General features: G+C 56.9%; 52 protein-coding genes (1 of these 52 running past the window's edge). 18 read left to right on the top strand and 34 right to left on the bottom strand.

Annotation, left to right across the window (positions count from 1 at the left end):
• From LC059_RS05605 to LC059_RS05555, 11 genes are all read right to left on the bottom strand, one after another.
• Window positions 1–231, bottom strand: partial view of a TonB-dependent receptor gene (locus LC059_RS05605; protein WP_226702825.1) — the 5' end (the start) only. It extends 2,373 nt beyond the left edge of the window; only the first 231 of its 2,604 coding nucleotides appear in the window; the start codon lies at window positions 229–231; its stop codon lies beyond the left edge, outside the window.
• A 255-nt stretch (window positions 232–486) separates the two neighbouring features.
• Window positions 487–1,263: an Asp/Glu racemase gene (locus LC059_RS05600; protein ID WP_226702824.1), complete on the bottom strand. Its 777-nt coding sequence runs from the start codon at window positions 1,261–1,263 to the stop codon at window positions 487–489.
• Window positions 1,264–1,327: 64 nt separating this feature from the next.
• Window positions 1,328–2,548, bottom strand: a complete 1,221-nt coding sequence (locus LC059_RS05595; RefSeq protein WP_226702823.1) for an MFS transporter — start codon at window positions 2,546–2,548, stop codon at window positions 1,328–1,330.
• Between the two features lie 32 nt (window positions 2,549–2,580).
• Window positions 2,581–3,414 carry an Asp/Glu racemase gene (locus LC059_RS05590; RefSeq protein WP_226702822.1) on the bottom strand — a complete coding sequence of 278 codons (834 nt, stop codon included), beginning with the start codon at window positions 3,412–3,414 and terminating at the stop codon, window positions 2,581–2,583.
• A 95-nt stretch (window positions 3,415–3,509) separates the two neighbouring features.
• Entirely contained in the window at window positions 3,510–4,724 is a 1,215-nt protein-coding gene (locus LC059_RS05585) for an FAD-dependent oxidoreductase (protein WP_226702821.1), read from the bottom strand.
• A 105-nt stretch (window positions 4,725–4,829) separates the two neighbouring features.
• Complete coding sequence (locus tag LC059_RS05580; RefSeq protein WP_226702820.1) at window positions 4,830–5,432, bottom strand: isochorismatase family protein; 603 nt, start codon at window positions 5,430–5,432, stop codon at window positions 4,830–4,832.
• A gap of 46 nt (window positions 5,433–5,478) precedes the next feature.
• Complete coding sequence (locus tag LC059_RS05575; RefSeq protein ID WP_226702819.1) at window positions 5,479–6,297, bottom strand: alpha/beta fold hydrolase; 819 nt, start codon at window positions 6,295–6,297, stop codon at window positions 5,479–5,481.
• Entirely contained in the window at window positions 6,297–7,739 is a 1,443-nt protein-coding gene (locus tag LC059_RS05570; RefSeq protein WP_226702818.1) for an aldehyde dehydrogenase family protein, read from the bottom strand. Before LC059_RS05570 ends, LC059_RS05575 begins: the two co-directional genes overlap by 1 nt.
• Window positions 7,740–7,750: 11 nt before the next feature.
• The gene (locus LC059_RS05565) at window positions 7,751–9,034 is read right to left on the bottom strand and encodes an acyl-CoA dehydrogenase family protein (RefSeq protein WP_226702817.1); all 1,284 of its coding nucleotides are present in this window, start codon (window positions 9,032–9,034) and stop codon (window positions 7,751–7,753) included.
• A 122-nt stretch (window positions 9,035–9,156) separates the two neighbouring features.
• On the bottom strand, window positions 9,157–9,903 hold the full coding sequence (locus tag LC059_RS05560; protein ID WP_226702816.1) for a hypothetical protein: 747 nt from the start codon (window positions 9,901–9,903) through the stop codon (window positions 9,157–9,159).
• 102 nt (window positions 9,904–10,005) lie between these two features.
• Window positions 10,006–11,718 (bottom strand): nitrilase-related carbon-nitrogen hydrolase, encoded by a 1,713-nt coding sequence (locus LC059_RS05555; protein ID WP_226702815.1) that lies wholly within the window; start codon window positions 11,716–11,718, stop codon window positions 10,006–10,008.
• Between the two features lie 203 nt (window positions 11,719–11,921).
• Between LC059_RS05555 and LC059_RS05550 the strand changes: the two genes are divergently transcribed.
• Complete coding sequence (locus tag LC059_RS05550; protein WP_226702814.1) at window positions 11,922–13,253, top strand: MFS transporter; 1,332 nt, start codon at window positions 11,922–11,924, stop codon at window positions 13,251–13,253.
• An 81-nt stretch (window positions 13,254–13,334) separates the two neighbouring features.
• On the opposite strand, the gene LC059_RS05545 is transcribed toward LC059_RS05550, so the two are convergent.
• The 3 genes from LC059_RS05545 to LC059_RS05535 all read right to left on the bottom strand — a co-directional run bounded on the left by LC059_RS05545 (window position 13,335) and on the right by LC059_RS05535 (window position 15,734).
• Complete coding sequence (locus LC059_RS05545) at window positions 13,335–14,024, bottom strand: hypothetical protein (RefSeq protein ID WP_226702813.1); 690 nt, start codon at window positions 14,022–14,024, stop codon at window positions 13,335–13,337.
• 107 nt (window positions 14,025–14,131) lie between these two features.
• On the bottom strand, window positions 14,132–14,881 hold the full coding sequence (locus tag LC059_RS05540) for an alpha/beta hydrolase (protein WP_226702812.1): 750 nt from the start codon (window positions 14,879–14,881) through the stop codon (window positions 14,132–14,134).
• A gap of 46 nt (window positions 14,882–14,927) precedes the next feature.
• Complete coding sequence (locus LC059_RS05535; RefSeq protein ID WP_226702811.1) at window positions 14,928–15,734, bottom strand: SDR family NAD(P)-dependent oxidoreductase; 807 nt, start codon at window positions 15,732–15,734, stop codon at window positions 14,928–14,930.
• A gap of 120 nt (window positions 15,735–15,854) precedes the next feature.
• On the opposite strand from LC059_RS05535, the gene LC059_RS05530 reads away from it, so the two are divergent.
• From LC059_RS05530 to LC059_RS05515, 4 genes are all read left to right on the top strand, one after another.
• Complete coding sequence (locus tag LC059_RS05530; protein WP_226702810.1) at window positions 15,855–16,487, top strand: hypothetical protein; 633 nt, start codon at window positions 15,855–15,857, stop codon at window positions 16,485–16,487.
• 135 nt (window positions 16,488–16,622) lie between these two features.
• Entirely contained in the window at window positions 16,623–18,089 is a 1,467-nt protein-coding gene (locus LC059_RS05525) for an FAD-dependent oxidoreductase (protein WP_226702809.1), read from the top strand.
• A gap of 102 nt (window positions 18,090–18,191) precedes the next feature.
• On the top strand, window positions 18,192–19,163 hold the full coding sequence (locus tag LC059_RS05520) for a hypothetical protein (RefSeq protein ID WP_226702808.1): 972 nt from the start codon (window positions 18,192–18,194) through the stop codon (window positions 19,161–19,163).
• Window positions 19,153–19,683 carry a flavin reductase family protein gene (locus LC059_RS05515; RefSeq protein WP_226702807.1) on the top strand — a complete coding sequence of 177 codons (531 nt, stop codon included), beginning with the start codon at window positions 19,153–19,155 and terminating at the stop codon, window positions 19,681–19,683. The genes LC059_RS05520 and LC059_RS05515 overlap by 11 nt, the downstream gene beginning before the upstream one ends.
• 124 nt (window positions 19,684–19,807) lie before the next feature.
• On the opposite strand, the gene LC059_RS05510 is transcribed toward LC059_RS05515, so the two are convergent.
• The gene (locus LC059_RS05510) at window positions 19,808–20,761 is read right to left on the bottom strand and encodes a hydroxymethylglutaryl-CoA lyase (protein ID WP_226702806.1); all 954 of its coding nucleotides are present in this window, start codon (window positions 20,759–20,761) and stop codon (window positions 19,808–19,810) included.
• A gap of 131 nt (window positions 20,762–20,892) precedes the next feature.
• Between LC059_RS05510 and LC059_RS05505 the strand changes: the two genes are divergently transcribed.
• From LC059_RS05505 to LC059_RS05490, 4 genes are all read left to right on the top strand, one after another.
• A complete protein-coding gene (locus tag LC059_RS05505) occupies window positions 20,893–22,104 on the top strand; it encodes a CaiB/BaiF CoA transferase family protein (protein WP_226702805.1) in 1,212 nt (403 codons plus the stop codon).
• Window positions 22,105–22,176: 72 nt separating this feature from the next.
• Complete coding sequence (locus LC059_RS05500; RefSeq protein ID WP_226702804.1) at window positions 22,177–22,866, top strand: Crp/Fnr family transcriptional regulator; 690 nt, start codon at window positions 22,177–22,179, stop codon at window positions 22,864–22,866.
• A gap of 142 nt (window positions 22,867–23,008) precedes the next feature.
• Window positions 23,009–24,196, top strand: a complete 1,188-nt coding sequence (locus tag LC059_RS05495) for a class I SAM-dependent methyltransferase (RefSeq protein WP_226702803.1) — start codon at window positions 23,009–23,011, stop codon at window positions 24,194–24,196.
• 37 nt (window positions 24,197–24,233) lie between these two features.
• Entirely contained in the window at window positions 24,234–24,629 is a 396-nt protein-coding gene (locus LC059_RS05490; RefSeq protein WP_226702802.1) for a hypothetical protein, read from the top strand.
• 7 nt (window positions 24,630–24,636) lie between these two features.
• Here the strand turns inward: LC059_RS05490 and LC059_RS05485 are convergent, their stop codons facing one another.
• The 7 genes from LC059_RS05485 to leuC are packed head-to-tail and all read right to left on the bottom strand — an operon-like array spanning window position 24,637 to window position 33,163.
• The gene (locus tag LC059_RS05485; protein WP_226702801.1) at window positions 24,637–25,479 is read right to left on the bottom strand and encodes an enoyl-CoA hydratase/isomerase family protein; all 843 of its coding nucleotides are present in this window, start codon (window positions 25,477–25,479) and stop codon (window positions 24,637–24,639) included.
• A 27-nt stretch (window positions 25,480–25,506) separates the two neighbouring features.
• Window positions 25,507–26,883 (bottom strand): amidase, encoded by a 1,377-nt coding sequence (locus LC059_RS05480; RefSeq protein ID WP_226702800.1) that lies wholly within the window; start codon window positions 26,881–26,883, stop codon window positions 25,507–25,509.
• Window positions 26,884–26,914: 31 nt separating this feature from the next.
• Window positions 26,915–28,315 (bottom strand): phenylacetate--CoA ligase family protein, encoded by a 1,401-nt coding sequence (locus LC059_RS05475; RefSeq protein WP_226702799.1) that lies wholly within the window; start codon window positions 28,313–28,315, stop codon window positions 26,915–26,917.
• Between the two features lie 18 nt (window positions 28,316–28,333).
• Entirely contained in the window at window positions 28,334–29,728 is a 1,395-nt protein-coding gene (locus LC059_RS05470) for an MmgE/PrpD family protein (protein ID WP_226702798.1), read from the bottom strand.
• Window positions 29,725–31,083, bottom strand: coding sequence for an MmgE/PrpD family protein (locus LC059_RS05465; RefSeq protein ID WP_226702797.1), 1,359 nt, complete (start codon window positions 31,081–31,083; stop codon window positions 29,725–29,727). Before LC059_RS05465 ends, LC059_RS05470 begins: the two co-directional genes overlap by 4 nt.
• Window positions 31,080–31,730, bottom strand: coding sequence for a 3-isopropylmalate dehydratase small subunit (gene leuD, locus LC059_RS05460; protein WP_226702796.1), 651 nt, complete (start codon window positions 31,728–31,730; stop codon window positions 31,080–31,082). The genes LC059_RS05465 and leuD overlap by 4 nt, the downstream gene beginning before the upstream one ends.
• On the bottom strand, window positions 31,727–33,163 hold the full coding sequence (leuC, locus tag LC059_RS05455; RefSeq protein WP_226702795.1) for a 3-isopropylmalate dehydratase large subunit: 1,437 nt from the start codon (window positions 33,161–33,163) through the stop codon (window positions 31,727–31,729). The genes leuD and leuC overlap by 4 nt, the downstream gene beginning before the upstream one ends.
• 102 nt (window positions 33,164–33,265) lie before the next feature.
• Here leuC and LC059_RS05450 point away from each other — a divergent pair, with 102 nt between their 5' ends.
• From LC059_RS05450 to LC059_RS05435, 4 genes are all read left to right on the top strand, one after another.
• Window positions 33,266–34,150, top strand: coding sequence for a VOC family protein (locus tag LC059_RS05450; RefSeq protein WP_226702794.1), 885 nt, complete (start codon window positions 33,266–33,268; stop codon window positions 34,148–34,150).
• A gap of 53 nt (window positions 34,151–34,203) precedes the next feature.
• On the top strand, window positions 34,204–34,977 hold the full coding sequence (locus LC059_RS05445; protein ID WP_226702793.1) for a hypothetical protein: 774 nt from the start codon (window positions 34,204–34,206) through the stop codon (window positions 34,975–34,977).
• 102 nt (window positions 34,978–35,079) lie between these two features.
• Window positions 35,080–35,949 carry an NAD-dependent epimerase/dehydratase family protein gene (locus tag LC059_RS05440; RefSeq protein WP_226702792.1) on the top strand — a complete coding sequence of 290 codons (870 nt, stop codon included), beginning with the start codon at window positions 35,080–35,082 and terminating at the stop codon, window positions 35,947–35,949.
• Between the two features lie 51 nt (window positions 35,950–36,000).
• Window positions 36,001–36,810 carry a hypothetical protein gene (locus LC059_RS05435; RefSeq protein WP_226702791.1) on the top strand — a complete coding sequence of 270 codons (810 nt, stop codon included), beginning with the start codon at window positions 36,001–36,003 and terminating at the stop codon, window positions 36,808–36,810.
• 37 nt (window positions 36,811–36,847) lie between these two features.
• On the opposite strand, the gene LC059_RS05430 is transcribed toward LC059_RS05435, so the two are convergent.
• Entirely contained in the window at window positions 36,848–37,531 is a 684-nt protein-coding gene (locus tag LC059_RS05430) for a hypothetical protein (RefSeq protein ID WP_226702790.1), read from the bottom strand.
• Between the two features lie 221 nt (window positions 37,532–37,752).
• On the opposite strand from LC059_RS05430, the gene LC059_RS05425 reads away from it, so the two are divergent.
• Window positions 37,753–38,733: a hypothetical protein gene (locus LC059_RS05425; RefSeq protein ID WP_226702789.1), complete on the top strand. Its 981-nt coding sequence runs from the start codon at window positions 37,753–37,755 to the stop codon at window positions 38,731–38,733.
• A 25-nt stretch (window positions 38,734–38,758) separates the two neighbouring features.
• Here LC059_RS05425 and LC059_RS05420 read toward each other — a convergent pair whose 3' ends face one another.
• Window positions 38,759–39,637 carry an AraC family transcriptional regulator gene (locus tag LC059_RS05420; RefSeq protein ID WP_226702788.1) on the bottom strand — a complete coding sequence of 293 codons (879 nt, stop codon included), beginning with the start codon at window positions 39,635–39,637 and terminating at the stop codon, window positions 38,759–38,761.
• Between the two features lie 128 nt (window positions 39,638–39,765).
• On the opposite strand from LC059_RS05420, the gene LC059_RS05415 reads away from it, so the two are divergent.
• The 3 genes from LC059_RS05415 (at window position 39,766) to mmsB (ending at window position 43,444) form a co-directional block, all read left to right on the top strand.
• Entirely contained in the window at window positions 39,766–41,256 is a 1,491-nt protein-coding gene (locus LC059_RS05415) for a CoA-acylating methylmalonate-semialdehyde dehydrogenase (RefSeq protein WP_226702787.1), read from the top strand.
• A 54-nt stretch (window positions 41,257–41,310) separates the two neighbouring features.
• Complete coding sequence (locus LC059_RS05410; protein ID WP_226702786.1) at window positions 41,311–42,471, top strand: acyl-CoA dehydrogenase family protein; 1,161 nt, start codon at window positions 41,311–41,313, stop codon at window positions 42,469–42,471.
• Between the two features lie 82 nt (window positions 42,472–42,553).
• Window positions 42,554–43,444, top strand: a complete 891-nt coding sequence (mmsB, locus tag LC059_RS05405; protein WP_226702785.1) for a 3-hydroxyisobutyrate dehydrogenase — start codon at window positions 42,554–42,556, stop codon at window positions 43,442–43,444.
• Window positions 43,445–43,501: 57 nt separating this feature from the next.
• Here mmsB and LC059_RS05400 read toward each other — a convergent pair whose 3' ends face one another.
• The 4 genes from LC059_RS05400 to LC059_RS05385 form a co-directional block, all read right to left on the bottom strand.
• Window positions 43,502–44,653: an aromatic ring-hydroxylating oxygenase subunit alpha gene (locus tag LC059_RS05400; RefSeq protein WP_226702784.1), complete on the bottom strand. Its 1,152-nt coding sequence runs from the start codon at window positions 44,651–44,653 to the stop codon at window positions 43,502–43,504.
• A 99-nt stretch (window positions 44,654–44,752) separates the two neighbouring features.
• Window positions 44,753–45,940 (bottom strand): acyl-CoA dehydrogenase family protein, encoded by a 1,188-nt coding sequence (locus tag LC059_RS05395; RefSeq protein ID WP_226702783.1) that lies wholly within the window; start codon window positions 45,938–45,940, stop codon window positions 44,753–44,755.
• An 80-nt stretch (window positions 45,941–46,020) separates the two neighbouring features.
• Complete coding sequence (locus LC059_RS05390) at window positions 46,021–46,791, bottom strand: ThuA domain-containing protein (protein WP_226702782.1); 771 nt, start codon at window positions 46,789–46,791, stop codon at window positions 46,021–46,023.
• 80 nt (window positions 46,792–46,871) lie between these two features.
• Window positions 46,872–47,633, bottom strand: coding sequence for an SDR family NAD(P)-dependent oxidoreductase (locus LC059_RS05385; protein ID WP_226702781.1), 762 nt, complete (start codon window positions 47,631–47,633; stop codon window positions 46,872–46,874).
• 270 nt (window positions 47,634–47,903) lie between these two features.
• Here LC059_RS05385 and LC059_RS05380 point away from each other — a divergent pair, with 270 nt between their 5' ends.
• Entirely contained in the window at window positions 47,904–48,938 is a 1,035-nt protein-coding gene (locus tag LC059_RS05380; RefSeq protein WP_226702780.1) for a zinc-binding dehydrogenase, read from the top strand.
• 79 nt (window positions 48,939–49,017) lie between these two features.
• Here the strand turns inward: LC059_RS05380 and cofH are convergent, their stop codons facing one another.
• The 6 genes from cofH to LC059_RS05350 form a co-directional block, all read right to left on the bottom strand.
• Window positions 49,018–51,540 (bottom strand): 5-amino-6-(D-ribitylamino)uracil--L-tyrosine 4-hydroxyphenyl transferase CofH, encoded by a 2,523-nt coding sequence (cofH, locus tag LC059_RS05375; RefSeq protein WP_226702779.1) that lies wholly within the window; start codon window positions 51,538–51,540, stop codon window positions 49,018–49,020.
• A complete protein-coding gene (gene cofC / locus LC059_RS05370) occupies window positions 51,537–52,292 on the bottom strand; it encodes a 2-phospho-L-lactate guanylyltransferase (RefSeq protein ID WP_226702778.1) in 756 nt (251 codons plus the stop codon). Before cofC ends, cofH begins: the two co-directional genes overlap by 4 nt.
• Before the next feature lie 26 nt (window positions 52,293–52,318).
• The gene (gene cofD / locus LC059_RS05365) at window positions 52,319–53,281 is read right to left on the bottom strand and encodes a 2-phospho-L-lactate transferase (RefSeq protein WP_226702777.1); all 963 of its coding nucleotides are present in this window, start codon (window positions 53,279–53,281) and stop codon (window positions 52,319–52,321) included.
• Window positions 53,282–53,329: 48 nt separating this feature from the next.
• Entirely contained in the window at window positions 53,330–54,100 is a 771-nt protein-coding gene (cofE, locus tag LC059_RS05360) for a coenzyme F420-0:L-glutamate ligase (RefSeq protein ID WP_226702776.1), read from the bottom strand.
• Window positions 54,101–54,122: 22 nt separating this feature from the next.
• Complete coding sequence (gene npdG, locus LC059_RS05355; RefSeq protein ID WP_226702775.1) at window positions 54,123–54,800, bottom strand: NADPH-dependent F420 reductase; 678 nt, start codon at window positions 54,798–54,800, stop codon at window positions 54,123–54,125.
• A 245-nt stretch (window positions 54,801–55,045) separates the two neighbouring features.
• The gene (locus tag LC059_RS05350; protein WP_226702774.1) at window positions 55,046–57,604 is read right to left on the bottom strand and encodes a hypothetical protein; all 2,559 of its coding nucleotides are present in this window, start codon (window positions 57,602–57,604) and stop codon (window positions 55,046–55,048) included.
• Window positions 57,605–57,671 lie beyond the last annotated feature (67 nt).

Genomic DNA, 57,671 nt, shown 5'->3' with positions numbered 1-57,671 from the left:
CAGTGCCGAAATACCTTTTTCCTGCATCTGTGCGCCGGTCAGTACATCCACGGCCACCGGTACCGTTTGCAGAGATTCTTCCCGCTTTCGCGCGGTTACAACCACTTCTTCAATGGCGAAGTCGTCACCGCGTGCGGCTTTTACCTCCCGGGTCTGCTCTGCCTGTGCCATGGCGCCCTGTACAGCGACACAGGCGGCAACAGCGAGAGAGAGTTGATTTCGATTGAACATAGCCCCTCCAAGATATTCGTTATTTTTTTACCGCTATTTACCTGGCGAATCTGCTACCGCTGTCGATTGGCCATTGCACAGCGGCCGCACGCACTGCGGCTGCCGCAAATGTTATTATGTTATACTTTTATATCTTTTCAAGTGATTTATACGCTCGTATTACTACATCCATTCCAACTTTCCATATATGTGCCGTATTAGCCCTAACAAAGTGCACGCGTAAAAAACACAGTCATCACAATGGGCGGAAATCACTTAAAACTCTTCGAGTAAACGGCCTTTACCGGTAATTTTGTCCTCAATGCCGCAGGCTCGCAGAGCGTGCCAGACGGTAGCGATATTGATGGGGATCAGGGGCTTCTGTAGCCAGTTTTCCAGGGTGGGGAACAGATCCAGCGTCGAAAGGTTGGTGCCGCACTGGATGATGGCATCGACATCGTCACCATCGACTTCACGCACCGCCTCGATCACCTCCTGGATTGGGGTTTCCGCAATGGCGGTGGCCGAGGGGCGATTCATACCCTTGACCTTCACCACCTCAAAACCGATATCGGAGAAGAAGCGACGCACATTATCATCACCCACCTGCGGATATGGCGTAATAACGGAAATGCGTTTGGCCCCGAAACAGTTGAGTGCATCCTTGGTCGCACCGGCCCCGGTCGTCAGACCCAGGTCGCCGATCTGGTCACGGATCTCACGCTCAAAGGCGATATTGCCCTCCAGACCACCCCAGAAGGTCTCAGCCGACATCCCCAACATGATGTGGGATACCTTGGCCGAGAGGATATTGCGAATAGACACGGGTATCTCACCGCGCATGATATCGAGGAACCGCTCAAACACCGTGTTCTCGTCATCACCACTGCGGCTCATCTCATCGGACCAGTTGCGTAACTCGATCCAGAATCGGGATGGATGCCAGGTGACACCGTCCAGCTTTATTTGCTGCAGGTCGTATTCAACGCCGGTGTTGGTAGAGGGAATAATTACGCCGATCTGTGCGCGGCGGGCGATCTGATAGTTATCCATGTGAACTCCCGGAAATGCTTAGGGGAGTTATACCGGCCACCCGAGATGACCGGGATGATAATTATCAAGAACCTTCCGCGACCGCCCCTGTACCCTGCTCGCCTTGAGAGTCTTCCGCCTCCGGGGCACGCACTGCCAAAGCCAACAGCAGCAGTAAACTCATGAGGCCAGCGCCGATATAGTAAGGTGCGTGAATCGCAATACCGGCGAACGCAGAGCCAGTGATCGCCGTGCCCGCTCCTCGGCCGAGGGTACCCAGGGCGTTATAGAGCCCCATGACGGCGCCACGATTGTAAGACTGCGCTTCTTTAGAGGTCAGGGATTGCATGGAAGTGAGCACAAGGGCGGCACCAATCGCCTGCCCGACCAATGCCGCCGACACCCCGGGCACACTTGCATAAGTACCAGCCAGAGTAACCAGGAGTGCCGAGATACCAAATAGAACCGCACCTGCGCGCATCAGGCGTCGCTCACCAAAGCGCCGGGTTAACGGCCCGATCAGAGCGCCCTGCACAATGACCATGGCGATCCCTGCCGCAATCAGCACGGGCACCAGGTCCTTGGGACCGTGGGCGATATTGGTCGCATCTGCCCAGATCGGAAATACAGATTCAACAAAGCCGGCGGCCAGGTTGTAGACACTCACGGCGGCGAGCAGCAGGCACAAACTGCGCCGCTCGCCCACCCAGGCCAACGTCTGGGAGAAGGACGGTGATTCGGTCTTTGTTCTCGCTGACTCGGGCAGGCTTTCCTTGAGAAAAAAGACCACCACCAGCAAGGCAGAGAGGGACAGTCCGGCAGAAACCATTGCCGGCAACTGCAGGTTGGCATCGGCAAAACTGTCACCCGCCAGAAGCCCCCCTAGCGCCGGCCCGACAATGAAGCTGATACCGAATGCCGCGCCCAGCATACCCATCGCCTTCGCCCGGTCCTGATTCGTGGTGACATCGGCCACATAGGCCTGCGCCACCGACAGGTTGCCCGCCATTAGCCCGCTAAACAGACGCGATACCGCCACCATCCACACCGCCGTCGCAAAACCCAGGAACACATAGCCGACCACGGCGCCGGCCAGGCTGATTACCAGTATCGGTTTGCGGCCAAAGCGATCACTCAACCTGCCCCAGACTGGTGTTGCGAAAAACATGCCGATCACATAGAGCGCCATACATAAGGTCGCAATACCTGGACTAGCACCCAACTGTAGCGCGTAATAGGCAAGAATTGGCAACATAATGGCAAAGCCAATCATGTCCAGCAAAACAATACACACCGCGATATGCATGTGGTTTTATCTCCGGGCGATTGTTAAAACGGTCAGTGCTCTTCCAGCAGCCAGCCCATATTGTCGAAGCGATCGTGAATACCGCAGCTGCGTAGAGCATGCCAGCAGGTAGCGACATTGATTGGCAGTACCGGTTTCTGCAGCATTTTTTCCATCGCAGGGAAAACACCCACAGTCGACAGGTTGGTGCCCACCTGCACTATGGCATCAACGTCGTCGCCATCAATTTCCCGCACAATATCCAGAACCTGTGGTTCCGGCACCAACGCAATGGCGTCGTGCGCATTGGCACAACGCAAGCCGACCAGATGTTTGATGCGGTAGCCGGCATCTTCAAAAAACAGGCGAACGTTCTTGTCCCCTACCGGTTGATAGGGCGTGATGATCGACAGCGTCTTGCCGGATTCCTCCGGAACGCCCAGCGCGTCCAGCGCCGAAATGACCGCGTTGGCACCGGTGGTAAGTCCGGTGTCCTCGCCAACCAGTTCCTGGATACGATCCACGAAACCGTCATTTCCCTTGATCCCGCCCCAGAAAGTTTCCGCCGACATACCCATCATTACGTGGTCGGGCTTGCAGGTCATCAAACTCTCGATCGAGTCGCCAATGGTTTCCCGTAACCGCTCAAGAAAGCGCATAAAGTTGGCATCGTCACTGAGGTCCGGGTGATCAATCATGAACCGGGTCGTATGCCAGGTAACGCCGCGAGGTAACAACCGCTGGCAGTCGTACTCCACCGAAGTATTGGTGGAGGGAATCACCACCCCGATCTTGGCGCGGTGGCCGATGTAGTTATCGCGATGGCCATTGGTCAGCTGCGATCGCTCACGGGTTTTTGACAGGTCAATCTGGGTTGGGAATGTCATTGGGGTATTCTCTGTAAACTTTCGCTGTAAGTTCTCGCTATGCACACACTTGGACACGCGCAATCATTGATGCGTGATTCGTTCAGAAAACCGGCTTACTGCACGGACAGGCTTTCGCGGACACAGTTAATCATTGAGCGCTCCAGCAGGAAGGCTCTCGCACGCTGCGGGTCTGCCGCCGTTTCCATCAGCATCTGCTGGCGTTTCCGTTGCACATCTGGATCCCGCGCTTCCATTAGCTTTTTGTTCTCGATGGTATGACGCTGCACAAATTCGACGGCCAGCTCACGGCGCTGGCGATCGTAGAGCGAAAAGGCGGCCTCTGCGTCAGCGCCCTCCAGGATCACTCCCTGCAGCTTGTCTGCGAGATTGAAGGCATCGTGCAAACCGCCGTTCATACCCATCCCCCCGAGGGGATTATTGATATGGCAAGCATCACCCACGAGCAGTGCGCGCCCCTGGTAATAGGTTTCCGCCACCCGCTGGTTGACAGCATAGATACTGCGATGGTGCACGTCGTAATCTTCGTCACGAGCATGTAACCGCTTCAGGCGCGACTGCACAAACTCATCGGACAGGTAGTAAGCTTCTTCCGCTTCAGAGGTGGGAAATACAGGGACCAGCACCCGCCAGAGTTTGTCCGTGCGCAAAATGACACACCACTCTTCCGGGTCGGATACGTAATTCACATACGAGAAGTCCTCGAACACGTCTTCGAAGGGAAAGCTGGTACTCACCACAAGAAACTTTTCGTCGTAGGTGAACCCCATGTACCCGATCTCGGAGCGCTTGCGCACCACACTGCGCGCGCCTTCCGCGCCGACGAGATAGGAGCCCCGTAACTGCTGCTCACCCTCCGGCGTACGCACGATCGCGGTCACTCCCACCGCATCTTGCGCATAGTCCACCAGCTCACAACCAAAACGCACTTCCGCACAGGGGTAGCCCACCAGTGCATCACAAATAAAATGGGTCAGCTCGTATTGTTCTAACTGCAGACGGAAGGGATACCGAGTTTCATCGGCGATCTGTGACATTTCGAAGGTTGCCACCTCTCCGGTCGCACGATCGCGATACTGGTAGCGGTCAGCGCGCAGGCCACGTTCCAGCATTTTACCGATGACCCCTTCATCGAGGTCGGCAATCATTTCCAGTGATGGCGGGTGAAAGGTAGATGCGCGCAGGTCGATGGGCAGGCTGTCGCACTTTTCCAGCAGCTGCACAGGGATCCCCTGCTTGGCCAGCGATAGCGCCAGGACACAGCCGCTTGGGCCAGCGCCGGCAATAATTACGGGAGACTGATTCGACATAGCGATACAACCAAATTCCATTATTGTTATGGATAAACCGCTCCGGCATCCCGTGCGGTTACCTTCTGCCAATCTCTTGTCCGGCAGCTGGCGTGAAGAACGCGATTAAATTGTCTGCGGTACCGGTAACGCCTGTAGTACTTCTTCCAGCGCCATCACATCCGCATACTTGGCATGCATGTCGAACAAGTTGGCACGGTGGGCCTCAGCATTGCGGTCTCCTACCGCCTCCCGGGGAACCACTACCGGATAATCGTACTGCAAGCCATCCACGACCGTTGCGCGTACGCAACCGCTGGTTGTGAGGCCGGTTACCACCAAGGAATCAGCGCCCTGCTCGCGCAACCAGGTATCCAGCGGCGTGTTAAAAAAGCTACTCGCCCACTGCTTGGCAATCACCGGTTCCCCTTCTTGCGGCGCCAGTCGCTCATCCACTTTCACCCACTCGGACTGTGGAGTGAGCAGGTTCAGGTGGTTAATGCGCGCCCGAAATACCCGGGCTTGCTCTTCACGGTGATAAACCACGGTGGTGAACACCACCGGCAGGTCAAGCTCGCGGAAACGTTCAAGAAGCAGCCGGTTGGCGGCGACCACTTCCGGACAATCGGTACCGAGAGGACAGCGCGCACTGGTAAAACCGACAATCATATCGACCAGTACCAGCGCGGGCCGGGAGCCCAGACCGAGACTACTTCGTTCAAGATCCATTTCCGCACGCCCCTCGACGTTAGTTGTATGACATCGGATGACCCGCTCAGCGCGCCTCGACCACATCGATAAAGAATCGGCGCAGCAATGCCGCCACCGCGTCCGGCTGCTGCTCACACACATAGGTTCCGGCGTCATTGGGCAAAGCTGTCGCCATACCACGCTGTAACAGGCGCACGGTGGGGGCAACTGCAGAGCGCAACTGGTCCCGTCCGCCGGCAAACACCAGCGCGGGACAATCAATGACCGACAGTTGATGAGCCACATTCTGTTCAGTGACCGCGCGATACGACGCTTCGTAGTAGTCGCCGCAGCTAAATGCCAGCAGTTCCTCTCGCACACTGAGCGCCAAATCTGCCTCCGGGTCCTTTGCCCGCAGTCGCTGCCACATCACATGCCAATGCGCGCCATCGGGCTCACAGGGAATAGTTTTCGCGGCTAGCGGCAATGCCTGCTTTTGGGCTTCGGTCAAAAGCGTTGGCCCACTCAGTGCCAGCGCGCGCACAAATTCAGGATGGTCAAATGCCAGTTGCACCGCAATGGCCGCGCCTGTGTGGTGCCCGAACACCAGTGCAGGCCGATCAAAGTGCCCGCTGACTGCCTGGTAGATTGCCTCGGAGAAACCCGCGATCGTAATCTCTCCCGCCAGCGCATCACTGCTACCGAACCCCGGCGTATCCACAGCAACCACGAAGAATTCTTCGGACAACAGTGGCATCAAACGCATGTACATAGCCGAAGAGCTCGGGGTTTGATGCAACATCAGCAGTAATGGAGACTGCTCGCTGCCAGAGTATCGGTAATGCAATTGACCCACTTCAAAGTCGAGATAGCCTCGACGGACGCTCCCTGCGTTGTCGATCATCAGCGTGGCAAACTCCCAACATCTGCACTGATCCATTTCATTTCGGTGAACTCCTCCGTGCTGTAATGACCACCGCTGCGCCCAAGGCCGGAAAGACCGACACCACCAATCGGTGCCAGCGCATTGCTCTGGAAAGCATGCATACCGATATGCACTGCCCCCGAGGCAATGCGACGTGCAGCGTGGAACCCCCACTGCAAATTATTCGTCAGTACTGCGGCGGAGAGGCCGTAGTCACAGTCATTTGCGACCTCGATCGCCTGCTCGAGATTCTCTACTGCTACCACGCTGGCAACAGGACCGAAACTCTCTTCACGCCAGGCGCGACTTTCCCGCGGGGGATTGAGCAGTACCGTAGGCTTTACCACAAGCCCGTGTAACACCTCGCCACCGGTCAACAGTTGCGCACCACCAGCGACGGCCTCACTGACATGCTCCAATACCTTTTCTACCGCGCGACCATTAATAAGCGGACCGTAAATGGTGCGCTCATCCCGAAGATCACCGAGGTGCAGGGCTTCGGCTTCGGCCTTAAGGGCGGTAATAAACGGCTGATAGATTTCCCGCTCCACCACGATGCGGGAGTTGGCCATACAGATCTGGCCACTGTGGGTAAAAATTCCCTGTGCCGCGATTTTGGCGGCCTGCTGCGGATCTGCGTCGCGCAATACCAGCAGTGCACTTTTGCCGCCCAGCTCCAGCTGCATGCGACGCATCTTGTTGAGGCCAGCCTGCCCTACGGCAATGCCTGTGGCGGTAGACCCGGTCAGCGCGATACAACGCACCCTTGGGTGGTTGACCAGCTCAGCGCCACACTCACCACCAAAACCGGTGATCACGTTGACGGCTTCCGGCGGCACGCCGGCGTCCAGCAGCAGGCGCCCGAACGCCAGTGCGGTTAATGGCGTTTCTTCAGAAGGTTTGATTACCAGGCTGTTGCCCGCCGCCAGCGGAAAAGCACACATTTTTGTAAGTAGCGACAAGGGGGCGTTATACGGCGAGACCACACCAACAACACCCAGTGGCTCGCGAAAAACCATGGAAATCCTGTGGGGGTCATCATTGGGAAAGGTTTCGCCATATAACCTGCGCGCTTCGCCTGCGGCCGTGCGCAGGAGATCCACGGTATAGGCAATCTCGCCTCTCGCCTTGGTGATGGTCGAGCCGCTCTCGTCGATCAGCGTGTCCAGAAAGCGCGCCTGCCCTTCCTGCGCAACCAGCGCCGCTGCGCGTAACAGCGCCGCTTCACGCTCGGCGGGACGCAACCGAAACCAGGCATCAAATCCACGTGCGGCCGCCGTTACCGCGCGGTCCACATCTTTGGCACCGGCGCGCGGCACAGTACCCAGTACCTCGCCACTCGCGGGCGCGGTCACAACGAAGGTGGTGCCTCCTGCCGAAGGCGTTTCGACGCCCCCGATCAGCATATTCTGATTCTGCATGGCGTCCCCGCTCAGGCCGGCTGCTCGACAGCCTTTTCACCAACACCGAACAGGCTCTGCTCAGCACCTTCCACTTCCATCTGCGCCGCCATCAAGCGACCGCGTTCCGCGGGGAACGCCTGCACTATGCCCATGGTCATTTCACGCAAATAGCGAGCCGGGTCGCCCATAGTGCCCGAGGTACCGCTGGATTTGAGCGCATTGGCCGCGATTCGGAATCCGGATTCCGCCACCACGCCCTTGCACAGGCGCCATTGCTTCACGACTTCGTGCTTGCTGGCAATTGGCGGCTCGCTGGTTTCCAGTTGTAGCTGACGGCGCAACCACAACAGGGAAGTCTGCAGATCGACCATCATTTTCCCAATCAGCTCCTGCTGATAGGGCGCGGTCCCGATCGGTTTGCCCGTGTCGGCAAACTTCTTTTCCGTCAGGTGTTTAAGCACATTCTGGTAGGCAGTATGTGCCGAGCCGGCATAGCCACATACGGCCGCCATCTGGTTGCCAACAAAACTGCCGCGGCTCATCTGCATGCAGCGGGTGAACGCGCCGGGAATTGCCAGAGACTTTTCCTCCGGGACAAAATAATTTTCCAGAACGATGCCACCGGAGCTGGTACCTCGCATCCCGATCGCATCCCAGGGTGCACGCGGACGCACACCTTCGCCATCGCGATCTACGAAAAAGGTACACAACCCTTCTGCAGTGTCATAACCGGCAAGACTCGCGGTAACAAGATACTTGTCCGCAACCCCCGTACCGGTACCGAACGATTTGACGCCGTTAAGAAGGTAACCGCCTTCGACCTTGCGGGCTTCGGTACTAATGGTGACGGCGGCCTTTTCCGACTTCACCGACTCACTGGCAAAATTAGCGAACCAGTAGCCGTCGCGCCCCATACCATAAAGCACCTGCTCCGCAAAATTCCGCACTTGCACGGACTCTTCTTCCGTAAACAGGCCCGCATCCAGCGCCTCCATGGCCAATAACCCGCGGGACGCTGCGCTGCAGTGGAAGAAAAATGCCAGCGCAGTAGAGGGACAGGCAGAACCCAATGCAAAACATGCAGCGGCAAGATCCCGCAGCCCGCCGCCAAGTCCACCGTATTCCGTGGGAATAATCAGACCCAGTAAGCCGGCTTCACTGAAGCGCTGGACATGTGGCATATGGAACTGGGCATTGGCATCCACTTCACGGGCCGCCTCACGCACCGCGGGCAATACGGACTCAACCACTTCGGCTCGAGCACGCTCTGCCTCACTCATATCCTCAAGCAGTATTTCACCGGTCAGTTTCATGGACATCCCCTACCCTTTTATTCTTTTTACTCGGAACAACGCACTCGGATTCTTTACTCGGCACTCTTTGCTCGGCACTAGCTACCCAGCATAAGCTCCCGGCAGTTTTGCCGGACAAACCGTCAGCCGTTGTTTTTCAACAGGGCGCGCAGCGCCTCACTACTTTCACTACCAATCAGTCCGCCAATCTGATTCCAGACCTTATCCACTTCCGGGTCGAAAATGATGGCGCGATTGCGACAATCTCTTTCCGCCAGCGCAGCGCTATCCACCGCTTCCAGCGCTTCATCGCTGATTCCCTTTTGCACCAGGGAAAACCAGTGATCGAGGTAGGCATTCACCGTGTCATCAATCTTTGCAAAAGCATCCTGAGTCGCGCGATGCACCAGCATCCAGGGTGACATCACCGCAAGCTGGCGGATATCCAGTTGCGCAGGACTCAACCCTTCCATGGCACGCGCTGCCTTGCAGGTTTCGGTTAACGGCGTATAGGCCTCGTCCATGTAGGCGAGGTTCGCACCGAGGTCGAGACGCGGCACCAGGTCAAGGTGGAAAGCGCAGTGCTCCCCGGCGCCGACAGAATCCAGCGTAAAATGGGGCACCGCGCTCTCGCTCGGTGTAAATGCGAATAACATGTGCGAGTCGAGTCCGATCTGGGGAACCACCAGCGCACAGGTCACCATCTTCTGCAACGGACCACCTTCGTAGACCCGTACCTCGCCCACTTTGCCCTGCGCCATCGGCACGTGACTTTCCAGAGTGAGATACGGTCCGTTGTCGTCGGCATGAACTTCCGTGAGACCGAAGGCTTCAATAACCCGGTCACGGGTTTTCCTGGCCAACGCGTCTGGCAGTGAAACTGCACTCATAAGTGACTCCGGATAAATTACGCTTGTTAGGGTAGGATTTTGGGCAAGGCGACACGGCGTCACATTGATAATTCTCAATAAGACACCGCGCCGTGTTTAGTATTAGTTTGCGGTGATGGCAGCGCACAGTTTCCAGGGACGATTGGCCACCAGGTCTGTGTTCCGCGAAACCTCTTTATTCTCCGCAGCAGCCGGATACAAGGTCACCGCAAGCAGCTGCTGACCGTTTTCCATACGATAGAGTTCAGGCTGGCTCAGTAGACCATCGAAGGGCCGCTCCTCCCAGGGAGTAAGCACTGTAAAGTCCCGTTGCAGAGCCGTCGCGAAACCGTGCCCCAGCGGCGAAGAAATCGCAGCCGCCAGCAGGTTGATACGGTTTTCTGCCGAACGCTCCAGCAGGCCCGTACGCAGCTCCCAGGCCTCCAGGGGCTCCAGCGGAACCACCGCAGTGTCCACCCCTGCCATGGCCAGCAAGCGGAAGGTCTCGGGGTAAAGGCTGTCGTCGGATGTGACCGCGGCGACACGGCCAAATGGTAATTCAATATTTTCGAAGCCCGCCACCGGGGCCGACCAGGCAAAACGCTCGCTGCGATGCACTTGCCCCTGGCTAAACAGGATACCGTCAGTACCGATGATTACCGCACAGTAGCGGTTCAGACCGTCGTCGCAGCGGTGCGGCAGCGCCGTCGAAAGGTAGGTTTCCTCGCTACAACATTGACGAAGGGTCTCGACCACTTCTCCCGCAAAATCCAGTGCCGCCGGGATGTCACCGGCAATGGTTTCCGCACTCATCAGTGGAGGTACCGCCACCAGCCTTGCGCCACCGAGGAATGCATTTCGCGCGAGCGCGACCACTTCCCGCAATCCATCGCGTCCACCGCAGTGCGGGTCGATGACCGCCGCGGCTAGCGAGGCCGCGCCACGCCATGCAGGATAATTCTGTTTGGCCGGGTCATCACCAATAGCCGCATACAGTTGCGGGCGACGACGGGTAAAAACATCAGTACCATCCGGACGATGCTTGTCATCGGCCAGTGCCGGCTCGATATCCGCGTACACCACCTCCTCCTGATCCATCGATGCACAAGCCAGTACCGTACCGTCGGGCGCAACAATCTGGCTCTCCCCCGCCCCATGAAGGAATTTCTGCGGAATGCCGGTGGCCTCGCTAACCGGGACCAGTATTTCCTCCGGCACCAGTGGGCCAACTTTGTTGGCGGCGACGATAAACACCCGATTCTCTGGCGCACGCACCGGAACATGCAGTGAGCCTTCGTCACTGGCGAAGGAATTCAGGCTGTTGCAGAGCACCTGCGCGCCCCGCAGCGCCAGAGTGCGCGGAGGCTCGTTGATGACGCCATCCATACAGGAATACAAACCAAAACGCCCCAGAGAGGTTTCCACTACCGGGCCCGGTTCCTGCGCAGGCTCTAAAAAATCGTTTTCGTGGCCGATATAAATCTGCTTTGTATTATCGGCAATCAAATGCCCCTCGGGTGAGTACATCAGGCTGGATCCGGTCACGGTTCCATCGTCCCGGCGCACGGTGCAGTTGACCACTACATGTAGTGCCAGGCTCCGCGCCTTTTCCGCAACCGACTGCAAGAAAGTGCCATCGAGGGTCACCGACACTTCTGCACAGTGCTCCTTGCTGTCATACCAGGAAAGGTGATTGCAGAACTCAGGCAGCACGACCAGGTCTGGCTGCACCTCTGCGGCCTTATCCAGCATACGTAATACCGTACTCAGGTTTTTGCTGACGTCGGTACCAACATGGAACTGAACCGCTGCGACACGAATGGTTTTATTGCTCATTTTACGAACTGCCTCTGCGAATACTTTCCTCCCGAGCGGGCGGGAGCACGGTTGTATGCCGATAAACTACTATCAATTGTTATAAAACTCTAACATTATATCTTTTCAATCCAAATCCAAATACCATCAGAAACCGTATCATCAAGGCAGAATTTGCAGCCAACACAGAACGTACGCTTACCCCAATTTCGCGAGGCGCCACCATGGCAAACCAACAGGAACACCGGCTTTTCGGTCTGAAGCTCGAAAACGATGTATCCGGCACCAATGTGCTCACGTTTTACTTCGCTTGTCTGGCGACCATCATGTTCGCCTCCTTCATCCCTCAGAGCCAACCGTTTTTGCTAACGGAATTCCTCGGAATTCCAACGGAACGCCACGGTATGGTCAGTGGACTGCTCAATTTCTGGGCGGAGATTGCCATCATCATCGCTGTAGCCATATTTGGGCCCCTCTCCGACCGGTTCGGCCGCCGCCCTATAACCGGATTCGGTTTTTTGGTGATGTCTGCCGGCATTGCGATGTACCCGCATGCACGGGACGTTACCGAGCTGTTGCTTGTGCGACTCGCCTATTCGGTAGGACTGGCAGCGGTAACCACCACTATCGTGGCACTGGTTGCGGACTATGTCCGCGATGAGAGCCGCGGCCGCGCAACCGGGCTACAAGGCGTTATGAATGGCGTCGGCGCGATGATCTGTGTGTTCTTACTGCTCCAGCTACCCGCCATCCTGCAAAAATCCGGCGCAACTGCACATGAAGCCGGCATCCAGACCTATAGTCTCGTCGCCCTGGTGTCGCTGCTCACCGGCATCCTCATGTTGTTCGGCCTGAAACCCGGGGCCGCGCGAGCGCAAAGTGAGCACAGCGAGAGCCTGATCAGTATTACTCGCAACGGCCTGAACGCCGCTCGTGACCCGAGTATTGCGCTGGCCTATGGCGCGTCATTTGTAGCACGCGGCAACCTGATGATCGTGGGCACCTTCTTTACGCTATGGGTTACCAATTACGGTACCGCAGAGATGGGTATGAGCCGAGCCGAAGCTCTCGCCCGCGCAGGCATGATTGTGGGGATCGCCCAGGGCTGCGCATTAATGGGCGCCCCGCTGTTTGGTATTCTCGCCGACAAGATCACCCGCATTCGCGCCCTGATTATCGCCCTGCTGATTTCCGCGATTGGTTATGGCTCCACCATATTCATTCACGACCCCTTCACTACGGGCATGATTGTGTGCGCCGCGCTGATCGGCCTCGGTGAAATTGGCTGCATTATTACCAGTGGTGTACTGGTCGCTCAGCAGGCCCCTGAATCCCATCGCGGCGCCGTTATCGGCTTCTTCACCTTGTCCGGCGCGGTGGGTATTCTGGTGGCCAGCGTGGCTGGCGGCTACCTGTTCGACGCGTGGCGCGAGTCCGGGCCTTTTGTGTTTTTCAGCGGGGTTGCGCTGCTGGTATTGATCTGGGCCATCCTGCTGGAGAAGCGCACTGCACAAGGCCAGCAGCCCGCTCCACTGGCAAGTGACGCCGCCGCATAGTCGCCGCCCTTACCGCAACGGTGAATCGCCAACAAAAAGCCCGCACTTAGCGGGCTTTTTATTTACTAATACACCAGGTTATCAATGACCAGACATCGAACTCTCCGACACAACCGTGGTTTTCTGGTGCTGCAGGTTACCTGACCGTTGAGACTCGATTGCCTGGTTGAGAGTGGCCAAGAGACTCGCAACAAAAAAGAGTTCAGCAAGGTTACCGGCAATGAAGCCCCACTCCTGGCCCGCCGCCGCACCATTGACCACAAAGATCTGTACGGCCCCTAAAAACAGCCACGGCCATCCAGCTCTCCGCCAAATCCAGATGCCCGCGACGATCACCAGCAGATTGACCAGAATGGTGGCGTACGGCAGCTGCCCATCAGTACTGACCATGCGCGGATAGAATTCAGCCCGCACCAGATTCAGATTGGCCAGCTCATAGAGATAACCATAAGTAACAGCAGCGATGGTCAGCAACCAGGCACCCCACAGCAGCACCCGGCGCAGCCCGGCAACTGTCAGGTAATCGCAAAGAATACTGGCGACAAATACCAGTAACCCCGGCAATACAATCGCATGCAGCCAGAAGCGCAATACGCTGAGCTCAGCATAGGTGGACGAATCCACCAGCGCTGGGGCAACGGCAATTATCACATTGTCTAGCGCCATAGCCAGCAGCAGACAGCGCAGGTACCACACAGGGAAACCCGTGAGCGGCCGGCTCAGGCTCCACAAAAACAGCGCAACATGCCCCAGCGCCAGCAGTAAAAACATGAAACCAAGCACGGTAAATTCTCCCCCAGAAAAAACGCCGCACCTGCTGAAATCAGCGGGTGCGGCGCCATTGCCAAATGATGATAGCTACTAATTCGTGCGCACTATCAATTCAACAGTAAACCAAGCTCCTGCTCAACGATTGCCTGCTGCTGTTCACGAGAAATGAGCGCCGGGTTATCGCCATCCTGCAGCGTATCGGTGTAATAAAACTGAGTATGGTTACCGCCGTCGATGCGCACATACTTTGTATGGGCAGGAAGGCGGGCTTTGCTGTCTTCGATATCCTGCGCGGTGGTCAGTCCATCCTCAGAGCCCCAGATGGAAACCACAGGAATATCCAGCGTGTTGAGATAAGCCAGGTCACTGGAATAGGCAGCGAGAAGGAAAAGTGAATCGACACGATCCCAGGAAGCGCGGTTGACATTGGCATAATCGGCAGCGACAACACCGCCCAGTGAGTGACCACCGATCGCCCAACCGGTGACCTTGCCCTTCCAGTGGTGCTTTGGATAATTCGCATAGTGAGTACCAAGCAGGCCAAAATTAAATGGCAAAGTCAGCACCGCGGCGTGATAACCGCGCTCGGCAAAGTGACGCGCCAGCGGCGCGTAAGCACGGGGATCCACAAAGCCGCCCGGGTAGATAATGAGGCCCTTTGAGGAAACCGGCTGGGCAGGCTCAAAACCGAAAAATAGTGATACCCCACTCCAGTCGCGCTTCTGGAACACTCTAACCGACGGTGACGAAGTCATCGCCGCATCGACTTCGGCCTGCGCATCCGCAATAGCGGGCATATGATAAACAAAAGCAACAACGATAAGACCGATACCTCTGACAAGTTTGGCAAGCTTCATAGCTTTCTCCCAAATGTGAAGTTATTGGACGTTGGAAAAATCAAAATCAGGCGAGATGGGAATCGTACTCGGCAAAAAGGTCACGCTTATTGAAGCCTGCCGTCAGGAAACGCCAGAAGGCTTTGCGCCCAGTGAGCCAGGCGACCCGACTGCCGGATTTTTTGGCATTCAACATGCCGCGCACCAGAAATGGCGTTACGGTTTCAACGGTATCGCCAAGAATGTTGAGAATCTTGCGTGTCTTCTGCCACTCTGGGGATGAAAAATCATAATCACCCACCAGCAGCTCGGTCACCACGATACCGGGACTCAAGGTATTGACCTGGACATCCGTCCCCTTCACCTCTTTTTGCAGCGAGGCAGTCAGGTAGTTGAGCGCTCGCTTGGTGGCCCCGTAGGCTGCCATACCGGCATTGGTTTGGCCCGTGCTGCCAAACCCCTCCATATTCCAGATCTGTCCGTGCCCCTGCTTCAACATCCCGGCCAGCGCGACCTTGCAGGCCAGCAGCAAACCCGTCAGATTTGTATCCACTATCTGACGCAAGTCTTGCGCGGACTGCTCCCACAAAGACTTACGTACAATGCTCATGCCGGCGTTATTGATCCAGATATCCACCTGGCCCACATTACTCGCGTAGGCCCAAAGCCTGGCAAGCGCCTCCTCCGAAGTGATATCGCAGGCAATCCCGGCCACCGCCTCTTCGCCGTATATACCCTGCAACTCGGTAACCACTTCTTCGACCTTACTCTGCGCCCGCGCGCTGATAACTACTCGACACCCACTCGCCAGAAAATTTTCTGCAAGCCCGCGCCCGATGCCGCGGGTACTGCCTGTTATCACCACCGTCTTCATGGAGTTGCTCCTGTTCTGGTTTTCCACGCTGTGTTGACGTGCCGATGACAGATCTGGCCGCCGCCAATATTTTGAGTTATTGTTATAACATTATTATGTTTAACGCAAGGCCCATGCGGTATGTCAGAGCGACTTTCCAGCGACGGTAACACCGCCGCGACCAGCTACCCCACCTTCCCTATTGGCTCTGTTGGCTACAACCTGATGATGATGCGCGGCACCTGGCACGATCAGGTGGAACTATTTCACCTGGACGGCCGGCCTTTGGAAGATGACACGGCTGCCGGTAGCGGCACTCCCGGCCCCAGCCCATTTGACAACCTCGTCTACCTGGATTTCGACGGACACCGTCTACAACTGACCAACGTGCACTTTCGCGGGCGCAAGCCAACCGCAAAAACCTTTACCGGGCAATTGCGCGACAACCTGCTGGTGTTCGACCCGCTAGGTCCGGGTGCTTACGAAAATATCGGTGTTTCCGGTGGTGTCGGCATCCTGACCTTCAATGCGCTCCAATTGAATCCCGCTTGCGAAGTGTATATGGAGCCCGATTTCATCATGCTGACCGCTCCCGGCCAGCGGGTGCGTCACACAGTTCTGTACCGGGATGGTATTGCCACGCGCACACTGACGGCCCGCGGAGTGCGTCTCTCCCCTACCTGCGACCGTCGCCACGAGCTGGACCCGCGAGGCAAATCCGGGCCAGTACACGAAGAACCCTTCCGCGCGTCCATTTGGAAGCACCTGACCTGAGCTACCGGCAATCGCCAGTGCCCGCCTGTGCGGGCATTTCCCCCTCCCCTTGATAATTATCATCCACCAAAACAAAGCGCCTTCTTATCCTGCAGGAATCTACCGCGCTACTGGTTACGCGGGAAAAAGAAAAAAATGATCGGGGAGCGCTTCATGCAGGAGTATCGGATCTGGGAGTGCCTGGTTTGCGGCTGGGTATACGATGAATTAAAGGGCGCACCAGAAGAAGGTATTCCCCCGGAAACTCGCTGGGAAGACGTCCCGAGCGACTGGCTATGCCCAGAGTGTGGTGTCGGCAAGAATGACTTCGAGATGATCGAGGTACGGGTCAACTCAGCCGTTTCTGCGAGCGCGCAACAAACTTCCGAGCCGGAAGCCCCAGCAGCCCCGGACGGAACAATCCATGCCAGCGGCAACTTCGCGCGTATTGATTACAGCCGAGCGCCGATTGTCATTATTGGCACCGGCCTCGCCGGTTACCAGCTGGCCAGGGAACTGCGCAAGCTTGATCCTCATACCCCGCTGGTGATGGTTTCTGCCGACGACGGTCACAGCTATTCAAAACCCCAGTTAAGTACGGCATTCCACAAAAAGCGGTCACCAGAACAGCTAATTAGCCATACAGCGCGCGAGATGGCAGAAATATTGAGTGCGCAAATTCTTACCTTCTCCCGGGTCACCGCCATCGATACCTCGGCCCGGACCCTGATGATAGAGGCGGGATTACAGAACCAGCACCTGCCCTACGGAAAACTGGTACTGGCGCTGGGATCGGAACCCATTGAGGCCCCGGTGGAGGGCAACGCAGCCGGTTGCGAATTCCGCATCAATGACCGGCAGGATTTCCAGCGTTTTTACACTGCCAGTAGCGGTGCAAAATCTGCGCTGGTGATCGGCGGCGGCCTGATTGGCTGTGAATACGCCAACGACCTGATCCAGTCCGGATTCCAGGTACACATCGTTGAACCGCAGACACAGCTACTCGGCAACCTGCTGCCATCTGACGCCGGCGGGCTGGTAGAGAACGCCCTGGGCAGAGCGGGTGTCCAACTCCACCTGGGCACCACTGTCGAATCCATCAACTATTGCAACGCAGGGGTAGAGGCCACTTTGAAAAATGGCAGCCGTATTCAGGTTGACCGGGTCATTAGCGCGATCGGCGTGCGCCCCCGAACCGAACTGGCACGGCGCAGCGGGATACCTTGCAGCCGAGGCATTCTTACTGACCGTTTACTGTCAACCGAAGTTACTGACGTTTACGCCCTTGGCGACTGCGCCGAAGTGGATGGTCACAACCTGTGCTACGTCGCCCCGCTAATGGCGGCTGCCCGTGCCCTGGCGCACACCCTGGCCGGCACTCCCACTCCCGTTTTTTATGACAATATGCCGGTACATATCAAAACCACCCTGTGCCCGGTGGTTGTGTCCCCACCACCCAGAGACATCGCTGGAGAGTGGCACTACACCCGTGCCGACGAGCAAGGCGTGGCCGCCCGCTTCTCCGGCACCGATGGACAACTGCTGGGCTTTGCACTGGCCGGCGACGCCTGCCAGCAGGTCGCCGAATTCAGTGAACAGGCGCCACCGATGATGCAGAATTGATTTTTGCCAAGGCGAACGCCAGCCCGTAGATTAGGATGGCAAGCAAATCCACCGAATTTAGCCAAGGCGCACACCGCCATCGCGCATAACTGGTAGAGCACTATGAGTAACGACAAGAAGCCCAGTAACTGGCAACAGGCCATTGAAGGTGAGTGGCACGGCCTGCCCTCACTATTTGAGGCCGATGGCACCCATGTAGGCTACAACAAGGTGAGCCGTGCCAGTGAGCACGAAAACGGGCGTACCACCTACTGGATGAATACGCGATTCGATGCCACGGGCCCCCTGAACGATCGCTTTGAAATAGGCTCCCCGTTCCGCTTCGGCGTGATCGATTCCGACCAGGATCGCATCTATACCGGCCCCGACTTTTTTGGCAGCGGCCGGCCCTATGGATTACTGGTGGACTCCAACTATTTTTCCCCCGGCTGGAACGTGAACCTCAGGACCATGAACCACGTGGTTCCTGATCTCGGCATCCAGGTTTACTCCTCCCAGCTGTTCGAAGCCGACACACTGGTGGGCGTATTTAATGGCTTGTATGTGGTCACGCACGATCACGACACCAACCCCAGCACCCAAAAGCGTGTCAGCGCATTCCTGGAAAGGGAAAAACTGGATGGCAAGCGCCCCTTCAATCTACCGGTAAAACATGCCGGCAAATTTACTGGTCGCTTCGAGGTATACAACGATAAGCAGGAACTGGTGGGTCACAATGACGTGGTCATTCACCACAATCCGCTGAACCTGCTCCACTCGGAGCAGACCATCGAGGTCAGCGGCGTAGTGAATGCCAGGTGGAAAGCGATGCGCACTCGCAACGGCAACCATCACCAGTACCACGGCCCCGACATGTACGGTAACGGCATGTCCTACGGCCGCTACCTGTACTCCGTGCGTCACGTATATGGCGAAGCGTTCAAACTGTGGTCGCGGGAAACGCAAGTGGATGAGGACTACACCTTCGTCTGCGCCTGGCAGTTTATGCAGTCTCAGAAAGAAAAATACACCACCTTTGGCGTGCTGCGCTGGGAACAAGGTGACCTGAAACTGGGAGCAAACCATGTCGACTGAAGCAGAACTGCTGGCCCCGGCCATGGACGAGATTTCGGAAAGGCAACACGCCCTGGAGCCACTGCACCTGCGCCAGGTGTTCGGTCAATTTGCCACGGGTGTGACCATTGTGACCACGGGTAGTGATACCGGCGAAGCCGTGGGTATGACGGTAAGCAGCTTCAACACCGTGTCACTTGAGCCGCCGCTGATCCTGTGGTGCATTGACAAAAAGACGGGCTGCTTCGATGCCTTCAACCAATGCGAACATTTCGCCATTCATGTGTTGAGCGATCAGCAAGACAATCTTTCCAGCCTGTTCGCCCGTCGCGGCGTAGACAAGTTTTCCGGGCTGAACTACCACATGAGCGACCAGGGCGTACCATTGCTGCACGAGTACTGTGCGCGTCTGCAATGCACCCTTACCGCCCGCTATGAAGGCGGCGACCATTTGATCATGGTGGGCCGGGTAGACCAGATGCACACCCAGGATCGCGCCCCGCTGATCTTCCACCGCGGCGGTTACGCCCGCATTGCCTGATTTTGATTCCCAACGTTGTACGTTCTTGCCGGCAGTCTAACTGCCGGTTTTTTATTGCCGGTTAGAAAAGTAACTCAGAAAACGTGAAACGGGAAGGCTTGCCCTCCCGCTCCAGCGAGGCCAATCACGCAACAACGAGGGACTCGCGCTCGGCGTATTGAAAGCCTTTGGGCAAGCCGGCATCAGGAAGGAAGCCAAACAGCGGCTCATCGGGCAAACTGGCAGCCAATACTTCCCGCGCCAGCATAAGACGCTCCATATCGATACCGGTGGAGTACCCCATCGCCTCCAGCAAAAACACCAGATCCTCGGTAACAATATTACCGCTTGCTCCGGGCGCAAACGGACAACCGCCTAACCCTCCCATCGATGCATCCACCGTGGTAATCCCCGCTTCCACGGCAGCCAGCACATTGGCCAGCCCCTGCCCGCGGGTGTTGTGCAAATGGATTCCATGCAGGGACTCGCGCCCCAGGTGCGACCAGACACGGTGGATCAATCTGCGCACCTGAACGGGGTTTCCGTAACCGGTGGTGTCGGAGAGACCGATCTCATCACACCCCGCCTCCAGCAAGCCCTCACCGAGGCGCAACACCGCGTCTTCGGCCACCGGTCCTTCCAGGGTGCATCCGAAGCAGGTAGAAAGGCTACCCTCCAGGCTCGGGCGCTGGTCCTTCGGCAACTGGTCCAGTAGCGCGCGGATTTCGCGCACCTCAGCCAGCACTTGCTGGTGCGTCCGGCGCAGATTCTTCAGGCTATGGGTTTCGCTCACCGACAGCGGAATCGTCAGCTTGTGCGCCCCGGCAGCAACCGCATCCTGAGCCCCCCGCAAGTTGGGCACCAGTACCGCAACCGTCAGCCCGGGCAGTGCCCTGGCGTAGCGCACAATCTCGGCGGTGTCCGCCAACTGTGGCAGTACCTTCGCCGGGACGAAGGATCCGACCTCAATCTCCCTTAAACCGGCGTGGGCCAGCGCCGCAATCCAGCGCTTTTTGTCTGCGGTCGCCATGATCGCGTCAATGCTCTGCAAACCATCGCGCGGCCCCACCTCACTAATCTCAATTTCCTTCCCGCTCACGCTCTCTGCACCCTATTCCCATGAAAATTAAACGGAGCCTGTACAGGCCCGCCATCTTGACCTATTGATATATTGTTATAACATATCATTGATTGGCGATATGAAACAACGCAGGACAGTGGAGAGCCCTTATGGCACATCAGCAGGAATTGCCGCTCGCCGGCATCAAGGTAGTCGAGTTCACCCACATGGTGATGGGACCGGCTGCGGGAGGAATCCTCGCTGACCTGGGGGCTGAGGTCACCAAGGTAGAGCCCTGTCAGGGCGATAACACCCGGCGATTGCAAGGCTCCGGGGCTGGCTACTTCGCCATGTACAACCGCAATAAGCGCAGCCTGGCGCTGGACCTCAAATCCCCCGAGGGCAAGGACATCGCCCTGCGCCTGGTGGATGAGGCGGATGTAGTCATCGAGAATTTTCGCCACGGCGCCATGGATCGGCTGGGCTTTGGCTACGCCGACCTCAGCGCACGCAATCCGCGCCTGGTCTACTGTTCGCTCAAGGGTTTCCTCGGCGGCCCCTACGAACACCGCACCGCGCTGGATGAAGTCACGCAAATGATGGGCGGCCTCGCCTATATGACCGGATTGCCGGATCGCCCGCTGCGGGCAGGAACGTCCGTGGTCGATATTACCGGGGGCATGTTCGGGGTAATTGCGATTCTCGCCGCGCTTCAGCAGCGCCAAACCAGCGGCCGCGGCCAGCAGGTAACCAGCTCACTGTTCGAAACCACCGCTTACCTAGTGGGTCAGCATATGGCGCAACAGGCGGTGACCGGAGAAGAGCCACCCCCCATGTCGGTGCGCCGCAGCGCTTGGTCCGTGTACGATATTTTCCTGAGCAAGGAGAACGAGCGCGTATTCGTGGGTGTGGTCAGCGACACGCTCTGGCGTGCCTTTTGCGACGAGTTTGACTTGGAAGACCTGGCAAAAGACCCTTCACTCAGCAATAACGCCGGGCGCGTCGCCGCACGCGACCGCCTGATTCCCCGAATCAACACCCTGTTTGCGAGCCTGTCGAAGGCCGAGATGATGGCACGCCTCGACCGCGCCGGGATTCCCTTTGCCCCCATTAACAAGCCAGCTGACCTGTTTGACGATCCGCAGCTGAATGCCTCCGGCGGCCTGGTGCCGGTTACCCTGGAAAATGGCACCCAAACGCGTCTGCCAGCGCTGCCGATCGAGTTCGGTGGCCAGCGCCTGGGGTTGCGACGTGACCTTCCCACCGCTGGTGAACACAGCGTGGAAGTAGCGCGCTCATTGGGACTGAGCGAGGAACAGATCGACGCGCTGGTCAAGCGCGGATTACTACTAGGCAGTCACCAGCCGGAGCCCGCAAACTGACCTTCGATGACGTAGACAGACACGATGGTTGGGTTTAGGCTGCGGGAATAAGAATTATCAGGAAGGGTCCCGGTGAATAATCCCGCATTGAAACCCCCAGAAACGTTTTTCCATTCCAAGCTGTTCCGCGGCCTCGGCAACGAGGAGCTCGCGGACCTTACCGCCATTTGCCAGCGCCGGCGTATCTCCGCCGGCGATCAACTGATCAAACAACACAGCACTGCACAAAATGTGTACGTTGTAGTCTCCGGCACTCTGATGATCGAGCGCCTGTCACGCTCCGGCCGCCGGCAGGTGATCGCGTTCGCCTATTCCGGGGACTATATCGGTTTTACCAATACCGAAGACTACGAGTACAGCGTGGTCGCACTGCGCGAGACCGAGCTGCAGTGCTTTGTTCGCCGGGAGTTTCTTTCGCTGGTGGATCAATCCTCCACCCTCAAGGCCAATGCACGCCAGATCGGCGGCAATGTATTGGCGCAGACCCTGGACCAGTTGTTTGCACTTGGACAGAAAAAAGCACACGAGCGCCTCTGCTTTCTGCTCGCCCAAATCGGTCGACGCCAGTGCGGCACACAAAATGCCGATATCGAGTTGATCATGAGCCGCCAGGACATCGCCGACTATCTCGGCCTGACGATCGAAACCGTCAGCCGCGCCTTCGCCCGTCTAAAATCCATGCAGTTGATTGAAATCGTCAGCGCCCACCGCATTCGTATTCTCGACCGCAGTGTGCTGGAAGAACTCGCCAGCGTTCACTAACATTTTCGACTGTTTCCTCGTGCGATCAGGCACTGCTTATGGCGTGCCTGATGAGCAACCCATCCAAGTTGACAATTGTCATGGGCAATGTGTCGCACCTCGATAGACTACGGGAAAATCCTCGCAAATTGCGGAGTTCCCCATGGCCAACGCAGCTCGGCAGGCACCGCCCGCCTGGAATGCAGTCGGGCGCCACGATGTGTTTCCGAAAGCAAGCCACGACGAAATAGCGCGGTTTAATTTTCTGACCAACCTGAATATCCACCTGGCGTCGCAGGTGCTCCCAGGTGTGCGCAAGGCATACGATAAACGCGTTGACGAAGGCGCTTCGCCGTCCAACCGTCGCGAAGTAGGCGAACTGCTAAAGCGCGAGTCCGTTTATCAATTCTGGAGTTCGCTGCGCCGCAACACCATGGAAATGCGACAGCAGAACAGTCGTGCGATGGTGTTCCGCCAACTGCCTGAATTGGTCGACAAGGCCAAAAAACTGAATGAAGACAGCACCTCACTGCAATTAAATGCCGCAGTAGAAACGCCTCGCTACATGAGCGCCGTGGACATTCACTGCATGCCTGGGGGCTATCACACCGAATATTGCAAAGATGACATCGCCGCGGGTGCCAACTACGACAGTGGCATCTTTGTCACCACCGCCGGAATGCTGGGGCGCTATAGCGATGGTGGCGGTCAGGCGCTGGTAGAGTGGCTAAAGCAACAGGCGGAAAACGGTTTTTGCCCACGGCGTATTCTCGATATTGGCTGTACCGTCGGGCACAACATCGTGCCGCTTGCCCAGGCCTTCCCGGATACGGAAATCCTCGCGATTGACGTGTCGGCGCCGGTGCTGCGTTACGCTAATGCCCGTGCCAGTTCACTGGGCATAAGCAATATTACTTTCCGCCAGGAAAACGCCGAGTCCATCAACGCCGAGGACGGCAGTTTCGATCTGATCATCACCTGCATGTTTCTCCACGAAACGTCCAGCCGCGCGCTACCGCGCATTCTGGGCGAAACCCACCGCTTGCTGGCGGATGGCGGCAAGGTGGTACACATTGAGCAACCGCAGTTCACCCCGGACATGCCGCCCTATGAGCAGTTTATGCGCGACTGGGACACCCGCAACAACAACGAGCCTTTCTGGGGCACGCTGCACGACCTGGACCTGTTCGAGGCAATCGAGCACGCCGGGTTCGCACGAGAAAGAATTTCAACGCTGGGGCTATTTGCCGTAGTGGATGAAGAGCTGTTCCCCAGCGCCGCCAAGGCCGCGAGCGACAGCGAAGACTTCGGTCGTAAGCCCGCCTGGCACGCGTACATCGCAAGTAAATAATCGAATATGCTTTTAATCAGATATCGGGAGTAAGGTCATGACGCTGGATCCGATCACCATGGCGGGCAACAAGGCTCGCGGCAAGCGCCCGATGTATTTCAAAGATTCGGATACGGATCGCCTGATGGCGATCCTGATGGCCGTGGCCGGGGAGCTGGCGGTCGCACGGGAACGAATCGATACCCTGGAGCGCCTGCTGGATGCGCGCGGCCTGCTGGAGCGTGAGGCGATCGATCGCTACGAACCGGATTCCGAAGCGTCACAAGAGCGAGGGCTGTGGCACCAGGAGTTCATCGCCAGAATTCTGCGCGTAGTACAGCAGGAGATTGAACAATTCGATGAAGACAGCCAGGCCCGGCGCCAGGCTCACAAAGAAAACGTGAGCGCTACTACCGAGTTGGAAGATCTTATCGAAGAACTGGCCAATACCTGAAAGCAACCTACTCCTGCGGCCAGCGGAAACTTGCCTTGCGCCGCGCCAGAAATGCGGCTGCACCCTCGGCAAAGTCCTGCCCCGCAAATGCATCGTCAAATGCGCGTAATAGCGCATTCAGCTCCTCACCATCTTCCTTTTCCCCCGACGAAACATCCGCGAGGTATCCCAGCGTAGCCTTGGTCCAGCGCTGGGAGTACTGGGAATTTTCCACCATCGCCTGGCCAAGCTCCCTCGCCTTCTCCTCAAGTGCACTGCTTTCCACCATGTGCTGTATCAGGCCAATTTGCAGGGCACGGGCGGCATCCACAGGTCGCCCGGTGAGTAACATCTCGCGCGCGTTGCCATCCCCAACTGCCCGTACCAGCCGCTGGGTGTCCGCGATGCTGTAGAGAATACCGAGCTTTGCCGGGGTTATTGCAAACTGTGCTGAGGTGTCGGCAATACGGATATCGCACGCCAACGCCAGACCGCAGCCACCGCCGTAACAGGTGCCACGAATCACTGCCAGAGTCGGCCGGGACAATCGTTGCAATTTCAGCTGTACATGCTGAATCAACACATTCTGTTGGCGCATAACCTCCGGGTCGCGCATCGCCTGAGAAAGCTCCCCGATATGCGCCCCGGCACAAAAAGCGCGGGAACCGGCACCAGTGAGCAAAACAGCGCGAATACCATCATCCGCCTCGATTCGATCAAGCTGGGCCGCAAGTTGCCCCCACATTTCCACCGTCATTGCATTGCGCTGGCCAGGATTTACCAGGCTAATGTGAGCGAGTGCACCATCGACACTCAAATCCACGTGCGGTGCAACGACGGTTTTGTCTTGCGAGGCGACTTCAATTGTCATAGTGCACTCCCCTGCTCCGAGAATTCTTTATGCCGTGACGGCGAGTTCGTGTACCGCCAGCCACTCCTGCAGCGCCACCGAGATACCCAGTATTGCCGTCTCTGAGCCGGTACCGCCAACAATTTGCAGCCCGAACGGCAACCCGTCCTCAGACGTCCCAAGCGGGATACTCACTGCCGGCAGACCTGCCATATTCACCACGCTGGTGAGATTGGCCTGGTTAACGGGCGCTGCCTCCGCAAACGGAAATGCCGTCTGCGGCGCAGTAGGTGTGAGCAGGAAATCGACGCCGCGCATTTGCTGTTGTAGCCAATCGCCAGCCGTCATTACTGTGTCCGCTGCCTGTACCAATTCCGGCGCACTACGTTGCGCGCCCCACTGCAGTAGCCCATGCAATTGTTCGGAAAATAGTTGCGGCTGCTGTTTCAGTTCCGCGGCGAATGTCACATTCGCTTCCGCCTCGCACAGCAAAAGACCGGCACGGCGGATTGCAGAAAAATCAACGGTAGAAAAATTTAACGGCAAGTGCTGGGCCCCCGGTAGACGCTCCGTCAGTTCCCTGAAGACCTTGCTGATATCCGCATCCACACCGACCCGCTCACAATCTTCCATCACCGCCCAGCGCACGCGGTTAAGATCGGATTTGCGCGAAGGCCTTACCGCCGGTGACGAAGACCCGTTCAGCAGTGGCCATAATGTCGAGAGATCCCGTGCCGACTTCGCCAGCGGGCCGACAGTATCCAGTTGCCGACACAGGCGCGTCACTCCCGCCATGGTGAGACTATCTCGCCCCGGCTTAAGCCCGGCGATACCGCAATAGCTGGCCGGTATACGTACCGAGCCCATGGTATCGGTGCCGAGGGCGAATGCGCAGAGCCCGGCGGCCACCGCCGCGCCAGACCCACCACTGGATCCACCCGGGGTATAGCCAGCACGCAGAGGATTCTCACAGCGCCCCCAGTGGGGGTTTTCATTGGTAGCACCGAGGGCAATTTCATGCATATTCAGCTTACCAAGCACGATAATTCCCGCCGCACGAAGGCGGGCAACTGCCGGCGCATCCTGCCTAGCCACCGGCGCTGCGCCCCGGTAACCCAGGCCATTGGCCGTCGGCATGCCGGCGACATCAATATTGTCCTTGACGGCGCAGGTAAGTCCGTCAAACGCGGATAAGGGCTTTCCCATTCGCCGCCGAACATCGGCCTCGCGCGCCGCATTCATGGCGCCCTCACGGTCTATATGCACGAACGCATTGATATCCTGCTGACTGCGCGCGATCGCCGCCAGTGTGCGCGCGGTCAGCGCCTGACTGCTGAGCTCCCCGCGCTGCAGGCACGCCGCCAGTGCGGTGGCATCCTTCGCGAGCATTTCGTCACTGATAACGCAGTGTTTTTTCTGGGCCATAAGCTTCTTCCAGGGTAGAAGTCGCACGGTTCTAACCAAATCGACGGTCGAGTAAGCGCAGCGGTTTCTGCCGGCGATCAATCTCGGTCCACTGGGCAGTAGCGCCTGCCGGTACAGGCTCCACTCCCACCTCCAGCCCCAGCTTCCGCTTCAGCATATCAGAGCATTGTTCAGCAATCGCCGGGTGCGTGCCTACCGGATCAGTTACCTCCAGCATCACTGTAAGCGTTTCCCGACCCGAATCATCGCGTTCAGCAATACAGATATATTCCCCCGTAAAGCCCGGGAGCTCAGCCAGCATGCCGCCGATACCGTGCGGATAGACATTGATTCCGCGCAGCTTGACCATGTTGTCCGAGCGACCGAGAAAACCCTTGATGCGCCGGAACGGCAGCTGGTAAGGATTTTCACCCGGGATTTCCTCGGTGATATCACAGGTGTTAAAGCGGATCACAGGATAGATGTCGTCCTTGTACAGACAGGTCACCACCATGTTGCCGGTATCCCCAGGAGCGACACACTGGCCACTATCCACATCCAGTAATTCCAGATAGTGCGCATCCTCCCAGACATACAGGCCGTTCTGGTCTGGCCCCTCCGCGGCAATGCAACCGGTATCAGCAACGCCGTACCAGTCGTACAGCTTTGTACCCCCCCAGGCCTCACTCAATGCCGCGCGGGTCTCCTGCCCGAGGTGGCCGATAATCATATCGATGCGAATATCTTCACCGGGTTTCAGTCCCTGTTCTTCGGCAACACTCGCCAGCTTTTTGATGTAATCCGCAAAACCAACAATGACATTGACACCGAAGTCGTGCATCAATTGCACCTGCTGTGCAGAGCGTGTCTCGAGGCCAGTGCCGGCAGAAAGAAACAGCGCATTGGTATAGCGGGTAACCGCCTCGCGAATGTAGTGGCCGCCGTTAATCATGCCGTGGCCGTAAGTGGACTGTACCGTAGCGCCGGGTTTGAGCCCCATGAAACGATAGGCCCGAGCCACCAGCATGGCCTGTATCTCGCGCCCGCGCGGGCCAAAAATAATCGGCTGCGGCCTGCCCGTAGTACCGCTGGTTGTATGGAATACAACCGGAGGCCGCTGCTCTGGCGCCAATCCTTCAAGCCCACTGAAATCCCCGATCGGCGGAAACTGTTCGACACTTTGCATAATGTCGGACTTGGAGAAGACCGGCAGCTTTTCAATGTCATCGAGACTCCGGATATCCCCCGGCTCAATGCCGGCGTCGCCCCACAGCCGCTGATAGAATGGGATCTCCCAGCCACGCGCCATCAACTTGAGAAAGCGCTTGTTCTGCAGCTGGCGCAGTTCCTCGCGCGACATTCCCGCATAGCGCGCCAGAAAAGCATCGCCGAGCGGGTAATCCATAAGCGCCTGGTGAACATCAAAGCTCTCAAAATAGCTTGGGTACGGCATAAGGGACTTTCACTCTCTTCAGTGGGTTACGACAAGGGGCTGTCGCTCAGGCATCAACAGCTGGGTAAATCGGGTAATGCACGGCAGCTGATCCAGCCTGGCTACCATTGCGATGATTTCGTTCGCCCGCTCCACCCCCACGGAACTGCGGGCTGAGGCCAGGCAATCAACAAACTTATCCTGTTGTCGCTTGCGGCTTAGCGGGTTGCCGGGATGGCCAAGTATGCTCGTCAAGGTTCGTTGAAACTCACTGCCACTTTTCAGGCGAACGGTTACCGTCTGCGGCGCGAGCGCATTTGGGTCGTCACTGGCAGATGGCACCATATGAATGCGCGCAGCCAGCGCCAGCCGCTCCGGATCCTTCAGAGCAGCGCGATCAAACGCACCCACTCCGACATTACCCGTCATCAGCAACGTTGCCGCCACATACCCGATACAAAGTCTCGCGTAATTCACACTCATACCCGGTTGCACCGGGCGATCTACCAAACGGCGCACGAGTGGTGGCGCTTCGATACATACAGAATCAATGTCCTGCGCGGTAAATTCGTGCTCCGCCAATAACTGCATCAATGCGTCCAGGGTACCGTGTGCCGCGCGTCCGGTAGGAAACGGCTTATGGCTGACACGGCTAATCTGCCACTCCCGCCCCAGCAGCGCGAAGGCCGCCTCTGCGTGACCGTCGGACTCCATAATCGAGAAGTAGCCGTAATCACCGCTGAGAAACTGATCGGGCCCCTCGAGACCAAAGTCGGCCATGTCCACGGCGGTAATCGCATTGCGCGCATTAAAGGCAACTTGCATGGGCAGTACTGCCACGCCCTCGGTATGTGCCTGCATGGTGCCGCCGGTTTGGCTATAGGCGATAGACATTGCCTGCTGGATCTTTTGCTGGTCATAGCCGCGCAGTCGCGCCAGTCCTGCCGCCGCACCGATACAGCCGGCGGTACCAGGGCGGAAAAAACGCATGGGTCGGTCGGCACTCATGCCCAGCACCGTGGCCACATCCACCGCCAGCGCCAGTGACAACAAAAGCGCGCGCCCATCTACCCTTAGCACTTCCGCCTCTGCCAGCAGTGCGGACAGGATGACCGCCATGGGATGCACGACCGCCTGCTCGTGGACACAGTCGAATTCCTGGCAATGGATCTGATAGGCATTCACCATCGCGGCATGCATTGCGGGCAGCCGCACACTCGAGCCCCAGACAATCGCCGACCGGTCCCGGTCAGCGCTGCCCCACCCTGTTGCGGTATCGAGCAAATGGGCCGCATTGTCTATTCGGGATCCGCTGATACCCACTCCGATCGAGTCCAGGACAAATGTTTTGCAAGCCTCTACAGCCGCCGCATCCAGCTGCGCAAACTGTGTTTCGGAAACATGCTGAACCAGTCGCTGTTCATAGCTGCTCACTTCGCCCCCCGGATACCACGCAGGGCGGTAAACAGGCTGCCAAGATCATCCTGGCGACTCAGATTGAGCGTTACTTCCAGAATATCTTCCGTCGATTCAGCGCCGACACCGGCTGCGGAAAACAGCGTGCGCGCCTTGCCGATAATATCGTCGCTGGCGAGTGGCCATTCGGGATCACCCCAGGCATCGTGCGACACCATTTCCAAATCACTGCCATCCTGCAGGGTAACCCGCACCGTCGCGCCGAAATGCGCCGGGTAAGCGCGCTGGTGTTCCTCGTTTACATGCAGTTTCACTTTATCGCGCAGCGCGACCACATCGGGCCGCTCAAGGAACGCCTGATCAAAATGCTCAATTTCAGGCTTGCCAAAAAGTATCGCTACGGCAGCGCAGTGCTGGAGGCTAAACCGCGCCTGCGCCGACGATTCAGGATGCGGGCGGTTACAGAAGAGCAATGCATCGCCGAAGGTGCTGATATCCACGGCGCTGATTTCCTGGGCCGGCAGGTCCCCCAAGGCGCGCACCGCATCAATCGCGGGATGCGTGTGCCGGCACGCGGGCCAGGGCTTGAAGCTGCACTGAAACAACAACCATCCGTCTGTAGCCTGGTCGATGACTGCCAACGGCATAGCCTGGGAAGACGTTGCGGCAAAGAAACCCTGGGTACCTTCAAGCAGGCTTGCCGGGCCCCGCAATTGTTGCGATGCGAGCAATGCAGCCTGCACACCGGCATGCGCGGCACTGGCATTGTGCAGATGCTTGGTCTCCACGGCCTCGTGTCGCATTTGCCAAAAACCGCCAGTACGGCTGCCGGCATTGGCCAGGGCCCATACGGTTTCTTCGCGAGCGAGCCCCAGTAAGCGCGCCGCTGCAGCAGCGGCCCCGAAACTGCCGCACGTTGAAGTACTGTGATACAGCGCGTAGTGATCGCGCCCCAAGGCGCGGCCGATACGAATCATGACCTCGTAGCCCACAACGATGGATTCGAGCAATGCGCGAGGCCCGGCCTGCACCAGCTCAGCCACGGCCAAAGCGGCCGGGATAATGACCGGCCCGGGATGCAGGGTGGATGTGCGATGCAGATCATCCATCTCAGACACACTGCCGAGTGCGCCGTGATATTGCAGCGCATCCTGCCAACAGCTGTCGCCGCCGCTGAGGTTCCAGCTGTTTCCGGATGTACCCCACTGCGCAAGATAATTCTGCAGCTTTCCCGCCAGTTCACTGCGCGCGCCGTAGACACTGCAACCAAGCCAGTCGAGCAAGTGCAGTTGCGCCCGTGTCAGTGTCTGTTCATCGATTTCACGGTCCAGCAGGGAAACCAACTGTTCCAAAAGTGTCACCGGCTGCTTCACGGCAAAGCTCCTTCCACACGGTCTTCAAAAGGGGCAAATGCCCAGGCGTGTTTGTTGCGACGCACACGCTCATATTTATCAATCAGTTCATTCTGCTGCAACGTCAGGGCTATCGGGTCGAGACCGTTCAACAGCATGTAGCGGGCGCCCTCCTCCAGAACAAAACTGCATTCCAGGTCAGCGCAGCGCACCAGGCTCTTTTGCAAATCAATTTCTACAAGGTTGCTCTGCGGATCCCGCTGCACACGCAGTGCCAGCGCGTTTATATCGTCCTCGCCCAGGCAAACCGGCAGTACGCCGTTGCGAATGCAGTTGGTATGGAAAATTGCCCCGAAGCCGCTGGCAATCACCGCGCGGATACCAAACTCGGCGAGTGCCCATACCGCGTGCTCGCGAGATGAGCCGCAGCCAAAATTGTCACCCGCCAGAACAATCGAAGCCCCCTGATATTCCGGGCGATTGAGTACAAATGACGGATTTCGTTCGCGGCCACCGGGCAATGTATAGCGCCAGCCCGCGAACAATCCCTCACCCAATCCGCTTTTGGATACACGCTTCATTTCCCGCGAGGGAATGATCGCATCGGTATCGATGTTCCTTCGCAGCAACGGCGCCGCAATACCCGTGTGGGTAATAAATGGATTCATGCGATCAATGACTCACGTTCTGCCAGCATTTCTGCGGAGCTGATTGAACCCGCAACTGCGGAGGCAGCAACGGTTGCCGGGCTGGCCAGGTGTGTGCGCGTGTTTGGCCCCTGGCGCCCCTCGAAATTTCGATTGGTTGTCGATATCACGCGCTTGAATTCACCGAATGTTTCACCCCCGGCGTAAAAGCACATGGAGCAACCGGAATCCCGCCACTCGAACCCGGCATCCATAAAGACGCGGTCGAGCCCTTCACGCTCCGCCGCCCTCTTAACGCGTCGGGAGCCCGGCACCACAACACCCCGAACACCGGGCGCTATATATCGACCCTTCACCACCAGCGCGGCGGCACGCAAGTCACTGAGACGGCTATTGGTGCAGGAACCGATGAACGCGGCATCAATGGAAATGTCGGAAACAGGCTTTCCAGGTTGTAAACCCTGGTATTCCAAGGCCCGCTGCGCTGACTCGCGGCGGTGACTTTCCGCAAAGGATTCAGGAGAAGGAACATGGCCGCGAATATCCGCCACCTGTTCGGGACTGGTGCCCCAGGTCACGGCGGGCCCGACGTTTCCGGCATCAATAAACAGCTCGCGATCGAAGGTGGCGGTTCCATCACTGCGCAGGCCACGCCAGTATGCAATCGCATCGCGCCAGTGCTCACCCTTGGGGGCGAAGTCGCGACCGGACAAATAGGCTTCAACTTTTTCATCCGGGGCGATCACTGCGGTAAACGCAGAGAACTCCACCGCCATATTGCAGAGGGTGAAGCGCGCTTCCACGTCCAGATCCCGCACGGCAGATCCGGCAAACTCTACGGCATACCCGGCGCCGCCATCGGTACCGAATTGCGCTATGATGTGCAGCACCAAGTCCTTGGCAGTCACCCCTTCGCGCAAGGCACCATCGATCACAATCCGCATATTTTTCGGCTTGCGCACACGCAGAGTTCCCGTCGCCAGTGCGTGCTCCGCTTCGCTCGACCCAATCCCCCACGCCAGCGCGCCAATCGCACCCTGGGTGCAGGTGTGGCTGTCAGGGCATACCAGAGTAAGGCCAGGCAGCACCAGGCCCTGCTCGGGCGAAATGACATGCACAATACCCTGATCCGGGTCGTCGACATCGAAGAGTCGAATATCGGCCGCCCGGGTCTCCTTGCGCGTAGCCACAATAAAGTCAGTGCCAGATGGCATCAGCGTTTGGTCGCCACGGCCGGGAAAGGTATCGACGATATGATCCATAGTACAGAACACCTTGCGCGCGTCACGCACGGCATAGCCAGCGGTGTGCAAGCTCTGCAGAGCAATGGAGCCGGTGCGCTCATGCAAGAACACCCGATCCACGTACAAGAGCGCCTCTCCATTATCGAGCTCACACACGGTGTGTTCCGACCACAGCTTGTCAAACAGCGTTGTCGCCCCCGTTATCGCCATATTCCCTGCCCTCCTGTACCCTCGGGTCAGATAAGATCTTTTCTCTCGGTATTTGATATATTATTATAACATTAGGACTTTGAGAACAGTGAATTCACCGCAATGACCAAAACCACTTCCGCCCCCAAACTTGGCCCCTGCAGCATTGCCACGCTTGCGAGCCAAGACGCCGCATGCCTGGTGGACGACTACTGCAGCCACCTGCATTGCCGCGTGCTCGTCAGCGACGTGCTGAGTGATTCCATGGCGGAGCAATGGGGATGCACTGAATTGACCGGTGCCACCTACTGGCTGCTCGGCAACACCAATGGGCGCCCATGGTTACGCATTGTCGAAGACCCGGCTGCAACGCCGGTTACGCCCTTGTGCCGCGCCGGCTGGATGGCCATGGAAGTGTTAGTTGCTGACGTGGATGGACTAGCCGCCGCACTGGAAACATCGCCATTCGAGGTGCTGCGCCCGGTTGCCAATCTGGAGTTGAGCGAGAAAATCCGCGCAGTACAGGTTCAGGGACCAACCGGAGAGCTGCTTTACCTCACGCAAGTTGCCGGCGAGGTGCCCCCATTCCAGCTGCCACAAGCCAGCTGCGCCGTGGACCACCTGTTCATCCCGGTGCTCGCCAGCAGCAACCGAGTCGCATCACTTGCACAATACGAGTCACTAGCCGAACACAGCGGCCTGACCTTCGACACACGGGTAACGGTTATCAATCAGCTGCGCGGCTTGCCGATGGAGCAACAGCACCCGCTTGCCACTCTGCAGCTGGCAGACAGGACCCTGATCGAAATCGACCAGCTCGAGGGCCTCGCCGGTGCCCCCGGGCAACCTCATACACTGGGCGGCGGTATCGCCATGGTGACCTTCTACATCGACCGCATTCCTGAACAGCTCAAAACACACAGGCACCCGGCGGCCCCCTATCACGGACGCCGCAGCTGTACCCTGTACGGGCACGATGGCGAGCGGATCGAACTAATAGAAGGCTGATCAGATTCCCGCAAACCCAAATAACCCACCGAAGAAAATAACAAGAGAAGCACATGCCCTACCGCAGCATCCGAGGACATATCCGCTACAGCAGCCGCAAACCCGACCGCCTTGGCCAAGAGCGAGGCCGCGAATTCTTCAATATCAGCCAGCAGGCGGATGGCACCGATGTGCTGCAGGCGCACTGTGAAATCGACGACGCCCCCAGTGTCACCCGCGACATTGTGCAGGCACTGCGCCACAGTGATTCCGCACCGCTGGACTGCTCGGTGCGCCTGACAGTGGGTGACAAATTCGAGGGCACCGGCTGGTTCCGCTTCACCGACAAATTCGCCGAGTGCGAAACCTTCAACCAACGCGACGGACGCATCAGCCAGCAGATTGAACTGGCCGCGCCGGTGCAGTGGATGCAGTGCCACCCGATAGCCGGCGACGGCTTGCTGATGCGGCTTTACGACCTGTCCAAAGGACCAGGCAAACAACACTTCCCCCACATGATGCTGTCATCGCCGGATCACCGCGGGGCCACCGGCCCACTGCTATTCAAGATGGGCTTTTCACTGGTCTATGTGGGGGAAACCGAAATCACGGTAGAGGCCGGCACATTCCGCGCGCGGCACTTCCAGGTTACCGATACCGCCGCCGACCTGCCGGAAGAGCACCCACCGTATAACGTCTGGTGTACCGCAGATGACGATTACCTGCTGCTGCGGGCCGAGGTGGAGGGTTATATGCAGACCCGCTACGAGCTGGCGGAAGTGCAGTACTTCGAATCCCGCGACGGTGTCACCAAAGATCAGCGCCAAGCCGAGGTAACCGCAATCTGATCACCAGCCCCCAGGGTCGGAATTGATAATCGTCAATGCGGCCCACCCCGCCTCACCTAGTATCGATGGGATATTCAATAGACCCTTCGGCGGGAGAAAATAATGAGAATACTGATACTGGGTATGGGGCACGTGGGTAAGGCCCTCAGCAGCCGGTTGCGCGAGCAGGGACACCACCTCATCGGCACCACTACCACGCCGGAAAAAACCGAATCCCTGAAGCCCTTTGCCGATGAAGTCGTTGTACTGAAAGGGCACGAATCCGACAAAGTCGCTGCAGCAGCCGCCGATGTGGAGCTGATCGTGGTCACCGTCGCTCCCAACGTGAAGAACACGCGCACACTGGAAGAACGCCACCAGCATTATCAGCAGACTCTGGTAGAAACCTGTGCGAGCGCCGCCGCTTGCTGCGACAAACTGATATTCCTGTCTTCGTTTTCAGTCTACGGCGACGGCGGTGAAGGCAATGCGCCTATCACCGAGGAAACACCCACCAGTAACCACGAAGAGCCCTCCTCGCTTTACTACCAGCAGGCAGAACAGAAAATCCTGTCCCGCACTGGTGGTTGCGTATTACGCTTCCCCGACATGTACGGCGCGCCCGGCGACCTGAGTTTTCCGGAACGTATAAAGCTGGCGCATTCCTATTTCGGTGGCAAAGCCCTGTTCGGCGCGGATGCCCTACTCTACGCGATCCACTTTGAAGATGTGGTCAGCGCAGTCGCCCACGCCGTGGAGCACGATCTCAGCGGCATTTTTAATGTGTGCGACAATGAGCGCATACCAGCCACCAACGCACGGGTGTTCGATGCCATATGTGACGCCGAAGGCCTCACGCGGCTGGAGTTCATGAATCAGATCAAGGCACCCAACCGCCGAATCTCAGCTGCGAAAATCTACCGTACCGGCTATCGCGTCGCCCACGGCGACCCCAATGCCGCCTACCTGAAAAAGGAAAGAGCGCCTGCGTAAGACGCCCATGCGCAAAAGCAATCAAAAACCGAATAATCAGTGAGGCTAGCCATGCATTCCGATACCAAGACAATCGACCAGTTTCTATCTGAAAATCCCAACGTAGATGTCAGTAAAGCGTGGGAGCGCTGCTGGGGGATTCTTACCGATGTAAAACAAACCATCGCCAGCCGCTTTACCGGGCTGGAGTTGGAACCTTCCTGCCATGATCGTGAGTACTACACCTCGCCCAATGGTGAGTTCGAAGGCTCCTTCCAGGCCTGGAGTGGCGGCGACTGCGAGTGGCTGGTCAACTCCTGGCTGGGCAACCGCAAGGCCAGCATCCTCGACATGAACGCCACCGCGTACCTCGGGCAGAAGACCGACGTGCCGCACTTTGTGATGGTGTTTGGCACCATCCCCAAACTGTTTTTCTATTTCGACTTTATGCCACGCCGCAACCTGCTGGTGGACAGTGCCTACCTCGATAAATACTACGCGCCGATCAATGACGAATACCTGGCACTGCGTGGCCACAGTAATTTCCAGTGGTCCGTCAGCCATGGCCCCTACATGCGCGCGCTGATCAATCCGTCGACCCAGAGCCTGATGGGCGACCTGAACGATGACAACATCGATATTCTTGAGAACTACGCCCGCAGCATGCTCAGCCACTGGCTGAAATGGTACGACAACGCTGAACCGCTGGCGGAAAGCGAACGTGCCACCCTGCGCCGAGACGACCACCAGCTGCGCCGCCTATGCTACGAGCGCGATCCGATGAACAAGCTGGCGACCAAGGTATTTGGTGAGGAAGGGGTGCAGCAGATGCTGACTCTGCGGATGGGCGCGGAGCAAATGCGCCGCGCCGTAGAGGTATGACCACGTAACTCGTTTAAAGCGAGGCGATCACCTCGCGTTAATCCTGCAGCGGTGGGGCCTCGGCCTCACCCTGTATCAGCTTGGCCAGATATTCGGGCGCAATCATGGTGCAATAATGGGTGCCCATAAAGCTGCGGGGTACAGGCATAAAACGGCGGTACTCGACGTGTAGCGCCTTACTGCGCAATTTCAGGGTATCGCCATCGCGATAGGCCACCTGGTAGACCTCCGGGCGCAGCCACAGTGGCCCCACCAGCACGTTATTTTCGTCCGCCAACTCAATATTGTCCCGGTCAAGTAAAGCCTCCCCACCCTGCTCTTTGAGTGCGCTGTAGACATCATCCAGCATGACCGCCTGCCACTTCTGGCATTCGCTGTCCTCGTCCGCAATAGCGACATTGCGCATTCCAGTGTTGGCGGTACGAATGCGCTCGGCCGTCTTCATCTTGCATGCCACCGTCACCGGATAATCCGCTCGCTCGCCATTCGCCAGCGAATAGCCTGCGTACTGATGCGTAGTAAGCGGCTGCGCCTGCGGCTTGGACTTCTTGAAGGTAGTCCAGTAGCTATCCTCCTGATACACGACATTGTCTACGGGCATATCGGTACCGGCGATAAACTGCTGCACCCGTGCGCAGAAGGCATCATCGGTGGCGAGGGGATAATCGGCCGCTCTGGCGGCCTGTATCCATACAGTCGCAAGCACGATCTGAGTAAACACTAATATACGAATTGAAATCACTCTCTTCCAAGCCACTCTCGTTGTAGTCACTCTATTCACCTCACTGGTCGGGAAAATCAAACGGGTTATCAAGCGATACGGGAAACATGAAACACCGGATCATGGATACCCCAACTGTACTCCTCGCGAATTGACAATTGTCAATCCAGCATGGCGAGCAGCTCGCTAACCTCGGACCTGGAACTCAAAGGCATTATTCCATGTACATGACCCGCTGTATTTTCGATGCATTCAAGGTAGACACCCTGTCACCCCCCTACGATACCGGTATTGCGAGAGTCTACTACCCCGCACGATATAGTGGCTCACTCCAGGAGCAGAGCACAGGTACCATCCCTTTTGATGACCGTGTACCGCCCTGCCCCGTAGTAATCCTGTTCCAGGGTATCAACACCGACCCTTCCAGCTACCGCTGGCTGGCTGAGCTACTCGCGCCGGCTGGCATCGTCACCGTCACCTACCAACTGGTGGCGCAAGAGATACCGGGCGCCGTAGCGGCAACCCCGGGAATCGATCTACAGGCCCTAACGCCGGATCAGTTTGGCAAGCACCCTTCCGCTATCGCGGTACCCGCCATTTTATCGATGCTGGCACGCCTGAACGGCAACGGCGTACTCGCCGGCAATCTCGACCTGGATCGCATTGCATTCGGAGGCCACAGTGCCGGCGGCACCATGGCCCTGCTCAACGCTGACCAGGGCTGGTTCCCCGCGATTCGCGCGGTATTTGCCTATGGTGCACACACCGCAGGCTCAACCGCCCTGGGCTGGCCTGACGAGACCATACTGCCGGTCAATCCGGAAATCCCGGTGCTTCTGATTGGAGGCCTGCAAGATGGCTGCGTCGCCCAGAGTGCCCACCGCTACGGTGTATATACAGCAAGCGCAACGGCCCTTGTTGAACAAACCTTCGACCATGCCGTTGCGGAAAATAATGGAAGAAACACCTTGCTCCTCGTGGACAACGCCAATCACTTCTCGATCTGCAGCCCTGAGGATCGCACCTGCGGACGAGGCTATATCGATGAAACAGTCTCTTCAACAGAAGGACATAAGGTTATCGGCCAGGCCATTGGCAGCTTTCTAACTCGTGTACTTTGCGTACCGGAAGAACTCCAACACACTTTTCCTGAGCTCGACACTCTCCACCAAACACCGGTCGACACCCTGAGACACAAGTGAATTCAACGGGAATATATCCCGCGACTCAGCGGTGAGAGGAGCTGCGGTAATTGGACGGTGAAAGCCCCGTCACTCGTTTGAACACGCGTGAAAAATAAAGTGGGTCATCGTAGCCCAGGTGAAAGGAAATCTGCCCCACACTTAAATCCGTGCTATCGAGCAAAAAGCATGCGTGCTCGACCTTCAGGTGGGCAAAGTGCTGTAGCGGTGCGTAGCCTGTCAGCTCCTTATATTTGTGCGCGAAATGAAACTTTGACAAGTTGCACACGGCAGCCAGCTCTTCGAGGCTCAACACCTGGTCAAGGTTATCTCGCATGTAACTGCGCACAGCTTCGTAGTCGAAGCTTTTATGCCGTTGCGCATGTTTCTTCCGCAGCCGAGCTAACAAGGTCAGGATTTGCCGAAGCTGGTTCGCGGAGTGCACGAATGCCGCTTTACCGTACCCGGTTCTGGCGATACTCATCAGGGATTTAAAGCTGGACTTGAGCGCGGGATCAGCCACCCCCTTCAACACCGGCATATGATGCGTCAAACCGGTGTGCGCCAGGAACGCGTCGGCGAGCCCCCCACGGAAGTGACACCAGAAAATCGTCCATGGGTTCGAGTGATCCGCTCGATACTGATGGGCGAGTCCCCGGGGCAATATCAAAACATCGCCACGCTCTATGGTGCAGGAAAAGTCCCCCGCCTCAAGTTCCCCCACCCCATCCTCACAGTACAGCAACAGGTAATCGTCGTGATTGGCCCGCCGCATTTGATGACCACTGGCCTTTGGGTAGTACCCCACAGCGGTGGGATAGCACTCGCGCGTCAGTACATTCTCGCTCAGGTGATCAAGGATAAATTTGGGGGCAAGAAAACGCAGACCCTTTTCTGGCAATGGCCAGTTGGATGGCTCGCTCATAGCGAACCATTGTAAGCCGATAATTCATACTGCAGCAATATCATCCATGCTTCTCGCAATTTATCCAATGTTTACCCCGTGCGTGTCGAGTACAGAATAAGCAACAGGCCGTTAACGGAGTAGGAATCATGACAAAACAAGTCCCAATGCTGATCAATGGCGAGTTCATGGAGAGCCGCAGCGCGCAAAAACAGGAAGTGCTTAATCCAGCAACCCAGGCCGTTCTGGCACAGGTACCCTTCGCAACCCCGGAGGAAGTCAACCGTGCGGTTGCGGGCGCACAAGCGGCGTTTGAGCAGTGGAAGGACACACCGGTTCCTGCGCGTGCACGACTGATGTTGCGCTATCAGCATTTGTTGAAGGAACACCAGCGTGATATCGCTGAAATACTGGCTGAAGACAACGGCAAAAATTTTGAGGACGCCATGGGGGATGTATGGCGCGGTATTGAAGTCGTTGAACACGCCTGCAATATACCCAGCCTGATGATGGGCGAGACCGTGGAGAACGTGGCCAGCGGGGTCGATACAGTAAGTGTGGTGCAACCGCTGGGTGTTACGCTGGGCATCACGCCCTTTAACTTTCCGGCAATGATTCCTCTTTGGATGTTCCCCATCGCTGTGGCCTGTGGCAACGCGATGATCCTCAAGCCGTCAGAGCAGGCCCCACTGGCAACGGTACGCCTGCTCGAACTGTTCCAGCAGGCGGGCGCGCCGAACGGTATCGTCCAGATGGTACACGGTGGCAGGGACCAGGTGGCGCAGCTGATCAACCACCCTGATATTGTCTCCTCTTCCTTCGTGGGCTCGGTGCCTGTAGCCGAGCATGTGTACCGCACCACCACCAACCTCCTTAAACGCTCACAATGCTTCGCCGGTGCCAAGAATCATATGGTTGTCATGCCTGACGCGGATAAAGAGACCGTGATGAACACGCTGGTGGGCGCCACCGTGGGTGCCGCCGGACAACGCTGCATGGCAATCAGTGTCATCGTGTTCGTTGGTGAAACCATCGAGTGGGCCGGCGAACTTGCCAAGCGCCTGAAACACATTCGCCCCGGCGTCTGGAATGACCCGAAAGCGGCCTATGGCCCCCTCGTGAGTCGTGCGGCAACCGAGCGGGTAAAAAGCCTGATTCAAAGCGGCATCGACCAGGGCGCGACCTGTGTCGTTGACGGGCGCAACATCACCGTTGACGGCTACCCGGACGGCAACTGGGTGGGCCCGACCCTGTTTACCGATGTCACCACAGAGATGGATATCTACCGGGAAGAAATTTTCGGCCCGGTGGTTTGCTGTATCAATGCAGAAAACCTGGACACTGCACTGAAGATCGTCAACGAAAGTCCATACGGTAATGGCACTTCCATATTCACAACCTCTGGCGTGAACGCGCGTAAATACCAACACGAAGTACAGGTGGGCCAGGTTGGTGTAAACATTCCGATCCCGGTTCCCCTGCCGTTCTTTTCCTTCACCGGTTGGAAGAAATCGTTCATGGGTGACCTACACGCCTATGGCAAGCAGGCCGCGCGATTCTATACAGAAACCAAGACGATCACGTCGTCATGGAAAGAGACACGGGTGTCTGCACCGAATATGAGCATCGCGCTGAAATAGCGAATACATGGCGGTAAGCGAGCCACAACACCCTGCATTGCGGCAGCATAAGTTATGAATTACGACCTCAGCGAAGATCAGGTGGCGTTCCAGGAAGCCGCCCGCAAGTTTGCACAAAGCGCCATGACACCCCATGCAGCCCGCTGGGATGCAGAACACCAGTTTCCAACGGAGCTGTTTGTGGAAGCCGGGAGCATGGGGTTTATGTCCCTGTATACCCCAACCGAAGCGGGTGGCAGTGGCCTGAATCGACTGGACAGCACCCTGGTAATCGAGGAGCTGGCCGCGGGCTGCACTTCGACGGCGGCTTTTATCAGCATCCACAACATGGCGCTAAACATGCTAGCGCGCTACGGCACCGATAAGGTCAAATCCCATTGGTGCGAACCTCTCGCAACGGGCCACAAACTAGCCAGCTACTGCCTGACCGAACCGGGCGCGGGTTCTGACGCGGCGTCCCTAACCACGAGAGCAATCCGAGATGGCGACGACTATCTGGTCAGCGGCAGCAAGTGCTTTATCTCCGGTGCCGGGGCTACCGACCTGCTGATTACCATGGTCCGCACCGGTGAACCCGGCCCAAAAGGCATCAGCTGCATCGCGATTCCTGCGGACGCCGAGGGCGTCCGTTTCGGCAAGCAGGAAGAGAAACTCGGCTGGAACAGCCAACCTACCTGCACCATCAGTTTCGACAGTGTGCGGGTACCCGCCAGCCACTTGCTGGCGGAAGAAGGCCTGGGGTTCAAGCTCGCGATGGAAGGGCTCGATGGTGGCAGAATCAATATCGCCGCCTGCTCCGTCGGTGCCGCTCGTGCCTGTATGGAGCTGTCCCTGCAGTATGTCAAAGATCGCCGACAGTTCGGCCGGGCCATTGCAGATTTTCAGAATACCCAATTCAAACTCGCCGACATGGCCACACAGCTTGTTGCTTCACGTCAGATGATCCGCCTGGCGGCAGCCAGGCTGGATGGCGATGCACCCGATAGAACCAGTTACTGTGCGATGGCAAAGCGCTTTGCCACGGATGCCTGCTTTTCTGTTTGTGACGATGCTATTCAGCTTCACGGGGGCTATGGCTACACCCGCGAATATCCGATCGAGCGCTTTTTCCGCGATGCCAGAGTGCATCGGATTTTAGAGGGCACCAATGAAGTCATGCGCCTTGTGATTGCACGCCGCCTTCTGGCTGAACAGGCAGCGCAGTTGCTCGACTGAGCACAAACCAGGAGCTGCGCTTACGGGGCAAACCCATCCGGCATTTATCAACGGCAATACACACCCAAACAGGACAGCAGTCATGACAACCATCGCATTTATCGGCCTCGGCAACATGGGCGGACCGATGGCATTAAACCTCATTAAAAGCGGCTTCACGGTGCGGGTGTTTGACCTGGTACCGGAAGCGGTCAATACATTGCAACAGCACGGAGCCCACGGCGCCACCAGCCCCGGGGATGCCGCCAACGGAGCAGAGATCGTCATCAGCATGCTCCCCGCAGGCAAGCACGTCTCAGCCCTGTATCTTGGGAGCGGTGGCGAAGAGGGCCTGTTGGCATCATTACCAAAAGGCTGCCTCGTACTTGACTGCTCAACCATCGACGAAGAAACCGTACAAACCGTCGCCGGCGCCTGTAGCAAGCTGGGCCTCGAAATGCTGGACGCACCGGTATCAGGCGGCGTTGCGGCAGCGCAACAGGGTACGCTTACTTTTATGTGTGGCGGCAGTGAAACCGGCTTCCAGCGCGCAAGGCCGATACTGGCCGCAATGGGTAAAAACATTTTCCATGCCGGCGCCCACGGCGCCGGTCAAGTCGCAAAAATGTGTAACAACATGCTGCTGGCCATCCAGATGATCGGCACAAGCGAGGCCCTGCAAATGGGTGCAAACAGCGGCCTGGAGCCCAGGACCTTGTCCGAGATCATGCTGAAGAGTTCCGGCCGAAACTGGTCGCTCGAACTCTATAACCCCTACCCCGGGGTCATGGATAGCCCCGCATCGCGAAATTACACACCCGGCTTTATGGTGGACCTAATGGCCAAGGACCTGGGACTTGCAACCGCCAACGCGAAATCCACCGGCAGTAAAATCCCGCTGGGTGAGCAGGCCGCAGCCCTGTACCGCCAAAAGCAGGAAGTCGGTGACGGGAGAAAAGACTTTTCCAGTATTCTTGAATTACTGAATGACTAATATCATCACTTCATTGAACAATTTTCGGGCGGGACAGGAGCGAGTGTCCGCCCGGATTCAAGCATCAATCAGGTCATGTAGCTGTCGGTGCATATTTTGCACGCCCGGTTCGTTTCGACCGATGATTACCTTCCGGTCAAGCCCCGCCTGCAAACCACGATGCACCTTGTCCACCAGCCCATAGTCTTCCTTAACGGCGACATCATTGATCATCTGGAAGTAGTCGTCGAAAATCTTCTGCTCGCTGTTATCCCGCGGCTTATGCGGGATAAACATACTGTGATAGACAACAGACTTGTCAGGGCTAATCGGATAAACACGCCAGGTCTGGAAGTGGTCATTGACCACAAAAATCACGGTGTTGGGAAAAATGTAGTTCACGAAGGAGCTGAATTCCCGGGGTTCCCACTCTGATTCGGGCTTGTCTTTCAACTCATTGATCCGCAGGGACGGTGAACCCATGGAGTGGTTACGGCCATATTGTTCATAGTTCGCAATATTGCTGTACGCCATGGTAGAGATGCTTTCCGGGTGCAGGAATTCAAAATGGTAGAACTCATGGAAAGTATCCATGTTGAGCTTCCAGCTGAAGTCCGTGTGTACCTTCTTCACGCCCAGATAATGATGGTCCTCAAAACCGAAACCGGATATCCGCTCCTGAATTCCGCCAAGGACCTCGTCGATATCAAATTTGAGCTCCGGATTCGGCATGACAAAGATCATGCCGTACTTCTCCTCCACCTGTAGCGCCCGCAGGCCGAGCTTGTCGCGGTCAACACCCGGGAAACCTTCCTTACCAAAAGGAATGCCGATCAGCTTTCCATCGAGATCATAGCTCCACCCGTGATATGGACAGGAGAACATCTTACCGCGCCGCGCCTGACCGCTGGCGCATTCCGCCAGCGGCGCACCACGGTGAGAGCAAATATTGACGAAAGCATTGAGGTCACCCTTGGCATTGCGGACGATCAGTATCGGGATACCGGTATCATCGAACGCATAGAAATCACCGGGATTCGGCACCAGGCAGCTTGGCCCAACAAATTGCGGATAGTTGCGAAAAAGTTCCAGTTTTTCACGGTCAAACTGTTCCTGGCTGGTATATTCCGCGACATCAATTTCCATGACACTGTCTGCCATGGTTGTGGTTTTCCGCTCTACAAGGTCCATCAGGATCTTGATTTCACGAATTTGGTCCTGACGCTGCATAACGATGTCCTTATATTGAGGCGCAACTTCTAGCCAGTATTGGAAACGTGATGGATGAAAATACGCTGTGATGTCCTCAACTGTGTTACCGCCTGGCTATCAAAGCCCGAGCACCAGCTTGGCGACAATATTCCGCTGCACTTCCTGTGAGCCACCAAAAATGGAAGCCGCGCGGCTATTCAAATAGCGAGGGACAACAGAACTGATGTAATCGGGCCTCAGTCCACTGCTATTCTCCTGCGGATTCATGACGATACCCTGATAACCGATCACCTCCACGGCCAGCTCCGTTACCGCCTGCTCAAGGCGCGTGTATGTGAGCTTCATGATCGACGACTCTTTACCCGGATTGCCGCCTTCGCTGATTGCGGACAGAATTCGCAATTCGGTAATTTCCAGCGCTTTCAAATCGATTTCCAGCCTGGCCACCTTGTTGGCAATCGCACCGCGCGCATCAAAATCCGGGTTGTGCGTGCGTGTGGAATCCATCAGGGCTTTCAGGTGGTTCAGCTCGTGGCGAATACGGTCGCCATTGAAGCCGCCGCCGCGTTCGAACTCCAGCAAGTACTTCGCGTAGGTCCAACCCTTATTCTCCTCACCAATACGATTGCGCTGAGGAACCCGCACATTGTCGAAGAAAACCTGGTTGACTTCATGATCTCCCGCCATGGTGATAATCGGATCAACCGTGATGCCGGGTGTGGCCATATCGACCAGCAGGAAACTGATTCCATGCTGTGGTTTGCATTGGCTGTCGGTTCGTACCAGGCAAAAAATATGGTCGGCAAGGTGTGCGTGGGTGGTCCATATTTTGGAGCCGTTCAGGATGTAATCCTCACCATCCGCGTCTGCCCTGAGTTTCAAGCTGGCGAGGTCTGAGCCGGACCCCGGCTCAGAGTATCCCTGACACCAGTAGTGCTCACCACTTAATATCTTGGGTAAAAGTTCTGCTTTTTGCTCATCGCTGCCGAAAGCCATAATCACCGGCGCCAGCATCAGCAGTCCCAGCGGGATCAACATTGGCGCACCCGCGTGATAACACTCCTTGGAAAACAGGTATTTCTGCGTGGCGGTCCAGCCTGTGCCACCGTGCTCCTGCGGCCACTGGGGTACCGCCCACCCTTTCTCCACCAGGATGGCCTGCCATTCCAGCGCAATCTCTTTTTCCACAAAGACGCTGCTATTGTTCTGGGTCGCAGTGACGATATGCTCCGGCAGGTTTTCCGCTAAAAACGCGCGAACTTCCTGTTGGAACTGCAATTCTTCCGGGCTGAAGGACAAATCCATATTTTTTCCTTGAGAGCAATCTTGTCACATGCGGACAGGTAAACTTCCAGCCAGCGACTTAGCGCCAGCCCACGAGTCCCTCAGACCTGCGAAATCGGCTCCATGGCCCACCCGATGCCGCGCCGAAGCAGCTCATAGAACTCCTCGGTTCGCCAGGCCCCCTCTTCTGGCTCGGGGTATTCCTCGATGGCTGGCTGCATATCGTACTTTCCACGACAGTGACCCAGCGTCAGATAGAGCACCTGCCCCGCCCCATACGGATGAATGTAAAGAACTGGCTGAATATCATCTTCCTTCACCCATTCATTGCTGGTGAAGTTTTCGACTGCATCATTCCAGTGGGTATGGAGTAGCGTCTTGTACTCACCGTGAAACTTGCTGAGGTAGAGTTCATCATCAACCTTGAAACTTGGGATACCCTTCACCAAGGGATGGTCGGGTTCAGTGGGAATAACGTCGTATTCATGAATCGGTGGGTGGGCCATAAACTGGCTGCCCAGAAGCTCCATGAATGGCACATTTTCCTCCGGACAGTCCACGGTGAACTGATCACCATTCACAAGAAAACGCAGGATTGAGTTGGTGCCATGCAGCGCGAACCACTTCTTTCCGCTGCGAACATAGTCGCAAAGGCGCACTGTCTGCTCCGCGGTGGGGACGATGTCACAGGTATAGGTGATGATAAAGTCCGCCGCGCAAATCGCCTCGATATCACTGTAATCCTCACCCACCCGCACTTTGACTCGCGGTTGCTCCGCCAGCAGCTTTAACAGCTCAACACGGGCGTGATCAATATTGTGATACTTGCCACCGGCCACAAGATAAACGTCAATGCGATCACTTTTACCCATAGCGCCCACCATTTTTTATTGGATAGATTGGAGTGAATCAACAGATTCACTCCGGGGTGTAGAATTCGAGTATTCAAACGTTAGAGTTGTACACGCTTGGTAAATCCACCATCCGCAACCAGGTTGACACCGGTGATCAGGCTGGCTGCGGGGCTTGCCAGAAAAGCCACAGCGCGGGCGATTTCCTCGGGGCTCCCCATACGCCCCTGGGGAATCTGTGCGAGAGTGCCTTCGTAAAGCTCAGGCATGTTTTCCTTGATGTACTGCCAGGCACCGCCTTCAAAGTAAACGGGCCCCGGAGAAACGCAGTTGACCCGGATCCCCTGCGGAGCCAGTGACTGACTCAGCTGCTTGCCATGAATGACCAGCGCGCCCTTGATGGCGTTATAGGGCTGTGGCCCCATAAAGGTCTCTACCCCTGCGGTGCTGGCAATGATCACGATGGAAGCATTTGCAGAGTGCTCAAGGAATGGCAGTGCAGCCTCGATTCCTCGGGTGGTACCAAGCACATCAATATTCAGGTTCTTTACCCAGCCCTCGTCGGACATATCACCGCCACCGGCACTGACATTTGGAACAAATATGTCGATACCGCCGAGCTCATCCCCCACTTTCGCAATCCATTGCTGGTAAGAGGCCTTGTCGGCAACATCCACCACCGAGCCAGTAACTTTCACCCCCTTTTCCGCGAGCGCACTCACGGCGGTATCGACCTCCTGCTGGTTTCGCGCGCAGATCGCCAGGTCGACGCCCTCGCTGGCCAACAATTCAGCAATCGCCCGCCCAATTCCCCGGGTTGCGCCAGTGACCACAGCTTTCTTTCCGTTTAGTCCGAGTTCCATCTTGATCTCCTGGGTTTGGTAGCCGCCCTGATCGCCGCTCTACAGGGAATTGCACGGCCTGTTTTCAGTCATTTATTGATCGTCAATCGACGTTATCAGACACCCTTAAAAAAAACAATCAGATTTGACTGTTTGTTTTTTCTGAATTAGCCTGAGTCATATTTACCAGAGCAATGGCGCGCTCTATGGCGGTACCTCCCGAGAATGGCTTGGGAATGACAGCGCTGAAAATCAGGAGAGCAACATGCGTAAGCACACCGGGGGTGCCCTATGAAAGCTGCGGTATTCAAGGAGATCGGACAGCCTTTGAGTGTCGAGACGGTGGAAGATCCAACACCGGAACCCGGCGAACTGGTGATGGAAGTCGCCTATTGCGGTATTTGCGGCACGGATTTACACGCAACCCGGGAGGGGCTGACCACAGCCTGTTGCGGCCGCATTCTGGGCCACGAATTTGTTGGTACCGTTGCCGAAGTCGGTAAACACGCGGATGGCGGCTGGCAAGTCGGCGATCGCATCTGTGCCCTGCCCTTCATCGCCTGCGGCAATTGCCGAGCCTGTGCAAGCGGGCAATTTTTTCAGTGCCTGAACAAAAAAGTCTCCGGGGTGGATGATCAGGGGGGCTTTGCCGAGTACGTAACCACAGGGAGCCGGGAAACCCTTCGGATCCCTGACAACCTGGATCTTGAAAGTGCCGCGCTCGTAGAGCCATTGGCTGTGGGGTTGCACGCAGTACGTGTTGCCGAACTCAAGGCTGGCAGCCGGGTAATGATCATGGGCGCGGGCCCTATCGGTCTCACGGTAGCTCTGTGGGCAAGGTTCTTTGGCGCGCGAGATATTGTTGTCAGCGAGCTAACCGAAACCCGTGCAGGGTTAGCGCGAAAAATGGGAGCAACACAGGTCATTAAACCCGACGTCAGTGCTGGCGGCGACCGCCTGCTCGAGCAGTTCAGTGATCTGACCGGCACAGCACCGGACATCATCTTTGAATGTGTGGGCGCTCCCGGACTGCTTCAGCAATGCATTGAGATAGCGCCATACGGCGGGAAAATAGTGCCCGTAGGCGTTTGTGAAAAGCCCGACAGCATCATGCCATTTCTGGGGCTCATCAAGGAATTAAGTGTTCAGTTTGCCATCGCCTATACCAAGGATGACTTTGAAACATCAATCGCCATGCTTGCCGAGAAACGGATCGACGTTACTCCAATGATTACGGACATTGTCGGGCTTGACGACCTGCCGGGTGTATTCGAGGCACTGCGCACACCCGACCACCAGTGCAAGGTGCTGACCAAAATTCAATGAGTTAACGGGCCCACAATTTCCCCATTAAAAAGGCCTGCACACAGTGCAGGCCTTTTTCTTTTTCGCTGGAAACCCTTTGTCAGCCACTCGCTATCAGCTCCGGCGCCAGGGACTGCCCCATTGCGGCCTTCTCTAACTCGAGGTCGTTTGCCGGGCACTCCGGAGCAGAACGCACCAGACTCTTGCCTCTCCCCTCTTCGCGCTGCCGACTGCCCAGGGGTGTATTGATCACCGGCTCAAGCGGGGCAGCACCGAGCGAGCATTCAATGCGCTCCTCCGGAACCTCGGCATACAGGGTTGTACGCTGCCCGGGAACCCGATCCAATTTACGTATCAGGTTTTCCATTAGTGGTGGAGCCATTTCCTGCCCGTGACGCGCTCCCGCAGAGCGGGTGATGGTCTCGTTCATCAAGGTGCCGCCGAGGTCATCTGCACCACTGTTCAGACACAACCCGGTTCCCGACTCACCCATTTTTACCCAGGAGGTCTGGATATGGTCGATGCTTCCATGCAATGCGAGACGCGCGACAGCATGCATCAACACCGTTTCGCGCAGCGTGGGGCCTTTGCGCGCATGTCCCTTCAGGAAAATCGGCGACTCACTGGCGACAAACGGCAGCGGTACGAACTCGGTGATACCGCCGGTTCTGGATTGTAGCGCGCGCAATCTCATCAGGTGCCTGGCCCAGTGCACAGGCCTGTCCACGTGACCAAACATGATCGTGGAGGTGGTGGGAAGTCCGGCCTCATGAGCGCACTGAATTACTTCCAGCCACTCCCGGGTATTGATCTTATCCGGGCAAAGCACCCTACGGACCTCGTCATCCAGCACCTCTGCCGCGGTGCCGGGCAGGCTGCCCAGTCCCGCGTGCTTCAGCGACTTCAGGAAATCGCGAACGCTCATCCCGAGCGTTTTCGCCCCCTGCCACACCTCCAACGGCGAGAACGCATGTACATGCATTTTAGGCGCGGCCGACTTGATTGTTGCGAGGATATCCAGATAGGTCTGCCCAGTGTAATCCGGGTGAATCCCCCCCTGCATACACACTTCCGTCGCACCGCGGGACCAGGCTTCGCAGGTACGGCGATATATCTCCGCCTGATCCAGGTTGTATGGGCGACCTCGCAGATTCTCGCTCAGCTTGCCTTTTGAAAAGGCGCAGAACTGGCACTTGAAGTAGCAGACGTTGGTGTAATTGATATTGCGGTTGACCACGTAGCGAACCTTGTCGCCATTCACGCGCTTTCGCAGTTGATCGGCCTGCTGGCACACATAGGTAAACTCAGGCCCTCGAGCCCGAAACAGGCGAAGGATATCTTTCTCGGCCAGCGCTTCACCAGCCACCGCGCGCGCTACGATATCGAGCAGGTCCCTCGATAGATTCTTCTCTTTAACCGCAGCGCCCCACTCCGCCACAAAGGATTGGGGAATCTCGGTGCTCTGACCACTCACCCAATCGTCCGTGCGCGCATAACCCTCTGCATCCTGTATCTTTAACACCGAGGAACGCAGGTTTGAGTCGAGCCAGTGCTGAGCGGCAACCGCAAATTCCGGATAAATTGTCAGCCGCTGCTGAAGATATTTTCCGGCCAGCGCCGATTCCCGAGCCAGATTTTCAACATGTGGCCAGGGTGCCTCAGGATTTACGAAATCCGGTGTGACCGGAGAAACCCCGCCCCAGTCATTGATACCGGCCTGCAACAGTTTCGGTAGTACACCCGGGCTCAAATTGGGTGGTGCCTGGATATTCATCGTGGGGCCGAAAATCAATCGCGCAACCGCGATGGTCCACAGCAACTCCTCCAGGTCCGGTTCCGGCGACTGCGCCATTCGGGTCCCCGGCTTCGCCCGGAAGTTCTGAACAATGACCTCCTGGATATGTCCATAGCGGATATGCAATTCCCGGATAGCCAGCAGCGACTCAATCCGTTCACGGCGTGTTTCACCAATTCCAATCAGAATACCGGTGGTAAAAGGTACACGGGCCTCCCCGGCCAGTCGTAATGTTTCAAGCCGTCGCTCCGGGTGTTTATCCGGTGAGCCGTAATGCGGTTTTCCGGGAGCACACAGGCGAGTGGACAGGGATTCCAGCATCAACCCCATGGAGGCAGACACCGGGCGCAGCATCTCGATCTCCTCACGGCTCATACAACCTGCGTTGATGTGCGGCAAGACACCGGTTTCCTCGAGCACCTTTTTTGCCACATGCGCAACGTACGCGAGGGTGGACGGAAAGCCCATCTCCTCAAGCGCCTTGCGCGCCACACTATACCGATCCTCGGGCCGCTCACCCAGGGTGAACAGCGCCTCTTTACACCCCAGGGAGGCCGCATTACGTACCGTTTCAATCACCTCTTCCGGCATCAGGTATGGCTGGGCGATCTTGTTGGGGGTTTGTGCGAAGGTGCAGTAGTGGCACACATCGCGACACAGTTGTGTTAGCGGAATAAACACCTTCCGCGAATAGGTCACCAGGTTGCGGAAGTGTCCATCGCGCAACCGCGCAGCCCTGGCCATGAGGGCCGCGGTGTCCACGTCCTCGGACAGACTGAGTGCTTGCTCTACATCAGGAAGCTGATAATCATTGAGCGCCGCACTCATGCCGGGCCTCCCTGGGTTATCCGGTGAACGCCTGAGACCACTGGTGGCCGAGGCGGAACTCGCCCGACGCCGAGTCGGTCGGGCAACCCGATGTTATGGACATAGACGTGGGAATGCTTCGCAGCGACCCCGCCGGCATGCCCTACCAAGTGCATGAGGTCCGCCGGTGTATCGATATCGAGCATAATTCCCGGTACTTCAACGACCTGGACCTCAAACCCCAAACGCTCCGCTTCATCCACATGAATGCCAAAACTTGCGTTGCCAAACCGGTAATTCATACGGGACGCCAGTGAACAGACAAGGCAATTCGACCCCTGAAACCGCACATCCGGAACAATGGTCATGCGCGGCTTCGACTGCGGTTCAGCACCGGTGCAATGGCGATGCGCCGCAACCAGTTTTGAGAGCTCACTGCGGGTCAGCAGGGGCAAATCGCCGTGAATTACCATCACCTCGTGTATGCCACGTTTTGCGAGAGCAGCCACCCCAGCCTGCACGCTCCAGTTCAGTCCGCGCGCTCGCAGGATCGACTCCGTTACCCATTCAGCGCCGTATTCGGCGGCCAGCGACTCAACAACCGGATCGTCGGAAACAACCCAGATCCCGTCGATGTCCGGGTGCCCCTGTAATATGGAAAGAACGTCTTTAACCATTGCCTCGAACAGACGGTAACGCTCCTCGTCACCCAAGACTTCCGCCAAGCGCTGCTTGGCATAGGCAAACTGCTTAAGAGGTAACAATGCCCACATAGTTGGCTCCGTATCCAGCTGGAATTTCAGCGCTGTATAAACGTCCGGGAAAACATCAGTACATGCTCCGCAAGGTCAATTCTGTCCTGCACGCTCTTCATAAAGGTGGGGGCAGTCGAGACTTCAATACCCCGGGCTGCAATGCCATCCGACTGATCGCTGTCGTGCTCATCGAGGATGAAGCCGTCGAGCAGGCTGCCGTAATAAGCGGCAACCGCCTCGGCACTTGCGGGCATCGACATTTCCGCCATCATTTTTGCTGTGGGTCCCTTGATCGCGCGACCGGCGATGATTGGAGAAACTGCGATTACCGGTGCAGCGGATTGGTTCAACGCCTGTCGGACGCCAGGAACGGAAAGAATCGGATCAATACTTACGAAGGGGTTCGAGGGACAAATAACGATGGCCGCCAGTGTGTTGCCCCGCAGTAGTTGCAATAAATCTGGCTGAGGGCTGGCCTGCTCGATACCCTCGAAGCGAAAACCGGTTACCGCCGGTTTACACTGCTCGCGAACGAAATAGTGCTGAAAGCCCAGCTCACCGGAATCCGTGGCCACCTGGGTCGAAACCCGGTCATCGCTCATTGGCAGCACATTGACACTGACACCCAGCCGGTCGCACAGTGAGGCGGTGACCTCGGTAAGCGAAGCGCCGTTCGCCAGCTGCTGCGATCTCACCAGATGCGTTGCCAGGTCCTGGTCGCCCAGCTGAAACCAGGTTTCCGCTCCCAGGCGCTCGAGCGCACCCAACCCGCTCCAGGTTTCTCCGGCAAGTCCCCAGCCACGCTCAGTATCGTTCAACCCCGCCAGGGTATACATAACGGTATCGAGATCCGGACAAATACGCAGGCCCAAGTGGTCGAAGTCGTCGCCGGTATTCACAACCACCGTCAACTGGTCGGGGGCAAGAATATGCTGCAACCCCAGTGCGAGTTTTGCACCACCCACACCACCACAAAGCGCCAGTACTCTCTTACCTTCAGCAATCACCCCGGGCTCCTTTTGCAGGGAAACAGGTACCTCTACATCACATTGGTATCAGGAACGAAACAGGTCCTGCGCTTTGGCACGCAACAAACCGCGAGATCCCACCTCATCACGGGGCAACTTTGATCCCCGTATTACAACCACCGGTGCCGCCTCGGCCGCCTGCCCCATAAGAAATGAGGCCCCTGCCGCAAGCTCATCGGCGATGGCTACGGTCGTCGCTTCCAGCGCACGCCCGAAAAGGTCCTTCTTTCCCACCAGATCCACCACCGGTGTAAACCCGGCGGTACCGATGGCGAAGCCAAGGGTGCCGTTCCGCCATGCGCGGCCCGCGCTGTCATTGATGATGCAGGCCACCTCCACACCACATTGCTCCCGCAAACCAGCGCGAATGGCGGCAGCACTCGCATCCGGGTCCTCGGGAAGCAGAAGCACTCTCGGATCTTTCGCGTCGGAAGAGATATTGGATTGGTCGATACCGGCATTCGCATGTACATAGCCCAGCCGGTGTTCCACGATGATGGCACCTGGACGGTGTTTAATGACCTCAACGGACTGATCCAGGATGACCTGCACCAAACGCGGATCTTTGTCTGTGCGCTCCGCCAGCGAGTAAGCTTCAGCGCTAACGTGGACGTGATTAAGATATACGTAGCGGTTTTCTGCTTTCGATACAATCTTCTGAGCAATCACGATGACATCGTCGCTCTGCAGCCGCATATTGGCGCGAGCCATCGACTGAGTGATTTGCGCCACAAGATCATCTCCTGGCTCCACCATCGGGAAGTCAGGCAGTACATGCATTTCGATACGTTGCACCATACAAAAAAGCCCTGGCGAATACCTACTTCCCGGTACCGGTTATCTTGATACCCGCATGACAACCAAGTTGTTTATTGATGAAAATCAGAAGAGACGTCAGTGCCTCCGCGGCAGCCGCATTATCGATAGGGCCGGCGTGAAAACCGCGCAAACCTGCCGCTTCCACCAACTCGATTACTCGGCTCCGGGCGTCCTTGTTATTCCCACAAATCAGAACATCGCAATCCAGGGGGTGCTCCGCCTGCAAGTGTGGTGCCGGCACGTTCTGGAATGCAGAGACCACATGCACGTTATCTCCAAGGAGAGATTGCGCAGCCTGACCGGCTGAGCCTTGGTCGGGCAACTGCACACGAGACACCTTGGGGGGCACCAGTGGCACCGTGGTATCCACGAGTATCTTGCCCTGCAAGTGCTCTTTCACCGACTCAAGGGTACTTGCCTGATGCGCGAAGGGAACCGTAAGGGCAATGATTTCTGCTTTCGCAGCAGCCTGTGCATTTTCTGCCCCGCTTACCGCGATTGCAGTAACCCCGCGATCGCGCATGACCTCCTGCAGATCCTCAGCTGCGCGTTCCGCGCTTCGTGCATCACGGGAACCAATGATCACCTGATAGCCTGCTTGCACCCAGCGCCTCGCCAACCCGGTTCCAAGGCCACCGGTCCCACCAAGGATTGCAATTACTGGTCTTTTATCACTCATACCTGTTCCCTTGCCTCGAGCCGAAAAGCTTTACCCAAAAAATGGGCAGAATTCCATAAAGTTTCCCAATATCACTTCTACCACAGGGTCTTCCCATTACATTACCAAAAATCAAAATCGCACAATAAACAGGATTTCGACAAACCATATCCGGCATCCATTTGGGGTTTCTAAAAGTAACACTAGGTGATGGGACAACACATCCCATCACCTTAATACTGACTTATAAGTAACCTTTAGCCCTTTTACTCCGCCGTATTGATGTTGTAGATACGCGTGTAATGCTGACCATTGCCGTTAATACTGGCCGCAAAATAGTTATTGAACATCGCACTCAGTGTCGTATCGGTGACATTAATGAATTGCGTCCAATTACTGCCATCTGCCAGGTTCTTCATCTTCAGCCGCAGGTTGTACTTGGGTGTTGATTCATAGCGAATGCCAGCCTGCAGCCATTTGGGATCCTCAAAACTCCAGGCACTGTCATTGACCATGCTGAGTACGCCTCCAGTGCAGCCCGGCGCGTTGTAGCTAACGGTCTTATTCACCCGGACACCATCGCGAATGGCTAACAGCTCGCGGGTGTTCGCGGCCGTACACTCGTTATTCAGCCAGAGTCCGTTGAGCCCCGGATAATCCGTGCGCGGACGGATAAACATACCGCGCGGCTCAGGGTCACCCTCTTCGGCGTTGGCCAACTGGTTGCCCTCGATCGCGATCACATCTTCGGCAATGGTGCCATCTGGCTTGGTATAGGTGACATTGTGGGAAAGGTAGCCACGGGAGTTGATGAACGGGGTCCCTACGTCCATCTCCCAGGAAAGGCCATGCCCGGGATTGTTGACGATGGAGGTATCGAATACCTGGCAGTTGGCATCCGAATAACGCTTCACCAGCAGGTCCATGCGCTTACCTTTGGTAAACGTCAGGTTGACCACCTGCGACTTGCCGTTATTCAGAGTGTTACACGGTGTGTCGAACTGACCGTTGTACAAGTTGCCGACATTGCGGGTGGTGGAAAAGGTCTCCAGGAACGCAATCAGGTCCGCCTTGTCCCCCGGACTGAAGTGACAACCGAATTCGTGGCCCTGGTTGGAGAACGGTATGTCGGGCTGCGTGGAGTGGTCTACGCGACTGCTGGCGCAAGTGAGCAATTCTTCGAGCCCCCAAGAAGAACCATTGTGTAACAGCCTGTTATTGTCCCACATCGAAATAAACCGCGGCCCCTTTACGCCGCGAGTATAATAACCGGTCTCACCTGCAGGAAAGCGGTCCCGAATAGCGGTAACACTAGTCTCGTAGCCACCCACACCACCAAACAGAGTATCGTCCCAATAAAGATCCAAGAATGCTGCGTGCCCATCTTCCACATTTAGTTCGGCGTGATCGTAGGAACGGCTGGTTTCACCGCCGGGACCGTTGTGACAGCTAGTGCAATTAGTGTCGAATATCTGCTCCCCGCGCTTTGCTGCCAGCATGTCAAACGTTCGATCATTTGGGAGTTTTGGCTCATCCATTGTGTACAGATAATCCACCAGGGGCATAAATCGATATTCATTCACCCAGTAATTGTATTCCGCGCGAGATTCCGGATTAACTGTGTCACTGGGCGTTAGCGAGACAATTGAACGAATGAAATTTATCAAGTCATAAGAGCCACCATGCCAGCCCAGCCCCGCCTTGTGCTGAAAGCCATGCTGCGCCTGAACGTTCTCGTCACTTACCACGTTGGCGAGATTCATAATTCGCGTAATGGTAAACTGGCCATCGTCCTGCATCGGTGGCACCAGGAAATCCATCACCCCGGACCAGGTGGCCCAGCCCTGGCGTTGCTGATCCAGCGTGGAAGAAATTTGATCACGGTCTGCCTGAGTTGAGCCAGCATTTAACTCTGCGTCCAGGGCAAACCACTCATCGATCGCACCCGGAGTAGCGCGCGCTGCAGCCACCGGCGCTGAAAGTTCTTGCTGCACCTCAGGAATAACAAAAGCGTTGAGCAGTCCGGTGCCGCCATGTATCAGGTTGCCACCCTCGTCATATACAGGATTTCCGAATTCATCCACCGGATCGGGAATACCCAGCAGATTGTCGTCCTGGAATAGGAATACGTACGGCAATTGTCCCTGTAGGGATAGCATGCGGGCATATTCGAAATTGGTATTTCCGATTCCCACAGCAAAGTTACCATCATCCATTTTCTTGAAATGACAGGCGGCACAGGAAAAGGAATAAACAGGAACAGAGCTACCAAAATCACCGCTACTTGCTGCAATACCCACAGGAAGTTGCTTGCTCCCGATGGCAGGATTGAATGGCGATGGCGGGATCGTCGCAACCACATTCGGGTCTTCGTACATGCCATAGTTCGAGAAACCAGGTCCAAAGTACGCGTCAAAGTTCCGGAGCATAAAATGCATCATGGACTTGGGTGGCCCAGTGGTATCGAAGGTCTCATAGAAAAACATATATTTCCCGCATTTCAGGCGGGTAGCCTCGTCGTAATTACTGACGAAGTTATCAACGATATATTGCTCGTGCTCTGTCATTACCGCCAAACTGACTTCCGTATCATCCAGCTGGCTAAGGACGGCATCGTTATCCAACAGATACTGGTCTAGGTCCGCCTGATACTGATCACAGGCGGCCTTGGTTACGTCGTATTCGATCACTGTGGCCAGGTCAGGCCCCACGTCGTTGGTGACCCCATTGAATGACTGGTAACCTGGGATTATTTGGGCCAGGGCCGGCACGCATGCCAGCGTCATAAATAGCGCGATTAACAATCGCCAACTCGTTTTTCTCATTTTTCATCTCTCGCTATATTTTGTTAACTGGTATCAAAAAGCATCCACTCTCCTTATTGCCTCAAGA

Source organism: Microbulbifer elongatus (assembly GCF_020524885.1).
Classification (GTDB): domain Bacteria; phylum Pseudomonadota; class Gammaproteobacteria; order Pseudomonadales; family Cellvibrionaceae; genus Microbulbifer; species Microbulbifer elongatus_A.
The sequence above is the reverse complement of the archived record's forward strand: the minus strand, read 5'-3'. Positions and strand labels throughout refer to the sequence as shown.

Excerpts from the sequence above, each read along its gene's own strand:
- LC059_RS05600 (WP_226702824.1), bottom strand. The coding sequence starts at position 1,263 with ATGGATAACTATCAGATCGCCCGCCGCGCACAGATCGGCGTAATTATT.
- LC059_RS05595 (WP_226702823.1), bottom strand. The coding sequence starts at position 2,548 with ATGCATATCGCGGTGTGTATTGTTTTGCTGGACATGATTGGCTTTGCC.
- LC059_RS05590 (WP_226702822.1), bottom strand. The coding sequence starts at position 3,414 with ATGACATTCCCAACCCAGATTGACCTGTCAAAAACCCGTGAGCGATCG.
- LC059_RS05585 (WP_226702821.1), bottom strand. The coding sequence starts at position 4,724 with ATGTCGAATCAGTCTCCCGTAATTATTGCCGGCGCTGGCCCAAGCGGC.
- LC059_RS05580 (WP_226702820.1), bottom strand. The coding sequence starts at position 5,432 with ATGGATCTTGAACGAAGTAGTCTCGGTCTGGGCTCCCGGCCCGCGCTG.
- LC059_RS05575 (WP_226702819.1), bottom strand. The coding sequence starts at position 6,297 with ATGATCGACAACGCAGGGAGCGTCCGTCGAGGCTATCTCGACTTTGAA.
- LC059_RS05570 (WP_226702818.1), bottom strand. The coding sequence starts at position 7,739 with ATGCAGAATCAGAATATGCTGATCGGGGGCGTCGAAACGCCTTCGGCA.
- LC059_RS05565 (WP_226702817.1), bottom strand. The coding sequence starts at position 9,034 with ATGAAACTGACCGGTGAAATACTGCTTGAGGATATGAGTGAGGCAGAG.
- LC059_RS05560 (WP_226702816.1), bottom strand. The coding sequence starts at position 9,903 with ATGAGTGCAGTTTCACTGCCAGACGCGTTGGCCAGGAAAACCCGTGAC.
- LC059_RS05555 (WP_226702815.1), bottom strand. The coding sequence starts at position 11,718 with ATGAGCAATAAAACCATTCGTGTCGCAGCGGTTCAGTTCCATGTTGGT.
- LC059_RS05550 (WP_226702814.1), top strand. The coding sequence starts at position 11,922 with ATGGCAAACCAACAGGAACACCGGCTTTTCGGTCTGAAGCTCGAAAAC.
- LC059_RS05545 (WP_226702813.1), bottom strand. The coding sequence starts at position 14,024 with ATGTTTTTACTGCTGGCGCTGGGGCATGTTGCGCTGTTTTTGTGGAGC.
- LC059_RS05540 (WP_226702812.1), bottom strand. The coding sequence starts at position 14,881 with ATGAAGCTTGCCAAACTTGTCAGAGGTATCGGTCTTATCGTTGTTGCT.
- LC059_RS05535 (WP_226702811.1), bottom strand. The coding sequence starts at position 15,734 with ATGAAGACGGTGGTGATAACAGGCAGTACCCGCGGCATCGGGCGCGGG.
- LC059_RS05530 (WP_226702810.1), top strand. The coding sequence starts at position 15,855 with ATGTCAGAGCGACTTTCCAGCGACGGTAACACCGCCGCGACCAGCTAC.
- LC059_RS05525 (WP_226702809.1), top strand. The coding sequence starts at position 16,623 with ATGATCGGGGAGCGCTTCATGCAGGAGTATCGGATCTGGGAGTGCCTG.
- LC059_RS05520 (WP_226702808.1), top strand. The coding sequence starts at position 18,192 with ATGAGTAACGACAAGAAGCCCAGTAACTGGCAACAGGCCATTGAAGGT.
- LC059_RS05515 (WP_226702807.1), top strand. The coding sequence starts at position 19,153 with ATGTCGACTGAAGCAGAACTGCTGGCCCCGGCCATGGACGAGATTTCG.
- LC059_RS05505 (WP_226702805.1), top strand. The coding sequence starts at position 20,893 with ATGGCACATCAGCAGGAATTGCCGCTCGCCGGCATCAAGGTAGTCGAG.
- LC059_RS05495 (WP_226702803.1), top strand. The coding sequence starts at position 23,009 with ATGGCCAACGCAGCTCGGCAGGCACCGCCCGCCTGGAATGCAGTCGGG.
- LC059_RS05490 (WP_226702802.1), top strand. The coding sequence starts at position 24,234 with ATGACGCTGGATCCGATCACCATGGCGGGCAACAAGGCTCGCGGCAAG.
- LC059_RS05485 (WP_226702801.1), bottom strand. The coding sequence starts at position 25,479 with ATGACAATTGAAGTCGCCTCGCAAGACAAAACCGTCGTTGCACCGCAC.
- LC059_RS05480 (WP_226702800.1), bottom strand. The coding sequence starts at position 26,883 with ATGGCCCAGAAAAAACACTGCGTTATCAGTGACGAAATGCTCGCGAAG.
- LC059_RS05475 (WP_226702799.1), bottom strand. The coding sequence starts at position 28,315 with ATGCCGTACCCAAGCTATTTTGAGAGCTTTGATGTTCACCAGGCGCTT.
- leuD (WP_226702796.1), bottom strand. The coding sequence starts at position 31,730 with ATGAATCCATTTATTACCCACACGGGTATTGCGGCGCCGTTGCTGCGA.
- leuC (WP_226702795.1), bottom strand. The coding sequence starts at position 33,163 with ATGGCGATAACGGGGGCGACAACGCTGTTTGACAAGCTGTGGTCGGAA.
- LC059_RS05450 (WP_226702794.1), top strand. The coding sequence starts at position 33,266 with ATGACCAAAACCACTTCCGCCCCCAAACTTGGCCCCTGCAGCATTGCC.
- LC059_RS05445 (WP_226702793.1), top strand. The coding sequence starts at position 34,204 with ATGCCCTACCGCAGCATCCGAGGACATATCCGCTACAGCAGCCGCAAA.
- LC059_RS05440 (WP_226702792.1), top strand. The coding sequence starts at position 35,080 with ATGAGAATACTGATACTGGGTATGGGGCACGTGGGTAAGGCCCTCAGC.
- LC059_RS05435 (WP_226702791.1), top strand. The coding sequence starts at position 36,001 with ATGCATTCCGATACCAAGACAATCGACCAGTTTCTATCTGAAAATCCC.
- LC059_RS05425 (WP_226702789.1), top strand. The coding sequence starts at position 37,753 with ATGTACATGACCCGCTGTATTTTCGATGCATTCAAGGTAGACACCCTG.
- LC059_RS05420 (WP_226702788.1), bottom strand. The coding sequence starts at position 39,637 with ATGAGCGAGCCATCCAACTGGCCATTGCCAGAAAAGGGTCTGCGTTTT.
- LC059_RS05415 (WP_226702787.1), top strand. The coding sequence starts at position 39,766 with ATGACAAAACAAGTCCCAATGCTGATCAATGGCGAGTTCATGGAGAGC.
- LC059_RS05410 (WP_226702786.1), top strand. The coding sequence starts at position 41,311 with ATGAATTACGACCTCAGCGAAGATCAGGTGGCGTTCCAGGAAGCCGCC.
- mmsB (WP_226702785.1), top strand. The coding sequence starts at position 42,554 with ATGACAACCATCGCATTTATCGGCCTCGGCAACATGGGCGGACCGATG.
- LC059_RS05400 (WP_226702784.1), bottom strand. The coding sequence starts at position 44,653 with ATGCAGCGTCAGGACCAAATTCGTGAAATCAAGATCCTGATGGACCTT.
- LC059_RS05395 (WP_226702783.1), bottom strand. The coding sequence starts at position 45,940 with ATGGATTTGTCCTTCAGCCCGGAAGAATTGCAGTTCCAACAGGAAGTT.
- LC059_RS05390 (WP_226702782.1), bottom strand. The coding sequence starts at position 46,791 with ATGGGTAAAAGTGATCGCATTGACGTTTATCTTGTGGCCGGTGGCAAG.
- LC059_RS05385 (WP_226702781.1), bottom strand. The coding sequence starts at position 47,633 with ATGGAACTCGGACTAAACGGAAAGAAAGCTGTGGTCACTGGCGCAACC.
- LC059_RS05380 (WP_226702780.1), top strand. The coding sequence starts at position 47,904 with ATGAAAGCTGCGGTATTCAAGGAGATCGGACAGCCTTTGAGTGTCGAG.
- cofH (WP_226702779.1), bottom strand. The coding sequence starts at position 51,540 with ATGAGTGCGGCGCTCAATGATTATCAGCTTCCTGATGTAGAGCAAGCA.
- cofC (WP_226702778.1), bottom strand. The coding sequence starts at position 52,292 with ATGTGGGCATTGTTACCTCTTAAGCAGTTTGCCTATGCCAAGCAGCGC.
- cofE (WP_226702776.1), bottom strand. The coding sequence starts at position 54,100 with ATGGTGCAACGTATCGAAATGCATGTACTGCCTGACTTCCCGATGGTG.
- npdG (WP_226702775.1), bottom strand. The coding sequence starts at position 54,800 with ATGAGTGATAAAAGACCAGTAATTGCAATCCTTGGTGGGACCGGTGGC.
- LC059_RS05350 (WP_226702774.1), bottom strand. The coding sequence starts at position 57,604 with ATGAGAAAAACGAGTTGGCGATTGTTAATCGCGCTATTTATGACGCTG.